This is a genomic window from Microcoleus sp. Z1_A1 (genome assembly GCF_036700305.1).
In the GTDB taxonomy this organism is placed as follows: domain Bacteria; phylum Cyanobacteriota; class Cyanobacteriia; order Cyanobacteriales; family Microcoleaceae; genus Microcoleus.
In genome coordinates, this window is record NZ_JAUBOR010000041.1 from 1 (window position 1) to 45,415 (window position 45,415).

Annotated in this window: 30 protein-coding genes; 16 read left to right on the forward strand and 14 right to left on the reverse strand. The window is 44.5% G+C overall.

Features of this window, described 5'->3' with window-relative positions:
* The first annotated feature begins 363 nt into the window (after positions 1 to 363).
* On the forward strand, positions 364 to 1,203 hold the full coding sequence (locus QT973_RS21670; protein ID WP_333053877.1) for a Tab2/Atab2 family RNA-binding protein: 840 nt from the start codon (positions 364 to 366) through the stop codon (positions 1,201 to 1,203).
* A gap of 144 nt (positions 1,204 to 1,347) precedes the next feature.
* On the opposite strand, the gene QT973_RS21675 is transcribed toward QT973_RS21670, so the two are convergent.
* Complete coding sequence (locus QT973_RS21675) at positions 1,348 to 1,554, reverse strand: hypothetical protein (RefSeq protein ID WP_333053879.1); 207 nt, start codon at positions 1,552 to 1,554, stop codon at positions 1,348 to 1,350.
* 209 nt (positions 1,555 to 1,763) lie between these two features.
* Here QT973_RS21675 and QT973_RS21680 point away from each other — a divergent pair, with 209 nt between their 5' ends.
* The 3 genes from QT973_RS21680 (at position 1,764) to QT973_RS21690 (ending at position 5,063) form a co-directional block, all read left to right on the forward strand.
* Positions 1,764 to 2,636, forward strand: a complete 873-nt coding sequence (locus QT973_RS21680; RefSeq protein ID WP_333053880.1) for an S-methyl-5'-thioadenosine phosphorylase — start codon at positions 1,764 to 1,766, stop codon at positions 2,634 to 2,636.
* A 436-nt stretch (positions 2,637 to 3,072) separates the two neighbouring features.
* Complete coding sequence (locus tag QT973_RS21685) at positions 3,073 to 4,155, forward strand: HNH endonuclease (RefSeq protein ID WP_333053881.1); 1,083 nt, start codon at positions 3,073 to 3,075, stop codon at positions 4,153 to 4,155.
* 116 nt (positions 4,156 to 4,271) lie between these two features.
* A complete protein-coding gene (locus tag QT973_RS21690) occupies positions 4,272 to 5,063 on the forward strand; it encodes an FAD-dependent oxidoreductase (protein ID WP_333240564.1) in 792 nt (263 codons plus the stop codon).
* Between the two features lie 275 nt (positions 5,064 to 5,338).
* Here QT973_RS21690 and QT973_RS21695 read toward each other — a convergent pair whose 3' ends face one another.
* Both QT973_RS21695 and QT973_RS21700 read right to left on the reverse strand, forming a co-directional pair.
* Entirely contained in the window at positions 5,339 to 6,745 is a 1,407-nt protein-coding gene (locus QT973_RS21695) for a SagB family peptide dehydrogenase (RefSeq protein WP_333053886.1), read from the reverse strand.
* Positions 6,746 to 6,753: 8 nt separating this feature from the next.
* Entirely contained in the window at positions 6,754 to 8,997 is a 2,244-nt protein-coding gene (locus QT973_RS21700; RefSeq protein WP_333053887.1) for a TOMM precursor leader peptide-binding protein, read from the reverse strand.
* A 426-nt stretch (positions 8,998 to 9,423) separates the two neighbouring features.
* On the opposite strand from QT973_RS21700, the gene QT973_RS21705 reads away from it, so the two are divergent.
* Complete coding sequence (locus QT973_RS21705) at positions 9,424 to 9,618, forward strand: hypothetical protein (RefSeq protein WP_333232764.1); 195 nt, start codon at positions 9,424 to 9,426, stop codon at positions 9,616 to 9,618.
* Between the two features lie 345 nt (positions 9,619 to 9,963).
* On the opposite strand, the gene QT973_RS21710 is transcribed toward QT973_RS21705, so the two are convergent.
* Positions 9,964 to 10,296: a hypothetical protein gene (locus QT973_RS21710; protein ID WP_333053888.1), complete on the reverse strand. Its 333-nt coding sequence runs from the start codon at positions 10,294 to 10,296 to the stop codon at positions 9,964 to 9,966.
* Positions 10,297 to 10,734: 438 nt separating this feature from the next.
* On the opposite strand from QT973_RS21710, the gene QT973_RS21715 reads away from it, so the two are divergent.
* The gene (locus tag QT973_RS21715; protein ID WP_333392146.1) at positions 10,735 to 16,323 is read left to right on the forward strand and encodes a protein kinase domain-containing protein; all 5,589 of its coding nucleotides are present in this window, start codon (positions 10,735 to 10,737) and stop codon (positions 16,321 to 16,323) included.
* 242 nt (positions 16,324 to 16,565) lie between these two features.
* Here QT973_RS21715 and QT973_RS21720 read toward each other — a convergent pair whose 3' ends face one another.
* Positions 16,566 to 17,771: a tetratricopeptide repeat protein gene (locus QT973_RS21720; protein ID WP_333299387.1), complete on the reverse strand. Its 1,206-nt coding sequence runs from the start codon at positions 17,769 to 17,771 to the stop codon at positions 16,566 to 16,568.
* A gap of 470 nt (positions 17,772 to 18,241) precedes the next feature.
* On the opposite strand from QT973_RS21720, the gene QT973_RS21725 reads away from it, so the two are divergent.
* Positions 18,242 to 18,388, forward strand: coding sequence for a hypothetical protein (locus tag QT973_RS21725; protein WP_333053892.1), 147 nt, complete (start codon positions 18,242 to 18,244; stop codon positions 18,386 to 18,388).
* 176 nt (positions 18,389 to 18,564) lie between these two features.
* Here QT973_RS21725 and QT973_RS21730 read toward each other — a convergent pair whose 3' ends face one another.
* The 4 genes from QT973_RS21730 to QT973_RS21745 form a co-directional block, all read right to left on the reverse strand.
* Entirely contained in the window at positions 18,565 to 19,062 is a 498-nt protein-coding gene (locus QT973_RS21730; protein ID WP_333392148.1) for a hypothetical protein, read from the reverse strand.
* 315 nt (positions 19,063 to 19,377) lie between these two features.
* Positions 19,378 to 21,186 carry a PAS domain-containing sensor histidine kinase gene (locus QT973_RS21735; protein WP_333232754.1) on the reverse strand — a complete coding sequence of 603 codons (1,809 nt, stop codon included), beginning with the start codon at positions 21,184 to 21,186 and terminating at the stop codon, positions 19,378 to 19,380.
* Positions 21,187 to 21,213: 27 nt separating this feature from the next.
* Positions 21,214 to 24,387: an MASE1 domain-containing protein gene (locus QT973_RS21740; RefSeq protein ID WP_333053895.1), complete on the reverse strand. Its 3,174-nt coding sequence runs from the start codon at positions 24,385 to 24,387 to the stop codon at positions 21,214 to 21,216.
* Positions 24,388 to 24,574: 187 nt separating this feature from the next.
* Positions 24,575 to 26,206 (reverse strand): serine/threonine-protein kinase, encoded by a 1,632-nt coding sequence (locus QT973_RS21745; RefSeq protein ID WP_333053896.1) that lies wholly within the window; start codon positions 26,204 to 26,206, stop codon positions 24,575 to 24,577.
* Between the two features lie 533 nt (positions 26,207 to 26,739).
* Here QT973_RS21745 and pheT point away from each other — a divergent pair.
* Positions 26,740 to 29,211 (forward strand): phenylalanine--tRNA ligase subunit beta, encoded by a 2,472-nt coding sequence (gene pheT / locus QT973_RS21750; protein ID WP_333392150.1) that lies wholly within the window; start codon positions 26,740 to 26,742, stop codon positions 29,209 to 29,211.
* Between the two features lie 156 nt (positions 29,212 to 29,367).
* Here the strand turns inward: pheT and QT973_RS21755 are convergent, their stop codons facing one another.
* On the reverse strand, positions 29,368 to 29,937 hold the full coding sequence (locus QT973_RS21755; protein ID WP_333053900.1) for a Uma2 family endonuclease: 570 nt from the start codon (positions 29,935 to 29,937) through the stop codon (positions 29,368 to 29,370).
* 164 nt (positions 29,938 to 30,101) lie between these two features.
* Here QT973_RS21755 and QT973_RS21760 point away from each other — a divergent pair, with 164 nt between their 5' ends.
* Genes QT973_RS21760 through QT973_RS21770 form a run of 3 tightly spaced genes read left to right on the forward strand, consistent with a single transcriptional unit; the run spans position 30,102 to position 37,069 of the window.
* Positions 30,102 to 30,371, forward strand: a complete 270-nt coding sequence (locus QT973_RS21760; RefSeq protein WP_333053901.1) for a YciI family protein — start codon at positions 30,102 to 30,104, stop codon at positions 30,369 to 30,371.
* A 13-nt stretch (positions 30,372 to 30,384) separates the two neighbouring features.
* Complete coding sequence (locus QT973_RS21765) at positions 30,385 to 33,420, forward strand: hypothetical protein (RefSeq protein ID WP_333262945.1); 3,036 nt, start codon at positions 30,385 to 30,387, stop codon at positions 33,418 to 33,420.
* Positions 33,410 to 37,069, forward strand: a complete 3,660-nt coding sequence (locus QT973_RS21770) for a helicase-related protein (protein WP_333392152.1) — start codon at positions 33,410 to 33,412, stop codon at positions 37,067 to 37,069. Before QT973_RS21765 ends, QT973_RS21770 begins: the two co-directional genes overlap by 11 nt.
* 220 nt (positions 37,070 to 37,289) lie before the next feature.
* On the opposite strand, the gene QT973_RS21775 is transcribed toward QT973_RS21770, so the two are convergent.
* Positions 37,290 to 38,657, reverse strand: coding sequence for a metal ABC transporter substrate-binding protein (locus QT973_RS21775; RefSeq protein WP_445243064.1), 1,368 nt, complete (start codon positions 38,655 to 38,657; stop codon positions 37,290 to 37,292).
* Between the two features lie 102 nt (positions 38,658 to 38,759).
* Between QT973_RS21775 and QT973_RS21780 the strand changes: the two genes are divergently transcribed.
* The 3 genes from QT973_RS21780 (at position 38,760) to QT973_RS21790 (ending at position 41,804) form a co-directional block, all read left to right on the forward strand.
* On the forward strand, positions 38,760 to 39,569 hold the full coding sequence (locus tag QT973_RS21780; protein WP_333210889.1) for a metal ABC transporter ATP-binding protein: 810 nt from the start codon (positions 38,760 to 38,762) through the stop codon (positions 39,567 to 39,569).
* Between the two features lie 631 nt (positions 39,570 to 40,200).
* On the forward strand, positions 40,201 to 41,097 hold the full coding sequence (locus tag QT973_RS21785) for a metal ABC transporter permease (RefSeq protein WP_333275202.1): 897 nt from the start codon (positions 40,201 to 40,203) through the stop codon (positions 41,095 to 41,097).
* A gap of 248 nt (positions 41,098 to 41,345) precedes the next feature.
* Positions 41,346 to 41,804, forward strand: a complete 459-nt coding sequence (locus QT973_RS21790; RefSeq protein WP_333210896.1) for a peroxiredoxin — start codon at positions 41,346 to 41,348, stop codon at positions 41,802 to 41,804.
* A gap of 322 nt (positions 41,805 to 42,126) precedes the next feature.
* On the opposite strand, the gene QT973_RS21795 is transcribed toward QT973_RS21790, so the two are convergent.
* Both QT973_RS21795 and hpf read right to left on the reverse strand, forming a co-directional pair.
* Positions 42,127 to 42,528 (reverse strand): hypothetical protein, encoded by a 402-nt coding sequence (locus QT973_RS21795; RefSeq protein WP_333053913.1) that lies wholly within the window; start codon positions 42,526 to 42,528, stop codon positions 42,127 to 42,129.
* Positions 42,529 to 43,012: 484 nt separating this feature from the next.
* A complete protein-coding gene (gene hpf, locus QT973_RS21800) occupies positions 43,013 to 43,666 on the reverse strand; it encodes a ribosome hibernation-promoting factor, HPF/YfiA family (protein ID WP_333053915.1) in 654 nt (217 codons plus the stop codon).
* A gap of 152 nt (positions 43,667 to 43,818) precedes the next feature.
* Between hpf and lipB the strand changes: the two genes are divergently transcribed.
* Complete coding sequence (gene lipB / locus QT973_RS21805; RefSeq protein WP_333210900.1) at positions 43,819 to 44,502, forward strand: lipoyl(octanoyl) transferase LipB; 684 nt, start codon at positions 43,819 to 43,821, stop codon at positions 44,500 to 44,502.
* Between the two features lie 63 nt (positions 44,503 to 44,565).
* Here the strand turns inward: lipB and QT973_RS21810 are convergent, their stop codons facing one another.
* A complete protein-coding gene (locus QT973_RS21810; protein WP_333262932.1) occupies positions 44,566 to 44,787 on the reverse strand; it encodes a helix-turn-helix transcriptional regulator in 222 nt (73 codons plus the stop codon).
* 221 nt (positions 44,788 to 45,008) lie between these two features.
* Between QT973_RS21810 and QT973_RS21815 the strand changes: the two genes are divergently transcribed.
* Complete coding sequence (locus tag QT973_RS21815) at positions 45,009 to 45,242, forward strand: hypothetical protein (protein WP_333053920.1); 234 nt, start codon at positions 45,009 to 45,011, stop codon at positions 45,240 to 45,242.
* Positions 45,243 to 45,415 lie beyond the last annotated feature (173 nt).

Here is a 45,415-nt window from a genome sequence, read left to right on the forward strand (position 1 = left end):
TCTTGAAAGTGGGATGGGCGTCCCGCCCGTCCACTCATGACGGGCGGGACGCCCATCCCACAATAACAATTAAAATTATAAGTTATTTAATTCGCGATCCTAATGGAAAATGGCTAAGGGAGCCTTTATACCATTTTAGATTTTAGATTTTAGATGAGAAAATAGGGGATGACTGATGACTGTCACGGTTGGGATCGCGGACCTACAGTTGCATTATTTTTAACTGGTGTTAGTAGAAATAAAACTCAACTATGAACTGAGAATATATAGCTAGAAGTTTTTTTTCAGATTTCGGTATTGTATCGGATTGTCCCCAAGCTATATTAAAATGATCGAGTTGTAGATTTTGAATTTTAATTATTTATGCGTATTTGGCAAGCCGATTTTTACCGCCGCCCTCTCCAAGACGAAACTGGTAAACCACTGTGGGAACTCTTAATTTGCGAATCGGAAGGCAGTTTTCAATTTAGCGCTGTTTGCAGCCAGGGGGACGCAAATTCTAATTGGCTAGCCTCGCAGTTGCAGCAGCAAGCTCAAACCCAGAATTTGCCAGATTTAATTCAAGTATTTAGGCCTCAGTCTCTGGGCTTAATTGAGGCTGCGGGCAAAGTTTTGGGTGTCAAGGTGGAAGCGACTCGCCGCACTGCTGCTCTCAAATTGCTGCTGCAACAACGCGCAAAAGAATATTTGAGTATGCCTAATTATACAGGTGAAACTTACAGTGCGATCGCCCTTGACTCGCCGCCGCCCGTACCCTTACCCGAAAACCTCTGGGGCGATGGCTGGCGTTTTGCTTCCCTACCCGCCGGCGACATTGAAGATGCTTTCCAAGGGCGTCCCTTGCCAATTTTGGAAATGCCAGAATTACTGTTACCGCTGAATTTGGGCTTGGCCTCAACAGTACCCGTACCGGGAGTTGTTATTGACGGTGGACGCCAGTCTATGCGCTTGGCTAGATGGCTTCAAGATGCCAAACCTTTTGCTTTGAATTATATTGCTGGAGAACCAGACGGATTGATATTGGAAGCTGGGTTAGTAGATAGGTGGGTTGTGGCTACTTTTGAAGATAGCGAGGTGAAAGCCGCGGCCCAAATTTACCAACAGCGCAAGCAATTAAGTAAAGGATTACATTTTTTGTTAGTCCAGCCCGATGATAGTGGCATGACTTATACAGGCTTTTGGCTGTTGAATCTCGATCGATAAGATGTAAATAATATTATTTGTGATGTTGATAAATCGCTCGCCGAAAAATAGTAAAACAGCGCTCGAACGCAGTTTTAGCAGATACAGACTCAGACACAAATTTTCAAACAGCTTGTTGAGCTCGCAAGAGATAGTGCTGCAAATTTATTCTACAACTAAAATCAAGCCGTTTTGGATGCCCTGACAAACTCGGTTGATGTGACACTGGTCTTTTTCGTTCAGACCTTTCTGGGCTAGCATTGCTGATTTCAGCAGCCGTCTGTCAAGGGGGGTAATTTGACGGAAAGCAAAGATGCGATCGACGATCGCCTCGATCGAGATTTTGGGGAGGTTAGCAGAGCTGACTGTCATGGTCTTCACACGCTAAAAGTTGATAACAGAACTGTGTATCTTTATTTTTAAAGATTTTGTGAAGCTACTTAGTGATTAAGATCACATAATTTTAGTGACAAAATAGTGTATGCAGGGTGACTTTTGTCACGAAATCTTTAATTATCTTTACGTCAACTTAACTCTGGCCCGATAGAATCACTGTGGTAAAACTCAAGCAGAGGGTAAAAATGGCACAAGCAAAAATCGGAATTATCGGCGGCAGCGGTTTGTATAAAATGGAGGCCCTCAAGGATATTGAAGAGGTGAAAATTGATACACCTTTTGGATCGCCATCGGATGCCGCAATTGTGGGAACATTGGACGGTACGCCGGTAGCATTTTTGGCTAGACACGGCCGCAACCACACTTTTTTGCCATCAGAAGTGCCGTATCGCGCAAATATTTATGCAATGAAGAGTTTGGGAGTTGAGTATTTAATCTCAGCGTCGGCGGTTGGTTCCCTGAAAACAGAGGCGAAACCTTTAGATATGGTAGTGCCGGATCAGTTTATCGATCGCACAAAAAATCGAGTTTCTACCTTTTTTGGAGAAGGAATAGTCGGTCACATCACATTCGGCGATCCGGTTTGCGGCGAATTGGCTAAAGTGTTAGCAAGTGCGATCGAATCCTTGAACCTCCCCGACGTTAACCTCCACCGGGGCGGCACTTACGTCTGCATGGAAGGCCCCGCATTTTCCACAAAAGCAGAATCAAACCTTTACCGCAGTTGGGATGCCACAGTCATTGGGATGACAAATTTGCCGGAAGCAAAATTAGCTAGAGAAGCTGAAATTGCCTACGCAACTTTAGCATTAGTCACAGACTACGACTGCTGGCATACCGAACACGACAGCGTAACAGTAGAAATGGTAATAGCAAATTTGCACCGAAATGCAGAGAATGCTCAAAAAGTCATTCAAGAAACAGTCCGTAGACTAACAGAAAATCCACCTGTTTCTGATGCACATTCTGCGTTGAAATATGCAATTCTGACTCGGCTGGATCAAGTGCCGGCCTCAACTAAGGAGAAAATGGGTTTGTTGTTGCAGAAGTATTTGTAATTAGTCATCCGTTTCGCGCCAGTAAATGCCACAATCTTGAGCTAGCGCATACTATCCGTCGGGGTCATGTCAACTATCTAATCGTGAAAGTAATTTTACGAGCAGTTAATGACCCCGATAAATGATGAATAATTGCTATAACTTCCTCTCGTGTGAGAACAGTTGGCATAGAACGACTTCTTTTGGGCCGTACTGTATCAACTTGTAAATCTAATTCTAAGTTTCGGCTTTTTGTGACTTAGGAGTTGACTATACGAAAAATTTCGCTATAATAAATATTTGGCTTGCTTAGTCTAAGAAAACAGCAATCTCTATCAATTTTAGGTACGAAGGAAAAGTCACATTGGATTTCACACCACAAGTTAGGAATACAGCAAACTAGCCAGATATCGATCGGTGTGATTGAATAGCTCGTGAAATACATGGAGTCAAAAACGTGCCAGATAGTCACAATATTAATGAAGTAATTTTTGTAGAGAGGGATACTCAAATTTTCAATATCCCTGACACTAAAACCAGGCTTTCAACACTGCAAAATTATTTCTTCCGTCGGCTAGAGACGTTACTGCGTTATACCCTTGATGTTGTGGCGCTAGTCTACGATGTGAATCCATACGAGAGAATGACTTTTGCCTACTCTCCAAGTCATCGAGATAAAGCAAAGGAGAACAAAGACTATGGCTTTGTTCATATTGGAATTATTGCAAAACGGGGTGACAAACCGCTCAAAATTCTCAAGACAAATGGACAGCCATTCTTTCATCATCCCACTTATCTGACGTTTAAGGTATTTCCTAGTGGAACAATTCATGCTGAGCTAATGCCATTTCGTCAAGGCGTAGATGATGCTTACGTGGCAAGAATTTCCCAACTTGTCGCTAAGTATAGCGAGGTTTTAATGCCACTATTATCGGTAGCACGTATTTCACATACGACGTATAATCCTGAATTTGAAGTTCTGCCTCTTCATCAGGCAATTGTGCCTGAAGAAGTAGGGTCAGAAGCTATAAGGTTGATATCACCAAAATACTACTTTCCTGTCAGTCCAGGGCGAGGATTGTCTGAACTAATTATTGCATTCATCCTCTTATATGCTTTAGCAGAATCATTTATTTTTATTGGTGAAGGACGAGAACCTCAGCTTGAAAATAGGCTTGAGCAATTCAAAGAATTTTATCTCGCTTTTAAAAATACCGAAAATGACATAGAAACAGAAGAAAGCGAGGAAGAAGATTTCGATTCTTCAAAAATGCCTGAACTAGACAGTTATTCTTTTGTGAGAGCAGGTAAATGGTGGGCTGTACTTGCTAGAGATAAATGGAAATGTCTTAGCTGTGGTAGATCGGCACGGGAAGATGGAGTTTTATTGGAAGTTGACCACATTATCCCCCGTTCAAAAGGTGGTTCTAACGATATGAGTAATCTACAAACTCTTTGCAAACAGTGTAATATTGGCAAAAGTAATCGAGACAGCACAAGACTTTGTGTGACTTCTGATGAATTGATAGATCGAATGTAGATAGCGTAATTTTTCGGCGCGTGACTTTTATTAGTCATCAGTGATAAATTTGAAATAATTTGTGGTCACGCAGCCTAGAATTACAGCTATTAACTTATCAACTGCTTGAATGCCTCGTGTTCGCGAAACATCGGATTTTAGCAATGCCGAAGCGATCGCTAGAACTGTTGGCCGTAGAAAACCAGCAGAATTTCCTATTTAGCAATTCAACTTTTCAGGAAAATATCCAAACTGTTAGCGGCGATCCCGCTTACAAACTTTTCCTCGGCTATCATACTCCTTGGTGGCACGAACTAGATATTCATGGTGGTACTTCGGCTACAGATTTGCCGATGCAAAAGTGTTACTACTTCGGTACAGAAAGCGCCCAAGGGGGCGATCCAAACAATCACAACTCCCTATTATTAAGTCTGTTTCCTGATAATATTGCTGCGGGTTTTTGGCGAACGATGGCCTATAATCCAGATAACCCAGAAAAACGTCCAGCTTTTCGCGGAGAACGAGGCGAAAAACTGGAATTGAGAGCTTTTCTGAAAAGTGATGGTTCTATTACCACAGACCCCTTAGTTCCTTCTCAGGATATGGTACGGACGGCCCAGCAACAACTCAAAGCCCTACACAATTTAGCATATATTCCAGAACCTTATACCGCCCTTTATATCGACTGGCAAAAAGATCCCTACGGGGGAGGATGGCACTCTTGGAACCCCCGCTGTCAGCCCTGGGAAGTGATGAAACAGATGCGGCATCCGATTCATGCTGCTAATGTTTATGTCTGCGGCGAAGCCTATTCAAATATGCAAGGATGGGTGCAAGGAGCGCTAAATAGTGCAGAATTAATGTTAGAAGAAAACTTTAAGTTTAGTCGGCCTGAATGGTTGCCACCCAATTATGATTTGGGGTCGTAAAATTCATTTTACTGTTTCCCAGACCGCCAGGGACTTAAGTCCCTGGCTAATAGCTAAAGTCCTCTGAACAGGACTGAAAAACTCATTCTACCTCGACTATATTTCTTGTGAAACAGGCATCTTGCCTGTTCAAAACTCGCTTTTTTGGAGATGTCTATTAGTCCTCTTTGAGAGGACTTTCGCTATTAGACAGGGAATTCATTCCCTGGCGGACTGACGGGCGGACGAAAGAACTGGGCGGACTGACAGCTTAAGTTGACACCAACGGAAACTAATCACCGACTCCCCAAAATAAACTCTCCCACCGAAGATTCGGCAAAATAATCGCATCCTGCTGCTGCTGCAAATAACTCGGAATTTCCCCCGCCCACCCCCGACGGCGCCAGATTCATTGCTGTTGCCACTAAATACATCGTTTGATACAAAATCCCAACGTGCTTTAATATAAGACTATAGGCCATTGATTCATAGCCCCAAGTTACTCTCGAAAAGCGAGAGGATAGCAGAATTAAAATCTGTGGTTCTACCTCTATCTGTACTGACAATCCTGCACTTTTTAGCAATGCTTCTACCTGCTTTGTTTTCCCAGAAATTTTACAAAGTTGGTGTTCTTCGGGTGCATAATAATACAAGCCAGCCTCAATATTTTCACAGGAATTGATAGCAGTATAAATCTCTAAATCGTAGCAAGCGCCTCCGGTTGGATAAGGTCTATTGCTGCAATCCATGTTATCTCTGGGGACAATCTCGCGCAATCTCGCGGAACGATAGAGGAATTCTCCTAATTGTTCAACAGTAATCGGTTTTTCTCCATGTTGCCGGATTGTCTTTCTTGATTCTAAAATTGCTGTAAACGGTGTATCTGTTTGTTTCAAACTGTCGATGTCAGGTTTATAAAGATTGATAATCTCGTTGGAAGGTTTGGCTTTGAGTACGGGTGTGGGTTCGATTTCTCCTAAAAATCGAAAGGTTTTGCCAATGAGATTAGAATGGCGGCCGCCGCGACTGCGGGAGTGAAATAATAAATCGTGAAATTCCCATTGAGTTAGAGTTTCACTTTGTTCTAAGCTGCTATTCTTGTTAACAGATGATAGCACTTCAGTCGCTAACAAAAAGCTGATAAATAATCGGGCAGTGGGTTCAGAAATCCCCGGAATTTTGGTTAAATCCGAGATGGCTTTAGGTTGCGAGACTTCGTTGATTAAAGCTGCACTGCGCCAATCTTCGAGGATAATTTTCGCTTTGGAAAGGGGCGATTCTACCACAAGATGTGATTTTTCTGAGTGGCAATAGGCAAAGCGTGAAAGTTGATAGTTATTATCAATAATTGTGTCTGATAATTGCCATTTATAGGGTGTGGCTATGGGGACGGCTGTAGCGATCGCACTGCCGTCTATTTCTAAGGTATGGTAAACTAAACCCAGGATGACAAATTGTTCTAGGTAGTAGTAGAATTTAGCGAGGGCGGAACTGCCATCGGTAGAAACTACCAGTTGAGTTAGGGCTGTTTCGGTTGCGCCTGCGGTAGAAATAACTTTAATCGCGGCGACAATTCCGGGAGAGAGTTTGTTGAGGTTAAAGTCGATGTAGGGGGCTTTTAAAATTAAGCCTTTTTCGGCATCCTCAATTATAGAAATTTCTGGCTTAAAAGTTAGGATGATTTGGGGGATGGTTTCACTCATAATTAAGCTTAAAAGAATATCGGGAATGGGTTGATTTGGTGTTCGGGGATGGGTGCATCTAGCCAGCCTAATTTCACGGGAATGTCATAAAGTCGCCCTGCTGCTAAGCGTTTCCAAAAGTGCCGCATTCCTGGTACTATAACTTTGACGACATTTAAGCCAATGTCGGGCCTGGTTTGATCTAAAACAAAGGTTTCTAAGCCTAATGTTTCAGCTATTTTTACGCACTTTTCAACGTCTGCTTTTAAATCATCGCTGGCTAAGTGGGGATAGTCAGATAGTAATTTTAAAGGTTGGGAAGTATCGGGCGTTAAATAAGATTTATTTTCTAGGGTGGCGGTTTTGTACCACTCAACGGTGAGGCCGTCGGAAACGCCGTAATTGGTGCTACCATCGCTGTTAAAGGTTAATACTGCGGGTAAAGATTGATTGACTTCTGTTAAAGCGCGAGATAGGGCAATTTTGGGATCGAAATGTGCGCCAAAGCCGAAAATAATGTCTTCGATTTCTCTGTCGATGCGGTGAGAAAGGGCGGCAAAAACGGGGATGTTAAAATCGTTGGTGAGGTCTAAAACCCACAGACTGCGGTCTATACTTTGATAATAGTTTCTGAGTTCTTGAATGTAGGAATCGTTAAAGCTATCTAAATCAACAGCGGGGACTTTAACCCGATTGTACCACCACAAAGCAACGCTATCTCGCTCCACTAATTCCATAAACCCTTGCAAAATTGCCTCTTCTTTGGTATTGCCGGCGGCGCTACCGTTGGAGTCCGCCCAACAGTCGGGTTTTTCGGGTTTGGGATAGCCGTAATAACAGTAAGCTGTGGGTAAATATTTGACTCGTTGATGAGTTAATGACCAAATTGGTGTCCAGTCAATTTCTCTGCCGGCATCGAAGGGTTCGGGGACTCTTTGAAAGAAGCTTTTACAGGTTCTATTCCAGTCGTGGCGAGTGCTATATTGTAATTCACTAAAACCCATGCAATCATTGGGGTGAATTGCGGTTTCTCCCATTGTTTGATAGCTGCCTTTTTGTCGAATTTCGTCGCCTTGAAATACACCGGAATATCTCTCAATGGCTTCTCCCAAGGCGCTGGCTTTGGCTTGTTCGTCGGTTTTGCCTTTGCCGGCACTTCTGCCCCGTAAGTTTTCTTTGAGGAAGTACAAGTCATCGAACATCGTAGCGAAATTGTGGCCGGCTAAGTAGTTCGGTGTTAAAGCATTGGTTGTTTGGGGAACTTTGAGTAAACCGCGCACAACTCCGGTTATGGGACTGATTTGGCTGTCAAATTTTTGCAGGGTTTCGGTTGGGGAAAAGCCGCGATGTCCGCCATCGGCGGTAAAGGTTTTTTTCTGGCTTTGGAGGACAAAGGGCTGGATTTCTTGGGGCGGAAGTAGACCGCATTCGGGGCATTGGGGGCGTTTAGTTATGGTGTGATTGGTGGTTTTGAGGGTTTTGGTGTCAAAGGTAATTATTGTATTTTCTAAATTTTTATTTTCGCCTTGGACAATCCATTTTGCTAGTTCTGTGGCGGCTAAATTTAAACCCATTTGTAAGGTGGAAGGTAGGTAAGATGGGGGATTTAATAAGGGTTTTGAGTAGTTATTTTGACGCTGGATGAAGCTTTGGGTGGGGCGATTTGCTCTCAGGCGTTGGGCGAGACATTCCCAGCAGGCGGTGGTTTCGGGGTGGAAAATCGGGCCGATCGCAATTGTGGAACTTGTAGGTTTGACGAGTAGCCAAGGTTGGCCTGTTTGAAGGGATTTTTGGTTGAATTCTCCCAGTTCTGGTTGCAGGTAATCGTCGGCTATGATTAGGGTGATATCTGCGGTGGTTGAGACTTGAATACCGAGGGTTTCTAGGGCGCTAATGCAAGTTTCTGCTGGGATTTGGCTGTAGGAAATGACGGCAACTTTCAGGGATTGCAAGCGGGATGCGGCTTGCTGGGGGGAGATGTTTAAGAGAGTGTAAAAGGCGGCGGTTTCTTCGGGGAGGGATGTGTCGTTTTCGATGAGGTGGCCTTGTTTTTCTAGCAGGGCTAGGGTATAGTAAATTTCTGCGGGTGAGGATTGATTTCGCAGTTGGTTGACGATTTCGTCGGCGGTGTTGCGGCCGTTAATTAAGGGGGTTAATAGTTCGTAAAGGTGGCCTGAGAGGACGAAGGAATCTGACTCGGAGATCAGGAATACTCCTACCGATTTGATGATTTCGACGGTGAAGCAATTTTTAAACTTTGGTTGGTAGAGCATCCTGAATGGTGTTTAATATAATTTTTGAATAGATTTTAGGATAATATCAAAGCCGGGGCGAGTTCGCTGAGATACTTGATAATTATTAACAAATGATCTTAACATACAACCGACAGTCCGGCAGGGGTTAAAACCCCTGCCTCATAGCGAAAGTCCTCTCAAAGAGGACTAATATCATGTCCGATCGCACAATTACAATAAGTTAGGTTTGTATTACTAGCGATCGACCGGACATAATATTATCAGCAGTTACCCGAACCCGATCTAATCAGTTCTTCAGTCCTCTTTCAGAGGACTTTCGCTATGAGACAGGGGTTTCAACCCCTGGCGGACTGCCGGGTGAGCGAGAGGACTGCCGGACTAAAAGCTTAAGTTTCTGTAGGGTGCGTCGCTGTGAGAAGTTAAATGGAACTTGTAGATTGACTGGTGGCGACGCACCTTACCTACGACAAGATTGTGTGTACCATATATACATGGAATATGCTGTATCTCGATCGCAACTTTTATACCTATTTCCCAAATACTAGCAACAGAAAACCACAATTCGTTCGTTTTATCAACAATTTGTACGATCGCCTCCTCACTCAATCTTTATCGATACCTACGGTTTCCATATCTTAAAAAATTAAACTTATACATAAAATATAGTCGATCGCCCGAAAAGCTAATTCTCATCGAGAGACCCCGCTGTGACTATAGAGTTCCACTTAACCAAGCTTGGGCGATCGCCTTTGACATTTCCTGTTCGCTCGCCGTCAAATCTTGTTGCAAAACTGACATAATTATATTCCTCTGTTAGATCAACCTAATCTTGTTCTGGCAATTAATGCCGATACAGTACAACAGCCTCATCCGCTTGTCAACTGCGGAAACACCAACTCTTCTGAAGCGGCCCCGCTGCGAGTAACAAGCGGGGCTAAAAAACTGGCAAGCTACCGATGCAGCTTGGGGGAAGCTAAAGGGACTTTAGCAACTGAGCCGAATAATTCCGCCTGGGAATCTTTCAGACCGTCCCTCAAGCCAACGGCTAATCTCTGCGTCTGTCAGATTATCGGGTTTGGGAGGCAGGGGCATTTCGTAAATCACTGTCTCCCCTTCAGTACCTCGAAGGACGGGAACTGCATCGGGAGCCTGATTTACTTGGACTTCTACGAAATCTTCCAAAATTAACCCATTGTCTCGCAGCGTGGCTGCGGGCTCGTTGAGTAGCCGATTATATAAAGCTTCGTCCAACCATGCTTGACCAATCAGTCGGGCTATTTGTGTTTCCCAACTTCTCCAATCCTGGGGAAAAGCCATAATTTTCTCCTAGCTCCCTTTTGCGGGAAATATAGATTTTGCTGTTATTGTATAGCAGATGCGTTCTCTACAGTTTCGATTGGCAACTATTGACCGCGGCAGGGCTGATTGTATTATGTTAAATGTTGTAGGGGCGGGTTCACCAGCAATATTTGGTTAAGATCGATTATCTCATAAACCCGCCCCCACTTGGGCGGCAAATCTCCCGATCGCTTCATGTCATATCCTATCCGATGAATTGACCATCATAATATTCCGGCCGGGGCGGGTTTATCAGATGGTTGATTTTCACCAAATATTGTTGGCGAACCCGCCCCTACAGTTTTTTGATCGTGGTGCAAAATGTGAATTTTTACGGATTTTCTTGATGATACAGTGGTTTTCACTCCCGATCAGTTAATATCACTAACAAGTACAATACCAACTAGCGCAGGGACTATGCTCGGACTTAACGGATATCGCATTGTACAAGAAATTCACAGCGGCGTAAAAAGTTTGGTTTATCGAGGCTACCGCGAAGCAGACCAGCAACCCGTTATCGTCAAACTCCTTAAATCCGAGTACCCCACTCTGGAAGAAGTCACCCGCCTCAGAAATGAATACAAAATTGCCCAACCCCTAGACAGTTCTAGTATCACCAAAGTCTATAGCCTAGAAAACTATCGCAATAGCTTTGCCCTAATCTTAGAAGATTTTGGCGGCTCCTCTCTCGACCAGTTACTTACTAACCAAACCTTACCTGTAACAGAAGTTCTGAGAATTGCCATTGTCTTAATAGATGCCTTAGATTATTTGCACCGCCATTCGATTATTCACAAAGATATTAAACCGGCTAATATTATTATTAACTCTACCACAGGCGAAGTCAAACTCACTGACTTTAGCATATCCTCCCGCCTGCAACAAGAAAATCAATCTGTTAGCAACCCCTCGGAACTAGCGGGTACTCTCGCCTATCTCTCCCCAGAACAAACGGGGCGAATGAACCGCTCCGTAGATTACCGAACCGACTATTATTCTTTAGGAGTGACTTTATACGAACTGCTGGCGGGTCAGTTACCTTTTGCCACGGTCGAGCCGATGGAATTAATACATTGTCACTTAGCTAAACAGCCTTTACCACTTTGTGAAATTAGAGAAATTCCCCAAGTTATTTCTGATATCGTCATGAAACTCTTAGCCAAAACCGCAGAAGAGAGATATCAAAGCGCAGCGGGATTAAAATTTGACTTAGAAAGTTGTTTAAATCAGTTGCTTGCTACGGGAACAATAGCACCTTTTGCCATTGCCACCCGCGACAAAGGTAGCCAACTCCTGATTCCACAAAAACTTTACGGCCGCGAACAGGAAGTAATAGAATTACTAGCCGCCTTTGAAAGAATTAGCCACTCGACTCTTACCCCGACATCTCTAACCCCCAACCCCCTTACTAAGGGGGCTTTAGAACCAGCAGAATCCCCTCTTACCCCAACACCTCTTACCCCCCCCTTAGCAAGGGGGGCCGGGGGGGTTCAAAACCATGCTTCAGAAGCAGAATCCTCCTCCACTCTTACTCCCCCCTTATCAAGGGGGGCCGGGGGGGATCAAACCGAGGAATCAACTCTTACCCCTTCCCCTTCCCCTTCCCCTTCCCCTTCCAGCAGCGAAATGATCCTAGTTTCCGGCTATTCCGGCATAGGCAAAACCGCCATTGTCAACGAAGTCCACAAACCCATAGTCCGCCAACGCGGTTACTTCATTTCCGGCAAATTCGACCAATTTAACCGCAACATTCCCTACTCAGCCATCATCACCGCTTTTCAAGCCTTAATTAACCAATTACTCACAGAAAATGCCGGACAAATTGCCAGTTGGAAACATCAACTCTTAGATGCCCTCACCCCCAACGCCCAAGTCATTATTGATGTCATCCCCGAAGTAGAATTTATTATCGGTTCGCAGCCAGAAGTGCCACAATTAGGGCCAACAGAATCACAAAACCGCTTCAATCGAGTTTTTCAACAATTCCTCAAAGTCTTTTGTCAGCCCCAACACCCCGTTGTCCTGTTTTTAGATGACTTACAGTGGGCAGATGCAGCCTCCCTGAAACTGATGCAACTGCTGATGAGTGACTCTGACAGCCAATTTTTGTTAATTATTGGAGCATATCGCGATAACGAAGTCAACCCCACTCACCCTTTAATTCAAACCTTAGAAAAAATCCGCGAATCCGGGGCAAATCTCAACAACATCACCGTCCAACCTTTAGCCATCAATCATGTTAGCCAACTGATTGCCGATACTCTCAATGAATCGGCAGCCACAAGACGCATTCAATCCTTTTCACAACTCCTATTTAGCAAAACCCAAGGCAACCCCTTCTTTTTAACCCAACTGCTGAAAACCCTCGCCTTGGAAAACCTGCTGCATTATGAAGCCAGCAGCGATAAATGGCAATGGGATATCGAGGCAATCCAAGCCATTGGCATTACCGATTTAAATGTGGTCGAACTCATTGCTAGAAACATTCAAAAGCTACCAGAGGTTACTCAGAAAGCCTTAAAACTTGCCGCTTGCGTTGGCAACACTTTCAACTTAGATGTTTTAGCCATTGTCAACGAAGCATCAGAATTAGTAACGGGGGCGCAGTTGTGGCCAGCGCTTCAGGCGGGTTTGATTTTGCCCCTGTCGGAAGCCTACAAAATTACCCTGGTATTTGCTGAGTCGGAATCTGAATCAGTGCGGCTGCAAGATGTGAAAGTAGATTACAAATTCTTGCACGACAGAGTGCAGCAATCTGCCTATTCTTTGATTCCCGAAACCGATAAAAAATCAACTCACTTCCAAATCGGTCAATTGCTGCTGCAAAATACCACAGCAGAAGAACGCAAAAACAATATTTTTGCCCTGGTTAATCAATTGAATTTTGGCATAGAGACAACCACAGAAGAATTACCGCTACTAGCTACCCAGTCAGACAAAAACCTGTTAGCAGAACTTAACTTGATTGCAGGTCAAAAAGCTAAAGCATCCGCAGCTTTTGAAGCGGCGGTTAATTATTTTAATATCAGTTTGGGACTGCTGGCTGCCGATAGTTGGCAGAGTGATTATGACTTAACGCTGCCTATTTATGTGGAAACCGTAGAATCTGAATATTTAAACGCCAATTTTGAACAGGCAGAGCAGCTTTTAGAAATTGTGTTACAAGAAGCAAAAACGCTTTTAGATAGGGTGAAAGTTTACGAAGTAAAAATTCAGTCTTATATTTCTCAATATAGGTTTTCAGAAGCAATAGAGACAGGACTGGAAGTTCTGGAAAAATTGGGAGTATCGCTGTCTCAAATGTCGGAATCTCCCGGAATTTTGATTCAGGCAATTTTAAGAAAACTGGCAGAAGAAAACAAACAAATTGAGGATTTAGCAGACCTTCCCGAAATGACCGATCCTTATCAGTTTGCCACAATTTTGATTCTTTTAAAAGTTAATCCTGCTTCTTATATGACGAATCCTGCATTAGGATATCGGCTTTTATCTGCAATGGTAGATATCTGTTTAAATTACGGCAATCCTCCTTTAGCTGCTAGCGTTTACGTTAATTATGGTATGTTTTTGAGTGCTTTTGGAGATATTGACTCAGGATATAGATTTGGTCAGTTATCTTTAAGATTGCTGGACCAATTTAATGCCCAAAAAATAAAAGCAATTGTTCTACAGTGCTTTAACGCATTTATTAAACACTGGAAAAACCATGTTAGGGAAACCATAGACTATTTGCAAGAGGCTTTTAATAGTGGGTTAGAAACCGGAAATTTAGAGTATGCCGGCTATGCAATTTTGAGCTATCACGAGCATAAATTGTATTTGGGAGGCGACTTAGAATCTCTAGAAGCTGAAAGTCGAGAATATCTTTATTTGATTCAAAATCTTAAACAAGATTATTCTATTGAAGGTTTAAATAGGATTCGGCAGTTTATTTTGAATTTGCTGGGTCACTCAAACCGACCAACTGAGTTAACTGGTGATGAATATAATGAAAAAGTTTTTATTAAAGCTGCATTACAAATGAATAACTATTTTAACTTATTTTTTTTATACTATTTTAAAACCCTCCTTTCATATTTATTTAAAGAACCAGAAGCGGCAGTTGAGAATGCTCGAGAATCAGATAAATATAAAGCACCTGCTGGCAGTCTGATGGCTACAGCACAACTCAACTTTTACTACTCCCTCAGCCTCCTCGCTCAATATCCCCACGTCAGCGAAACCGAACAGACAGAATATCTCGAACAAGTAGCCACCAATCAACAAACAATGAGATATTGGGCTAACAATTGCCCCGCCAACTACCAACACAAATACGAGCTAGTAGAAGCCGAAAAAGCCCGAATTTTAGGAGACTACCCCGCAGCCCTCACCCTCTACGATGCGGCCATCACCGGAGCCAGAGAACAGCAATACACCCAAGAAGAAGCCCTCGCCAACGAACTCACCGGCGAATTTCACCTAACTCGCGGCCAAGAAAACATGGCCCGCTTCTTCCTACTAGAAGCATACTACTGCTACATCCGCTGGGGAGCCAAAGCCAAAGTCAAAGACTTAGAAACCCGATATCCGCAATTCTTCGCCAAAATCAACGCTCAAAAACCCCCAGAAACCAGCCTCACCTTAGCCACCATCATCACCAGCAGCGGCAATTCAGAAGGATTTGACTTAGCCTCCGTCTTCAAAGCCGCCCAAGCCATCTCCAGTGAAATAGTCCTCAGTGAATTGCTAGCAAAACTAATCAAAATCGCCATAGAAAATGCCGGCGCACAAACCGGATATTTGCTGCTCAAACACTCAAACACATTCACCGTAGAAGCCGTCGGACAAGTCGAAGGCGACAACATCACCCTCTCACAAATCCCCCATCTGCCCCTCCCCGAAATCCTCCCCATGAGCGTCATCAACTATGTTGAAAGAACCAAAAAACCTGCCGTCTTAAACAATGCTACCACCGAGGCAATGTTTGCCGCAGACCCCTATATTGTTGCCCATCAAACCAAATCCATACTCTGTACTCCCATCATCAATCAAGGTCGCTTCATGGGCGTAGTTTACTTAGAAAACAACCTAGCAGAAAAAGTATTTACCCCAGCGCGAATAGAAGTTTTAAAACTCCTATCTTCCCAGGCATCTATCGCCTTAGAAAATGCCCAACTTTATCAAACCCTAGAACAAAAAGTAGAAGAACGCACCGCACAATTAGCCCAAGCTAATAAAGAAATATTGGTTTTGAACCAACGGCTAAAAGTAGAAAACCTTCGCATGAGTGCCGAACTAGACGTAACCCGCCGCCTGCAACAAATGATTTTGCCTCAACAGCAGGAATTAGAGTCAATTGCAGGGCTAGAAATTGCTGCATTCATGGAACCGGCTGATGAAGTTGGTGGCGACTACTACGACGTACTAAATCACGGCGGTAAAGCCACCATTGGGATCGGCGACGTGACAGGACACGGTTTAGAAAGCGGCGTGTTAATGATTATGGCGCAAACAGCAATTCGCACTTTGCTGGTTCACAAGGAAACCGACCCCGTTAAATTATTACAGACAGTCAACCAAACGCTTTTTGATAACGTAGAGCGCATGGATTCCGGTAAAAATATGAGCCTTTCTTTGCTAGAATATCGGGACAACACCCTGCATTTGAGCGGACAGCACGAAGAGGTGATTGTCGTTCGTGACGGCGGCGAAGTAGAGCGGATTGATACCATCGAGTTAGGGTTTCCCATCGCCTTGGAAGCAGATATTGCCGATTTCATTGCTTCTACTGAAATACAGTTGAATTCGGGGGATGTTGTCATACTCTACACAGATGGAATTACCGAAGCTTTTGATATGAAGAAAAATCAATACGGTATCGAGCCATTGATTGAAGTTGTTGTCCTTAACAGGGAACTGTCAGCAGCAGAAATCAAGCAAGCGGTTATTGACGACGTGCGACGATACATCGGGGAGCAAAAAGTATTTGATGACATTACTTTGGTAGTAATCAAACAGAAGTAATACTAATTCTCTAAAATCGTGCAACACTCTTCGACCCCCCCTAGCCCCCCGCTGCATTGCGGGGGGAAGAAGAATACTGTTGCATTCTTTTTTAAAATTGGTATTACAGCAGATTCCACGCTTATGAAGTACCCCCGCCTAGCGTCATATCTCCGTAGGGAAACGGCGAAAACCTTTGTCCCTACATTCCATAAACCTGGAATAGGCTGTATGTATTTTCCCACTCATCTACTTAGTTCCGATCAATTAATCAACTGCTTGAATGCGTCGTGTTCGCGAATCTTCTCCAAATCAGCTTCACTTTTTGCCAACTCTTTACACACATTGGGATTGAGATTGAGGGCGCGCTTTAAATTTTCAATGGCTAATTCAATTTTACCTTGTAGTGCATAACATCGGGCTTTGTTGTACCAAATTCTGTAAAAGTCAGGCCGGATTTTAGCCGCATTGTCGTAGGATGCGATCGCAGCTTCGTATTTTTGCAATTTGGAGAGTGCAACGCCTCGATTGTTCCAAGCGTCAGTATAATCATTTTTAATTTGTAGGGCTTGATTGTAAGAAATTACTGCTTGTTCGTACTCCTGCATTTTGGAAAACGCAACGCCTCGGTTGTTCCAAGCATCGGCATAATCGGGTTTGGCTTGAATTGCCTGTTCGTAACAGCCGATCGCCTCCTGGTACTTCTGCAACTCCAACAATACCACGCCTCGATTGTTCCAAGCGTCGGGATAATTGGGGCGAATTGTAGTAGCTTGTTCGTAGGAGGCGATCGCCTCTGGATACCGCTGCATTCTTGTGAGCACTACTCCTCGGTTATTCCAAGTATCGGCTAAATCCGGCTGAATTTGCAGGGCCCGATCGTAAGCTGCGATCGCATCTTGATAACGGTTTTCAAAGAAACAAGCATCTCCCTGTTTAGCATAGTCGGCGGCCGTCAATAGCTGTTGGTAATTGCCATAGTTAACCGGAGCAAATTCTTGAATTTGGGCATCGGGGAATAAAAGGTCTGTTTCTGCCTCTGCCGAGTGATTTTGGTGTTGAATTTCGCCTAAGATAGTTTCAGCGTCGGAAATTAATAGTTTTAATTGAGAGATTGTATCGTAATGGAGACTTTCAATTTCTTGGCGGGCAATTGTTGTCTGCTTGGACAATTTGCTCAACAGAAACCAAACCCCGACTCCGGCTGCTGCCGGAAACAAAGTTAGGGCAATTACCAGCCCGTTAAGCAGTACCGCCGTGCGCCCGAAGGCAATGTCAACTTCTTCTTGAACTCGATCGCGAATTTCTTCTTTAAGTTGCTGCTGTGAGAATTGCTGCTGAACCAACAGTGCCGCCGTCGGTTCAGATGCAAAAACGGTATTGGCGCAGACTAGAATAGTCAAAAGGGCGATCGGGCTAATACTTTTTCTAAAGATACTTGACAAACGCATTGCCTTAGTGATACGCACCTGAGTTGCGATTTCCATGTGTCAAGAGATGCTGATAACGATGATCCCAGACTAGCCCATTTGTTCACCAAAAAATTGGGTTTGAAGCCCCGTCATAAGCTTGACGGCTTTAATTATAAAACTTTGTTAAAATATCTAATAAATCCTCAGCTAAAGTTTATAATTTAGACAGGCAAGTAAGAACAACCATCTACGTGTTGAAACGATTTCATAAGGTGAAACTCCTGGGTTGGATCGCTACTCGGCAATGCCGAGCCTGTCCAAACACGTAATAGTGAGTCGTTGAGCGTACCTAACTGGATTATTGATGGAATCAGAAAGCGATCTAAAAACAAAAGTAAGCGCAACAGCAATACTTCTCGTCCAAGTAGTTGTTTCGAGCGTGTAGATGCGATTTGACAGCGCGTTTAAGACTTAAGTCTTAAGAATCTCCGTGGCTTTAGCCCGGAGAGTGTCAAACGTTAGTAGCTTTGACACAGGATACTGTGATTTTGGAGTTTAAGGAAGGGCCTTACGACGTGGGGGCTGATAAAGACTTTTTGGCAAGTTTTCCTGCTGAGGGAACTGCGGCGGCGCGAGAATTAGTCCTGATTTGGGAAGCGGAATTTAACAGTTGACTGTTGAGAGTTGACAGTTGGCTGTTGACTGTTGACTGTTGACTGTTGACTGTTGACTGTTAAAAATCTAAAATCTAAAATCTAAAATCTAAAATCTAAAATCGATGGGCTGTTGACTGTTAAAAATCTAAAATCTAAAATCTAAAATCTAAAATCTAAAATCGATGGGCTGATTACTAATTACTGATAAATCTAATTGTCGTCATTCGATTGTATAAATCCGGGGCGGTGCGAATGATTTTTCTCAGGATCTCATCCGTCACCCAAAAGACGAGGGGAAAGGAAAATTTTTTGCTGAATTCGCTGCATAATAGGTTGGTAGAAACGAGCAATCGATCGATCGGCTCCACGGATTCCAAACCGAGGAGCATTAAAGCTGGAGGCTTTTCGCCATCTATTTCTGCTGCGATTGTCGTGTAGAGAGTTGTCGCCGATTTGGGCAAAAACAGTTGTCGCGGTTTCACGGGACAATTTGCTTGCAGCCGATCGACTATTTGCTGCCGCAAAGCTAGCGAGTTGCAGTTGACTAAAACGAAAGAAAAGTAACCTTGGGAAAGACGGAGCGCCCGAATTAAAGTTGAGAACGACCGCTCGTTATATTTAGCTGAGTCGTACTTAGCTGAGTCGTACTTAGCTGTATTTTCTGAGCTTTGCTCGACAAACATAAATTGCATATTTTTTATCTAGTTTTAGAGATTTTCTAGATTAAATGATGTTTCTAAAGAAAATGTGAAGATCGGAAATTTATTTTTTCCTTTAAAAACATTTGGGTCACTATACCACGGTTTTAAATTAATATCAATAGTCCGAGCGAAATATTCCGAGCGATAGATTTGGCTTGAAGCACTCAAAAAGAACCTGCGACGGCACAACACAAGTATAGCCACTGCAGAACGAAGAAGCATATTTGGCAATGGTTTCAGCAATTAATAACGTTCTAAATATTTGGCACAATTGCTAGATTAAATGTAATTTAAAATACCAAAAAATTACCTAAAATTCTCAGCCAGCGGCAAAGTAAACCAAAAACTTGCCCCAGCACCGGGAGTGCTAATTACCCCTATTTGGCCGCCGTGAGCACCAATAATTTGCCGACAAAGATATAGACCCAAACCCAAACCAACGGAGTGTCGGGATCGATCGCCCCTAACGTAAAGGTCAAAAAGATGTTCGCACTGTTCCGGCAATATTCCCGCCCCGTCATCTTTCACGGTACAGTAAATCATCCTACTTCCGGGATTGGGGATTGGGGATTGGGAATTGGTAATGGGGGATTGTGGATTAGTAATCGGTAATTTGTCGATGTTTTGTTTTGCTGTGCTTTGATTTATAGTTAATTTTTCCCCATTAATTACTTGAGCAGAAACAGTTAAATTCAGTCCCGGAAAATTGTGTTTCAAAGCATTAGCTATTAAATTAGAGAACACACGCCACAACTGAGTTTTGTCCGCATTCACGGCTGGCAAATCATCCGGCAATAAATTTTTAAAAGTAGCTTTACCCTCATTCATTAAAGGTTCCAAATCTGTCGCAGCAGCTTCAACTATCGCTTTCAAGTCAACCGATTCGCAGTGCAAAACCAAACCGCGCAATTCCCCGGCGTGAACTTCCAACAGCGAATTTATCAAGCGCAATTGCTGCTCGCTACCTTGAATCATCCGCTCCAAAATAGAACGGGGAATTGCGATCGAATCCCCGGTTTTCGTTTGCCAATTTTTCAGTACCATTAACATTCCCGCTACCGGGTTTCGCAAGTCGTGAGAAAGAGCGTGGATAAACAGCCGTAGCGATTCTTGTGCTTGTTTGCGCTGCGTGATATCCTCAATTAAACCCTCATAATAAAGCAGGGCGCCGCTGCTGTCTCGTACCGCCCGCGCCTTCTCGGAAATCCAGACAATACTGCCGTCACAGCGGTAAATTTTAGATTCAAAATCCGATACTGTGCCGCTTTCCTCGATCGATCGCAAAAACTCATTTCTGCGAGCCGGATCGACGTACAACTGCCGCTCAATATCAGTAAACTTTGTCGTCACTTCTTCCGGGGAATCGCAGCCGTAAATCCGCGCCAAAGCTGGATTGGCAGTAATATAACGACCATCGGGAGTGCTTTGAAAAATCCCCTCGCCCGCATTCTCAAAAATGCTGCGGTACTTCGCCTCCGCCGCCTCCAACTGCTGGTAAGCAGATTCCAACTCACGCCTGGTACTAAACTCTTTCCGTTGCAGACATTCGTACCAATAAACCGACAAATCGCAAATCAAACAAAACCAAAACAAATACAAGTACAACCCGGTCAACTTAAAAGCAGTATACTTAGCAAAACTTAGATTTAAAACCAAATTTATCCCGACGTGGCAAAACAAAACGCCGAGTTGAGAAATTAGGTGGAGGCGCCAGCGGACGGGCATCAGCGTAGCTTGGATCAGAAACGCTAAACTCCAGGTAAAAATTGGTAAGTCCCCGACTTGTGCGACAGCTAGCCCAATCTGTACAACCACCGTCAGCGACCACGAAAAACCCAAAAATAGCAAACCGGGATAGCGCTGTCCAAAGGAGGTTTTTTGCAATACAAAACAGGTCAACAAACCCAATTCTACAGCAGCGCTAGTGTACAAATAAACACTTTCAAACTCCTGGCGAGCTAAGAATCTTTCGCCCACAAAATAGACCGTTATTGTGAAGGCAAAAAAGATGGCAATTCCGACAGCAGGGCGCAGCCGATCTCGGAGGAAGCGATCGCGCCACACCTCGTAAGCTGTTAATGCCTGAACTGATTTTGCCTTGCCCAAAGACTTCATATCATTTTAGATTTTAGATTTGAGATTTTAGATTGACAAAGATCGATCGTCCGAGTTGACAACAGGTAGCGAAAACCAGAAAGTCGAACCACCGCCGGGAGTGCTTTCGACGCCGATCGAGCCGCCGTGAGCTTTGATAATTTGCTTGGAGAGGTACAATCCCAAACCCAACCCTGTTAATTGTCGGCTATTAGGGTCTTGAACGTAAAGTTCAAACAAAGATTCCCGCTGTTTGGCGCTGATTCCCACTCCATTATCTGTTACAGTACAGCGAACCATTTTTACGGTGACACCCGGCAATTTGCTGCCGATATTGCCAATTTGGCCCTGATAGCGGGGCATTTTGCAACTGCCGTCGAGGTTGAATTTGGCCAGGGTTTCCTGATTTTTCTGGGTGGTTTCGCCCATCCTAGGACGATCGCCCGCAGCAGGTATCCGGTTAGCGATACAGCGGGCAATCTGAGTAGTTGGAGATGTTAAAGCCTGGGAATTTTCTTCATAACTTAGCGCTGTTTCAACTTCAATTACCTCGGCTTTAAAAGTTATATTGACTCCCGGAGGATTGTGTTTAATAGCATTAGTCAACAGATTTTCTAGCACCCGCTGCAAGTGTTGGCGATCGGCATTGACTTGTGGCAAATCCGCCGGAATTTCAAACGTCAAAGTTGCTTGATTTTTGGCCAGCATCGGTTCTAAATCGGCAACAATGGCTGAAGCTAAAGACGGCAAATGCAGCGGTACAGTATGGAGAACAATCCCTTTCACCTCGCTAGCGTGAGCGTCGAGCAGGGTATTAACCATAGTCAACTGGTGTTCGCTGGCCTGAACGATGCGCTGCAAAATCGATCGAGAAACCGGAACATCTTGTAGAGAGTCAGAGGGCGATTTGTTGAGCAAATTTTTCAGCAGTATTAACATTCCCATAACAGGAGTGCGGAGATTGTGAGAAACTGCGTGCAAAAATAGGTCTTTCAGGCGGTTGCTTTCTTGCAACTCGTGCATTTTTTGCTGTAGTTGGCGGGTGCGTTCCTCCACTTGAGATTCCAAGTTGGCATTGAGAGCTTTTACCTGCTGCAAAAGTTGGGCTTGCTGTAGGGCGATCGCCACTTGGGTAGCGAGTTTTTCCAACAAATCAATTTCAAATTCCTGCCACTGGCGGGGCCCGGAACACTGGTTGACGGCCAAGATCCCGAACAATTCATCCCCCAGGAAGATCGGCACATTTAACGTCGCTCTAATTTGATAATCGCTGTACAATTGGGCAATTGGAACGCTCTGTTGAACGCTAGCAGTATCGGAGATAGCTCGGACGCGGTTGTTAGCATAAAAAGTTTTCTGGTTTTCGAGCTGATTCTCGTCAGCGAGTACCCACCCCAAAAGAGAACGGCATTGGCCTCCCACAGACTCAGCCACAACCTTACCGTACACCGGGCTAGGAAGATTTACCCCGTCCGTGTCCACAATACCGATGAAAGCGCGGTCTGCCTTGAAAAATTGCCGGACTTCGGCAACAGTAGTATTGAGAATTTCTTCGAGGTCGAGGGAGTTGCGAATTCGCAGGGCGATTTCTGAGAGCAAGCGATCGCGATCGGAGGACGCCCGCAAAGCGGTTTCCGCGCGGTGGCGTTCGGTAACGTCTTGGACTGTGGCGGCGATCGCCCCTGACTCAATTGCCGACTGTTCGCAGACAGTGCGTTCGGAGCCATCTGGCAGCACAATTCGGTAGTTAATGCAATAGGCTTGGCGTTCCAACATAGCTTGGCGCTGCGATCGCGCCACCAATTCTCTGTCTTCTGGATGTACAGCTTGCAAAAAAACGGATGGTGTCGGTTTGACAGTTCCAGGAGCAAAACCCAAGAGGCGGTAAAGTTCGTTTGACCACCGCAATTCGATATGGGATATATGATGTTCTGCGGATTCTTGGCAGTTGTAAGTTGCTGTGAGGGCGGCGCAATTTAAATCCCAATTTCCCAACTGAGCGATGCGCTGAGCGTTGGCTAAACTAGCTTCGCGATCGCGCAGCCGGGCCGCCGTGCGGCGCACCTCAAAGAGCGCTTGCTGGCGTTCTGCTACGGCGGCGGCCAACATCAGAGCCACAAGGGCGATCGTACCGGTAAAAGCTTGTAAAAATAAAACCGCCTGTTTGAGATTATCGCTTTTGGCCAAAAACGGGCCGCCTCCCTGTACTGCTCCCCAAATCGCGATGTAAGAGACGATCGAATAAGCAAAAATCGCTCCTGCCGGTTGAAACCGCAGAGCGGCCCAAACTATCAGAGGAAAAGGCAGATACTCCAGCGGATACAGAGCGATAGCCGCTTGTGTTTTTGAGCAAAAAAACAGCCAGCTCACGCTCAGCAAGAGAGTCAGCCAGAGCGCGATTTCGGAATAATTAACAATTAAAAATAGAAGATTATAGCGGTTTGACTTTGCCGAAAATCTCCTGGAATAATTTGTAACTTGTGATGGGTAACTGTCCCAGTTAAAAAATGTTTTTAAACTTGAAATAATCCCAGGTTTTATCTCACATTTTACACCATTATCAAGGACAGGCAAGATGCCTGTTCCACAAGAAAATTCATCTCTTGTGGAACAGGCATCTTGCCTGTTCCTAAACAAGTAATTGAGAATAATGAAACATCTCAGTTTGAGTGGAAATTTAAAACTGTTAACCGCGTGGTTCAAAGTCAGGAGCACAGGCGTCACAATCAAAATTCCCATACCGTCTCCCAGCCACGTAGTCCACCAGTTGCGAGAGAAATTGCTCCACTGAGCCCAACCAAAAATGCACGTACCCAAGTTGCCGAGGATAGAGCCTAGTAAAGTAGACCCGATGACAGCCCCCGCTACTAAAGCCAGAACATCTCGCAGTCGATCGAGTTTAGTAGAAAATCCGCTCCAAGTCAGCAAAGCCTCTCCAGCCAGCGCTTGCAGGGTGACGCTAAAGGCCGATGTGGCAATGACAGCCGACGGTACACCGCCGGTAGAGTTTAACAGCACTGAACCGAGGACAATTCCCGGCCACATCCGTCGCCCTTGCAGTAGCAGTGCCGCTAGAGCAATACCGGCGGGCGGCCACACGGGGGAGGCTTCGGCTTTCACCAGTCCCAGCATCGACGCTGCGAGTTTTCCGGTAACAAAGTAGGCCAGCGCCAGGATGCCGGTGTACAGAAGCGTTCGAGTGCGGCGGTTGAGCAGTTTCATGTTTAGGTGCGATCGAATCCTCCATTCCTAGTTTTTAATTTAGGCGGCCGATCGGCGATCGAACTTCCTCCTGACGACTCACCTGACTGGGGGAGTTGACTGTTGACTGTTGACTGTTGACTGTTGACTGTTAACTTATGACAACTGCCTACAGCCTACTGCCTACTGACTACTGACAAATGACTGCTTAAAATCCAAAAGTCCGCTTACCATCCGGCTTAACAGTAAGCCAATTGGTCTTTGCCATTGCCAGTTGTTCGTCAGAAACTGTAGCGTTGGTAAGATTCGCCCCGCACAAATTTGCTCCCCGCAAATTCGCCTTAGTCAAATAAGCCCCCGTCAAGTCAGCACCTCGGAAATCCGCCCCTTCAAAATTGGCAGTGCTGCAATAAGCCTCAGTCAAATTAGCATCTCGCAAATTCGCCTGAATTAACCGGGCGTGACCCAAATTCGCCCCCGACAAATCCGCTGCTTGCAAATTTGCCTTCACCAACCTAGCCTGATAAAAATTACTTCCCGCTAACTGCAATTTTTGCAGTTGCAGGCCAGACAGTTCGCAGTCAGCAAAATCGCGCTTGCCTTTAAAATATGCCGCTCGCAAGCTGTTGGTGTCCCACTTAGGAGCAACTTTCGATACCTTTGACGCTGCTAAATTGTCGCTAGAATGTCCAACCGTTCCGAAAGTTCTGCCGGACTCAGCCAGAGTCCGGGAAACTCTGGGCTGCATCCCCGTGTTCCCAGATTGGCCCAAGGAAGTTCTACCAGCGCGGGTGTGGTTCGATCGTAAATCTTGATTAATTTTACTCCTCGGCGGTGACCACGAAGAACCCTCGTCATTAAATATTGTCGGTTCTTCAACAGTACGAGAAGAGCCGTTGAATTGAGTTGCCAAGCCATCGACAAGACTTGGGTCTTCAAATTCGCCAGAGAGAGCTCTGAGGACATCTGCTGCCGATTGGAAGCGGTGGCCAACCATCGGCTTTAGCATTTTTTCGAGAATCCGCGCAAAATATGCGCTGACCTGAACGTGGGGCTGCCAAACAATTTCGCCGGTTACTCCATCAAAATCTAAATCCTTGGGCGACTTTCCTGTCAACAAGTACAAGCAAGTCATCCCCACCGCGTAGATGTCGCTGGCAAATATCGGCCGCAGCGCCATTTGTTCCGGCGGAGCAAAACTAAATGTGCCGACTGAAAATTTCGTGTTGGCGCTTTGGTCGGCGGGGTCTAATAATATTGTTTGGCTAACTTGGTCTTTTACCGCTCCGAAATCAATCAGAACTAAGTGCCCGTCTTGAACTCGGCGAATAATATTTGCGGGTTTGATGTCTCGGTGAATTACTCCTTGGCTGTGGATATATTGCACTACTGGCAGAATTTCTAATAGAAAATTTTTAACGTCAGATTCGTTGAAACGGCCTGAGTGCTTGACTTCTTGTTTCAAAGTCGAGCCTCTAACATACTCTTGAACTAAGTAAAATTGCTGTTCGGTTTCAAAATAGTCTAGCAGCCTCGGTACTTGCGGGTGGTCGCCCAGTTGGCCGAGGGTTTTTGCCTCTCGCTTGAATAATTCCCGCGCCATTTCTAAAACTCGCGGCGACGAACTACTGGGTCGCAGTTGCTTGACTACACAACTCGGTTGACCGGGCAAAGAGATGTCTTTTGCCAGAAAAGTAGCTCCAAAACCTCCTTGTCCTAACGGTTCAATAACTCGGTAGCGAGCGCGCAGCAATAACCGCGCGCCGCAAGTCTGACACTGAAGAATAGAGTCAGCAGGGTTTTGAGGATGGGGACAGCCCGGATTTACGCAGTAGCTCATATTGATTGAGTTTGCCTATGTTGTTCTGATCTTGTCAGCGCCGCTCGACTGCACAAATAGCCTGTTCCTGCTTCTGGTAGACATACTAATCTATCAGGTTTCGGCAAGCCGTGCCTTCGATTGCGAATTGGAATTGCACCTAAGTCTTTTATGCCGATATCTTTTCCCTATTTTGATTATCTCGCTGCAGTGAGTTTTTTCGGTTGATTATCCTTGAAGATAGTTTAAAGACTTGCTAAAGTTGTGCTTTTTTGTGTAAAGTCTTTCTAAACTTAAGTGCTTTTTGCCTTGTTAGATGTATCTAGCATACCTCATTCTCGGAATGAGAATGCTACTCATCCCCCAGTAGACATCTACCTTTGGGCCGATCGCTCGTTTTTGCTTATGTATACCGCAAAACTATTGACAAATTTAAATTATTATGGTAGTAAAGGCTTTGCCGAATCAATTCTGTGACTGCACAGTCGAAGCCTGCCGGCGCAGACTAATGACTAATAACTACCGATCGCTGACAACTAACTACTGACTAAATTATGCGTATTTCTCTAAACTGGCTGCGGGAATTGGTGGATGTGTCGATATCCCCGGAAGAATTAGCCGAAACCCTGACAATGGCCGGGTTTGAAGTCGAAGATATCGAAGACCGCCGCCCGTGGGCAAGCGGTGTAGTTTTGGGCAAAATCATCGCCTGCGAACAGCATCCGAATGCAGACAAATTGAGAGTTTGTCAAGTGGATGTCGGCTCTGGTGAAGCTTTGAATATTGTTTGCGGCGCACCCAACGCTAGAGCAGACATTTACGTGCCTGTCGCTGTTGTCGGCACTTATTTATCGACTATTGATTTAAAGATTAAACCTGCTAAATTGCGGGGCGTTCCTTCCGAAGGAATGATTTGTTCCCTGGCAGAATTGGGACTATCTAAAGAGTCAGCCGGGATTCACATTTTTGAGTTAGAAAATCCCGAATTGGGCAGCGATATTCGCCCGCTTTTGGGTTTAGATGACGTGATTTTAGACTTGACAGCAACGGCCAACCGGGCTGACGCTTTGAGCATGGTGGGTGTAGCGCGGGAAGTGGCGGCGCTGACTGGGGCGAGTTTGAGAATTCCCGAAGCGAATGGTGTGGCGATTGAGGGCAAAGAAACTCCTGGTTTGGCAGTAGAAATATCCGAACCGCAAGGATGCCCGATTTACATCGGCACGGCAATTGAAGGTGTGAAAATTGCTGCTTCTCCAGCTTGGTTGCAGCAGCGGTTGCAGGCGGCGGGAGTGCGGCCAATTAATAATGTAGTTGACGTAACTAATTACATTTTGCTGGAATGGGGACAACCGCTGCACGCTTTCGATCGCGATCGCCTACAATCTTTCACGGGTACTCAAGATATCAGCATCGGCGTCCGCTTTGCTTCATCAGGGGAATCCTTCAAAACTTTGGACGGACAAAACCGCAATTTGCAAGCTCAAAATCTGTTAATTACGGCTAGCGACAAACCTGTTGCCTTAGCTGGGGTAATGGGTGGCGAAGATACGGAAGTTCACGAAGGAACGCAAAATTTAGTTTTGGAAGCCGCGATTTTTGACCAGGCAACGATTCGCCGTTCTGCGCGCGCTCAAGGCCTGCGGAGCGAGGCTTCGATCCGCTACGAACGGGGGGTGAATCAGGCGGCCTTGACGACGGCCTGCAACCGCGCTGTTGCCCTAATTTTGGAGTTGGCTGGAGGCACTGCGACGGTGCAGAAAACGGCGAGTTCGGGCGAGGATTTGAGTTTTTCGCGATCGCTCGAATTGCGTTTAGACCGAGTAAATCTGGTTTTGGGGCAGTTGAAAAGAGGACAAACGGGCGGTTCTAAATATCTGGAACCGGAAGAGGTAAAAAATATTCTGACAGCCTTGGGATGCGAAGTTGTTCCAACGGAAAAAGAACGGGTGTTTGGGATAACTGTTCCTCCTTACCGTTACCGCGATTTAGAAAGGGAAATTGACTTAATTGAAGAAGTTGCCAGACTCCACGGTTATGACAATTTCTGCGATACTTTGCCCAGCAAAACGGAACCCGGTTATCTGTCACCGGAATACGCGGCAATTCGGAATGTGCGATCTGCTTTTCGGGCGGCCGGTTTGACGGAGTTGATGCACTATTCTTTGGTGAAAACAGAGGGAGACAATCAGGTGGTGCTGGCGAATCCGCTGTTTGTGGAGTATTCGGCTTTGCGGACAGAAATGCTGTCGGGTTTGATTGATGCTTTCCAGTACAATTTGGAACAGGGAAATGGCGCACTAAACGGTTTTGAAGTCGGCCGCATTTTCTGGAAGGAAGAGGGCGGGCAGGATGCCCAACCCCTACTCCCCACAAAGAAGGAAGCCGATGCAGTTGCGGGGATTATTGGCGGCGATCCGACTGTGTGGAAATGGCAGCAGGGAGGGCGCGATCGACCTTTGACTTGGTTTGAGGCAAAAGGTATTTTGGAAAGCGCATTTCAAGAGTTGGGTTTGTCGGTGGAATATCAAAGCGATTCCTCTAATACACGCTTGCATCCTGGCCGCACGGCTGCGTTATCGTTAAACGGGAAACATTTAGGGGTTTTTGGACAGTTGCACCCGCAATTGCAGCAGGAAAAGGATTTGCCTGAGCAGGTTTACGTGTTTCAATTAGATTTAGCGGTGCTGTTGGGTGAATTAGGGCGATCGCACAACTTAACTCGCAAATTCGCGAATTATTCGAGTTTCCCCGCTTCTGACAGAGACATTGCGTTTTTCGCACCGATTGAAGTTCCGGTTGTTGAGATGCAGAGTGCGATGAAAAAGGCGGCGGGTAGTTTGCTGGATTCAGTGGAATTGTTCGACGAATATCGGGGCGACAACGTACCGGCGGGACAGCGCAGTTTGGCTTTTCGGTTAATTTACCGCGCGGGCGATCGAACTTTGAGCGAAACCGATGTCGAACCGGCCCAACAAAAAGTGCGCGATGTTTTAGTTGAGAAATTCGGCGTTAGTTTGAGAAGCTAATTGTAGGGGCGGTGCTAAAAGTGCCTGCCCTCTCTCGATTTCTTACACGCAAAGACTAAGAAACCGGGTTTCTTCCAAGATGTACCGCCATCAACCAACTATTAACAGAGAAACCCGGTTTCTGTGGCCAAGCGAGTCCTAAATTTGTTGAACAAGTTAATAACTTAACGGCCGCAACATCTCCCGCACAAAAAAAGAACTATCAGGAAACCGCAAAAGAGAAATACTATCACCATCCGCAAGAATCACCCGACTTTGATAACCATCCTGACTCGGTTCTCGAAAAACGTGGAGTTGCCGATTATTCACATCCAAAACCCAATAATCAGTAATTCCCGACTCAGCATAAATTTTCGCTTTAATCCCGCAATCCGTTCTCAGCGTAGTATCCGCAACTTCAATAATCAGATAAATTTCTGAAGGAATTGGATGGTGGTCTTCATAGTAAAGTGGATCTGGTATAACTACAGAAATATCCGGTTCAGGTTGCGAGTAATTATTCATCCGAACCGGGTCTTGCAGCCGCACAAAAATCTGTTCTCCTAAACGGTTATCCAATAATATCTTCGTGCGCGCAATCGCCGCACCGTGAGCTGTTCCCTTTGCTGCCATCTTTACTATCTGTCCTGCTAGTAATTCCACCCGTTCATCTTCGTCAAAAATACCAATTTCCGTCATCCGGTCATATTCATGAACTGTCAGCAGACGAATGTCTAATAAAGTCATAGTAACCTCCTTCTCTCTAACAAACCTCTCTCTTCTTCCCCTCTCTTCCTCAGCGACCTCTGCGCCCTCTGCGGTTAATCAATTTTACCCTATAAAAACTCGTCAAATCCTGCTACTATTATTGTACAATAACTTTTAAACAAATTCATCTAAGGCTAAAAAATATGACCAAATATGTGATGTGGGGAAGTTACTGCGAAGACGTTCTCGAAAAACGCGCTCCGTTTCGAGACGCTCATTTAGCCGGATTGGCTAAGCAGAAGGAATCGGGCGTGTTAAGTACGATCGGGCCTACAAAAGATTTAACAAAAGTTTTTGCAATTTACGAAGCGGAAGATGAGGCGGCCGTGCGACAATTGGTGGAATCCGATCCTTATTGGGTAAATGGGGTTTGGACTGAGTACGACGTGAAAGAATGGATTCAAGCTTTTTAAAGGAGTTAACAGGGTGAACATCTTAAGATTGGATGCCAGCGATTTAGTGCCAGTAGACTATGGCGATTTGCTGGACAAGATTTTAGAAACATTGCAGACTAAAAACCCGTTTAGCGTATCAGAAGACAGCCGCCGCTTGCTAATTGATATTGACACCATTGCTGCGGATGTTTCCAACAAGCAAGTGCGGCAACCCTTGGGTTCTTTTGAACCCCAAGCAGATTCTGCCACTGTTAACTTACCGCCGGAAATTGAGGAGCGTTTTGGCAGTCAAGTTAGACAGATTCAACAGTGTTTGCGGCAGCAATTAGAATCTAAACTGCCTCAAAATACCTCGATTGAAAGGTTTGTCGCTAGTTTGATTAGTCCCTTAGACTCACCCTATTTTCGCGGAAACGGCCAAGAGTTAGGCTTTAAATACGATTTTGGCACCCGCCACACTTCTTTACAAAAAGAAAGGCTAACTTTGGAAAGCCGAGGTACTGGAAGCCATGCAGCTTTAAAATTGCATAAATTGACCGTTGCCGTCCGAAATACTGATATTTTTGAACAAGAACTCAAGCAGGGTTTGCAAAACTATATCAATGAAAATGCCGAGACTAGCAGTGAGAAAGAAGACCTTAACCACCGTCTTGATGAGATGGTTAAAAATCCTGACTCGGATTTTCACAAATTAATCCGACTGGTAGATAAAGAAACTTTGGGGAAAATTAACAAAGAAGCTAAGATTATTTATTTGGACTATCTGCTAGAACACATTCGCGATAGCAGTACAGATACTGTAGGAATCATCTACTTACAAGACTTGATTCGTCGCCTCAGATTGATAGAAGATTATATCAACGATCCAAGTAAATCTGATGGCGATCACGAGGTTAATTATGCTGGTATTAGAGTTAATTACAGAGAGATATTTGCGAGAGCGGAAGCCTTAGATTTTCTGCCAATTATTGCCATTGTAGAAGGTTATTTGGGAGAAAGTACCGACAATGCTCGTAACGAACGTAAGTTTATTTTTGGACTCAAAGTCAAATTTGATAACTCAGTTCAAGCGCGCGGTGGAAAAGATGTATTTGAATATTATCTAAATCTGCTAAATCCAGACAGTGAAGAACATCAAGCAGAATTTGCCGAAGATGTTAATAGCGAAACCTTCGTCCGCAAGGTGTTTAAAATAGCATTACTATACTATTTTGTGTTTGCTTCCCGCAGCAATCCACTAGCAAAAGATTACGATCCTGAATCTGAGTTCAATTATCAGCCGATCGCCATATTTGAGCAAAGAGTATTGCCAGTCCTACAAGGTTCTGATGATGAGGCAAAAAGAGAGCTATTTCGCAACTTTATTAAAGGATTTAATCAGTTTAATATAAAGCACAAAATTACGCATCTGAGAAGAATGCTAAAAGGCTTTCTGGAGCGTCAAACAATTTTACCAACCCGAACAGAAACGCGACACGTAAACCTCAAAATTGGTCTGGTAGAGGATATTGACAATATTTTGACTACTGGTAAATTTTTTAATGAAATTATGGAGCGAAATTACAAGCAAACGCTCCATTATATTACCGTCAAAGATCCTAGTGTCGATGAAAGATCTATTTGTCAGCTACCAGTCAATATCACCATAGAAGATGTCCGCTATTTTCCTACTGATGAACGCCAAAATTTCAGCATGGAATACAATATCCAAGATGTCGATGTTTTGCCTGTAGCTTCAGTTCCCGAAAGTCGGATGAGTGCATATAACAATTTTTTCAAGCAGTATAAGTTGCTGTTATTCCGGTATAACAACAGACGACTAGACAGCGGTGATAAAGGTTTACAACCTGCCGCGATTTTTGTATATAAGTTTACCATGCTGCTGCTGTCCTATATCTGTCTGAGGATATTGCTTGAAAATACTGCGGGCAACTTATTTATTCCGATGGTGAGACTTCACGAAGGCGACGACAAAAACCCTTCGCCGTCAGAAAAATTTATGGCCAATCTTTCCAAAACGTTGTCTCATGTTTTGAGTCAAAAACAACGCTCAACTTCTCAAGGATTTCGGATTAGAAAAACGCCCAATGGTTTCACAATTCGTAACGGCTTGAGTTCCCTGTATTCAATCCTTCCTAAAAAGTTTCGCTTCGACGACAATGTTCAGCTAGCTTCCGAGTTAGACAAGTTAGCAATTATTGTTGTTTCCAGTCGAGATAGTGATGCGAAAAAAGGTAATCAAAACCGCTTCCAAAGACAAGCTAGTTTAATCGGAGAAGTTGTCGGTATCAATCGCCTAGACGATAGCACAATTCAAGTTGAAATGCTGAAAACACTTTCCGAAAATTACAGTGTCAGTCGTCTTTATTCTGAGCCGTTAATCCTTGAAGATGTCATGAGCCAGCTTTATCAGCAAGGATATCGAAATTTCGCATATATTTCCCAAGCACCTTACATGAGTAGGTTGCATATTACCAAGACTGAGGAAGATGAGGAATTGTCTTTCATGTCAAAAAAATTGCTCCGAACTTTGAAAGGAGAGCGCCGAGATATCAAAATTTATCCGATATTCTTTGACAAATACTATGTCCGCAGTTTCCTCGGCGATAAGGGAAAATCCTTTTATATTCAGGATGCAATGGAGCTTGAAAGCTTGTTTGCAGATACCAGTCAGCAAGCTGTGATGTTTTTCAACTTGTTTAACGGAATTAGAGTCAGGGAGGAAAAAAACTTTTATAACGGTGTGATTTCTTACTCGACTCTGTTGAATATCTATCAAGGTATCCTAGACGATCAAGATATTCGTGAAGGTTTGATTTATGATGGTGCAATCAAAAATACTTTGCTACATTATCTAACAATATTCCACTTTTCTCGGTATGAAGCTCGTCACAATATTAGTTTAAAACTTGACCCCTACGAGCGAATTATTGGCGATGAATCGGTTGGTGCTTTGTCTATATTTAGTCATGCTGGCGGTAGCACAGATTTTAATTCCCTGGCATTTTTGAATAAGGTAAGAGAAGTATTGAATGTCGGTGAGGGAGGTATTAATCATGATTGGTGAAGATTTTGGGCGGCTGTTTGAGGTGGGATTTAATATCGGGATTCTGGCATATATTCAGCGGGAAAATATAGCTCATAATTTTGGTGATTCCTATCGTCTAGATTTGCATAAACTCAAATTGCCAAAGATGACGGCGGAAATCGTTAGAGAAGCCAATCTGCTGGCTAGTTTAGATGCTGAAATAGTTGAAAAATGGAGTTTGTTCTTTGTCCAAAAAGGTTTTTTGGGTGGGTTGAATTTTTTCCGGGAGTACGTCAACTCTACTGGCTGGAATTTGCAGCGGTTGAAAATTGTGTATTGTCAGTGCAGTTTTAGTGATGCTAACAGTATCAGAACCTATAACAAGGGTGATAAAGAAGCGTTTAAAGAGCTATTGTCTCAGTTGACAACTGCCCAACTTAGTTTATCAGATGATGAGATTAACTCGTACATCCGCCGCTACTCGAAAAAGGGTGAGTTTTTGCAGGCTGATACGCTGATGTTGTTACAGTATGGAAATGAGTTTAGAATTCTCTGCGTTGATTTGTCTGTGTTTTCTCCGACGCTAGCTCCAAAACCGGAGGATATCAATGAAATAGAGGTGATACGAAAATATTTGATGAGAGAAATTAGCTATTTGCGATCGAAAAGTGTGTTTTCTAATCTGCGGATGGATACCAGCACTTTAGGTGTGGATTTCTCGGAGGATTTAAAACGCTATTTTACAGCTTTTAAGTATAAGGATAAGGAAAGCGCTAAGCTGATTCAGGCGGGTAGCTACGCTCACAGCTTCTATGGATTTCTGCAACAAACAGGTATTCTGGGACAAGATGCTGAGGTTTTGTTTAATGTGGTTGGTTATGGCGATCGCAATATTAGCGCTATTTCCCTACGCAAGGACAAAATTAAGTTATTAGCAACTTGTGCCCAAATTTACCAGAATGAAGCGAAAGGTAAAGAGATTAGCGATGCTCGCAGCGAAGTTTTGGATGTTGTTCAACTAAACGCGGCTCGCAGTTTTAAAGAAGGCAAAAATTTTGTTGATGCTCTGTTAGGAATTGGTAAAAATGTCACTGAACCTGTACCTCATACAGAGCGGATTGATAATTTTGCTAATTCCATAGATATTATATCAGATAAACTGGCAAATGATTTGCAAATCGATCGCGGATTACATCTGAGAAATGCTCATGCTCAATTGATTGTGAAAGCGCTTCAATCTGATGAAAGTTATATCTTTTTGACGGGGAATCCGGGAATTGGGAAAACAACTGCGATCGCCAATTTCCTAAGCAGCCATATCGACGACGGTTTCTTATTTCTGTACGTCAGTCCCCGCAAGCAAGTAAACTTGGATATTATCGAAAAATTCAAAGATAAAAATACTGGTTTGCTGTGCGACGATCGATTATTTTGTATCAACACTAACGCCGATATCATCAAAAGTAATTCAGGACACTGTACCGTCAAGTACGCATCGAATAGCTATCGCAAAGATTTCACCAAAAAAACTGTTCGCTACCTCAAGGATAATTCAGAAATTCAGAGGAAGGAATATCATCAATCAGAACTTGAAAAAAAGGGAGAAACAGTAATTAAACCCGTTAACCCCAAAGGAAATGGAGTGCTCAAGAGCATTTGCGAAGGTATATACGCGCTGATCAATGAGCAGGTATCTAGTAATATCGTAGCTACAGTTTCTATTCAATCGGTGAAGATGAAAGAAAACCGACAAAATACCCTAGAGCATTTAGAAAAAATATTTCAAGATACTTACAATCAAATCGCAAAAAAAGTTATTTCTGGAAAAATGCAAGAAATATCCAGTCGCATCAAACATATTTTTATTATGATAGATGAAATTACGGGAGATGATGGTGGCGTTGAGTTTTTAGCCGGAATTGGCAAGATTGTCAAAAAACATGAGTTACACAAGCTGGAACATGGTTTTAATACTAAAATTATTGTCGCAGATGCTTCGATTGTGGACTGCGATGTGATTAAACAGCACCTTGATAACACGTCACCGGAACCGGACAAAATCTATTTTAAAAAGTTAGCGAAAGATTCGGAAGAAATTCAACCTTTACAAGTTATTCCTTTTAAATTTAACAATCTAGCTGCAAAGGTGATTAATGCGAATTCCTACCCTGCGCGCAGTTTAGAGATAACTTATAAGGTATTTGTCGAAACTGTTAAATACAGTGAAGATGCGCCTCTAAAACAAAATAGTAATTTAGTAAAGCGGGTACAATCTGAAATAATTGAGGATATCAATCAGCGATTAGCAATCCCCGGTGTGGAACAAATTATAGTATATATTCAAAACAAGCAAAGATTAGCCGAATTAATTGAAAAAATTAAAGCTAGTCGCGAAAAGTTTGAGCAGTTTACCGATTATCTGGAAATTCACGCGAATATCTCGGAAGAGGAGAAAGAAAAAATACATAAATACAAAAATACAGCTAAAGTAATCTTTATGACTGCATCGGGAAGTCGCGGACTTTCTTTCCCAAAAACTAAGCATATTTTAGTGGATATTCCCCGCTTCCAAATTGAGAAAAATCTGATGGAAATCATACAGGTGATTTATCGGGGACGCGGAGAATATGACAACGGTAAAACCCTTGATGGTGAAGACAAAGAATTAGTTTTTTACCTATCTGATACCGCAGTTTATTACGCTGATGATGCGGAACTTTCCCTGCAAGAAAGCAAATTGAGTTTGTTGAATTTATTGCTAATTCTGAAGACGGCGGTGATGACGCGAATTTCGGGATACGGTTATTTAGGTAGGGAAAAGTTTTTGATGATTCCCATCGGCGGTAAGTCGGTTTCCGCAGTTGGGGATACTTTTAGCAGCAAAATGGCTTCTCTAATTAAGACATTAAAGAGCGAGAGCCAGCGAGGCAATATGTTGTTTAAGGAGGTTTATACGAGCCTGGAACAGCTTTTGAGTCGCGGGGATTATGTTTTGAAAAATTCTGATAATTCTCGTCAAAAGAGCGATTTTTATCTGGAAATGCGGGACGATTTTAATCGTAAGTTTTTGGAAAAGTGCAATCCTCTTGATGGTTTGTTGAGCTATGATAATTTAGAACTCGGTCATGTTTGCGGTAGTTTGTTGCTCGTACCTCTAGCTAAGCAAAATTTGGTAGAAACGTACCAGATTCGGCTTCATCGAGAAATTAAGGAATGTCTAGAGAAGAAGTTGCTGGACAAAATGTATCGAATTAGGGATAGCGATTCGTCCCCGGAGAATGTACGATCGGCCATTAGAGGAGGTGCGATCGAGCTTTTGCAATTTCTCAACAGCGAAGTCGAGAAAACTCAGTATTTTGAAGAGCAGAGTCAGCAGTTCGATCGCTATTATGCCATACCGCTGTTTGCTTTTGTCAGCGGGGAGGAAATGCAGGAGTATTTTGCTGACAGCCAACTGGAAGAACCGGAAGACAGGCGGTTTCGGGATATTTTGTCGGCTTATGTGCGATCGATCTACCCTATAGACAGTGTAATGCCGATCGGACACAAGTATCGAGATTTCCCATTTATCGTGTTTAGAAGCTACAGTTTAGAGCAAAGTCGAGAAAAGATTTTTACAGATAAATATCTTTTAAGTTCCAACGAATTGAACGTGCTCAATTTAATTTTGTCGAAGCAGGTAAACTGAAACTTGTAGGTGCGTCAGACTATTTTAGATTTTAGATTTTAGATTTTAGATTGGGAATCAAGGATGACCGAAAGCATCAGGATACAAGCCCCCGGATTCATCCGTCCAGAAATAGAAAACCTGTATCCGATAAACACGCCCCCCAATTTATCCGTGGGGTCAAGGCTTCAATCTAAAATCTAAAATCTAAAATCTAAAATCGATTGACGCACCCTACTTGCTACTTGCTAACTTCAAACGGCGTGTATTTCCCCCCCAAAGCTTCGACGATGGCGCGAGTATTAGCCGACATCATTTTCACATAAGAATCACCCTCGCTTCCGGGGGTTCCAATCGAATCGGAATAAAGTTGCTGCGCCGCCAATTTCACCCCCGCTTCCTCCGCCACTGTTCTAATCAGTTGCGGGTTAATTGTAGTTTCGGCAAAAATAGCAGGAACTCCCGCAGCTTTCACCGATTCTACTAACTTTTGCACCGTTTGAGCGCTCGGCTGTTCCTCGGTACTAATCCCGATCAAACTGTTAGCCTCTCCCAATCCGTAGGCGCGGCTGTAATATTGAAAAGCATCGTGACTTGTGACTAATTTGCGCTGATTTTCGGGAATAGTTTTAATCTGTTGTTCTATCCAACTATCCAAGCGTTTTAACTCTTCAGTAAGTTTCACAGCATTCTGCGTAAACTTCTCCCGATCTTCCGGCGACAGTTCGATTAGCGCATCCCGAATCGCTTCCACCATTTGAACGGCATTTTCCACATTTCCCCAAACGTGCGGATCGGGTACAGTATTGCCTTCTTTATTCAGTAGCAAAGGCTTGACAACTTCCCCCACTGCTAATTTCCTCGCCTTAATTCCGGCGGCATTCATCATTCTAATTAATCCCGGTTCCAAATTGTAACCGTTATACAAAATTAAGTTAGCTTGTTCTAAAGCTTGAGAATCTTTTGGCACCGGTTCGTAAACGTGAGGATCGGTTCCCGGCTGCAAAATTCCTGTTAACTGAATTTCGTCGCCCGCTACTCGATCGGTCAAATCCTCAATAATTGTGCTGGTAGCAACTACCTTGGGTTTAGCATCTGCCTGTGGAGAGAGGCGATCGCCCTGGGTTTGAGCGCAACTAAATAAACCCACAGTCAAAATGCCGCAAGCAATAGTTCTAATCCAAAATGCCTTGGACTTGTCCCATCCAGGGGCGGCGGTTTCAATCCCCGACTCACGGCTAAACTCCCCTTTATCGGATTGCTTCACAATCGCCGTCGGTTTTAACTCACATCTTGCACCATTCTCAATAACTTGTTTAGGAACAGGCAAGATGCCTGTTCCACAGGAAAACTCACTCTTTGTGGAACGGGCATCTTGCCCGTTCTGGGCGGGCAGGATGCCCACCCCACAAGAAAACTCACTCTTTGTGGAACGGGCATCTTGCCCGTTCTTGACGGGCAGGATGCCCACCCCACCAGAAAACTCACTCTTTGTGGAACGGGCATCTTGCCCGTTCTTGAGAAGGGTGGAAGATATCAGTTTTAACCGACTTGAGATTTTCGCCGCCAAACCTATGGTTTGAGGGGTTTCGAGCTTGCACTGTCCCATTATCTACCTCTCGTGCGTTCCAGATTATTCCTATTTACCGATGATTTCATATTCTTTTCATTTTTACAGTAAACTTAATAAAAAGGAGATAGACTCACCGCCATGAATACCGCCGCCTTGCCCAACGAGAATCCTTGGTCTAAAATGGTTTGCCACCTCAAAGACAGCGCTACGGACACTGAAATTATCGCTGTTAAGCACTTAGCAGTAAACTACCGCACGGTAGAGGCACTCAGAGATATCAATCTTTCCGTCAAACCGGGAAGGCTGACGGGTATTATTGGCCCCAACGGTGCCGGCAAAAGCACCCTAATCAAAGCAATGTTGGGCTTAATTCCCGCCGATCGCGGCACTGTTACCTGGGGCGAAGAAGCGATCGCCGATCGACTCGAAACAGTAGCCTACGTGCCCCAGCGATCGCAAATTGACTGGAACTATCCCGCCACAGTTTGGGATGTCGTGATGATGGGAAGAGTCAGAAAAGCCGGATGGTTTCGCCGCTTCTCCGCAGCTAGCCGCCGCACCGCTGCCGATGCCTTAGAAAGAGTAGGCATGAGTGCTTACAAAGACAGACCGATCGGACAACTTTCCGGCGGACAGCAACAGCGAGTATTTCTAGCTAGAGCCTTAGCCCAAGAAGCCGCTATTTTCTGCTTTGATGAGCCGTTTGTCGGCGTTGACCAAAAAACTCAAAATATTATTTTTGACATCTTCCACGAGCTAGCAAATGCCGGAAAAATAGTCTTAGTAGTCAACCACGACTTAGGCGAATCAATCACCAATTTTGACGATTTAATTTTGCTCAATACAGAATTGATTGCCGCTGGTTCCCGCCAAGAAGTCCTAACAAAAGAAAACCTTTACCGCGCCTACGGCGGACAAGTAATGTTCTTTGCCGGACAAGCAGCTTAATTAGCCAGCAGTCATTAAAAAATTGGGTAGAAACCCCGTCCTTTTAGGACGGCTTTATGTTAAAATATAATTGGTCAATGACCCACCCGCGACGATGGAGACATAAACCCTAACACCAAAGCTTGCAATGACTGCAACGGGGAAGAAAAATCGGTAGACCGGGAAAAGAGGACAGGGCAATGGGCAGTCCACCCCTAGAATCAAACAACAAAGATTTTTGTTGGTATTCGACACATAAAACCGCAGGGCTTGCGGGGTTAGTCTGTGGAGCGAACGTAAGACCAAATCTCCTTGTGGGTAGAGGCAGTTGCTAAGAAGCAGAAACCTAAGCTGTGAGGCTTAGGAATCACCGCACCTTCAGGTCGGTGAGTATGTCAATAATCTAGGAGTTACACTCTTGAACCCGGTTTTTTTGATAATCTTGAATTGGGCAACGAAAATCTCGGCTCAAACTCACATCTTGCACCATTCTCAAGAACAGGCAAGATGCCTGTTCCACAAGAAAATTCACTCTTTGTGGAACAGGCATCTTGCCTGTTCATAAAAAGCTTATTGAGAATGGTGCAACATCTCGGCTCAAACCGGGTTGCTTTGGTTGTTAGTCATTAGTTAACTTTGATTTGATAATTTTATGATACAAACCTTAATTGAGCCGTTGCAGTACGGATTCATGCAGCGATCGCTCGTAATTGCCATTCTAGTCGGCATCGTCTGCGCGATCGTCGGCAGCTACCTAATGGTACAGCGGCTGGCCTTGCTCGGAGACGCCATCAGCCACTCGGTTTTGCCCGGATTGGCGATCGCATTTATCCTCGGAGCAAATATCTTTGTCGGCGCTTTCATTGCCGGAGTTTTGAGTACAGTAATCATAGCTTGGATCAAAGCTCGATCGACAATCAAAGAAGACGCGGCAATGGGCATCGTCTTTTCAGCCTTCTTCGCCCTCGGCATCACCCTAATTACGATCGTCCAAAAAGACAACAAAATCGACCTCAACCACTTTCTTTTCGGCAACATCCTCGGCGTTACCGCCCAAGATGCGATCGACACAGCCGTCATAGTCGCCGTAGTCTTATTAGTTGTAGTATTCTTTTACAAAGAACTGCTATTTTACACATTCGATCCATTAGGAGCGCAAGCAACAGGTTTACCAGTAAACCTGCTCAACTTCGGACTGATGGTACTCATCGCCCTCACCATAGTTGCCAGCCTCAAAGCCGTTGGCGTCGTGCTAGTCTTGTCCCTATTAATTACACCTGCAAGTACCGCCTATCTCCTAGTCACTCGTCTGCACCAAGTAATGATTTTAGGCGCAATAATCGGAGTTATTTCCAGCATTAGCGGAATGTATCTCAGCTACTTTTATAACTTGCCATCCGGCCCCGCAATAGTTTTAGTTGCATCGGGATTATTTGTGCTATCATTACTGTTCAGTCCGACTCAAGGAATCCTCACCCAGCCCCGCACACACTCCGGCCAAATTCCTCCAATCTGGCGGGAATTAAAAAATTTAACCAAAGGCAGATAACAAATAACTTTGTAGTAACTCACATCTTGCACAATTCTCGCTTAACAGGCAAGATGCCTGTTCCACAAGAAAATTCACTCTTTGTGGAACAGGCCGAAAAGCCTGTTCCTAAAAAGCTTATTGAGAATGGTGCAACATCTCAGATACTCCCGAATCGGGCGATCGCAACTGCGAACTATTGCTCAAAAAAACAGTACAATAACAAAAGTTAAAATTTCACGCCAACAAATCTACTAAGTTAAAAAAACATGAGCGTCAAAGTAGGAGACACCGCACCCGATTTTACCTTACCATCTCAAACTGGCACATCAGTCAGCCTCAAAGATTTTAAAGGTAAAAAAAACGTCATAGTCTACTTTTACCCCAAAGACGACACACCCGGATGCACGACTCAAGCTTGCGCTTTTCGAGATAGCTACGAAGTCTTCAAAGACGCAGGCGCAGAAGTCATAGGAATTAGCGAAGATTCGCAACAATCGCACCAGCAATTTTCTGCCAAATATCAGCTACCCTTTACACTGCTGAGCGATACTGGCAACAAAGTTCGGCAATTATACGGAGTTCCAGCTACCCTGTGGATTATGCCCGGTAGAGTAACTTATGTCATTGACAAAGAAGGCATTGTCAAGCATATTTTTGACTCGATGTTAGACTTCAAAGCACACGTTGCAGAAGCACTCAAAACTTTGGAAGCTATTAAAAGTTAGGTGGCGCGCGGGTGGCCAGAAACCGGGTTTTTTTACGAAAATGATTTGCTATCTAGCAGATTAGCTAAAAAACCCGGTTTCTTCGATATTGGCGCGAAAATCGCAGTGCAGGCCGCGCGTTTCCATTCAATTAGTTTCGCCAGCGAGTGGGGAGTTGGGCCAACAAATTTGGTGCGACCATTGCGCCGATGCAGGTCAGTTTCCATTCAATTAGTTTCCCCAGCCAGTGGGGATCACCAACACAGATTATCAAACTTGACCCCAGAGTTAACAAACTTTCCATTCAATTAGTTTCCCCAGCGAGTGGGGAGTGTCACGTTGTTCAATCGATTGGGCTAATCTTAAGCCGGAGTTTACCATTCGCCTCAATTTCTATATCTACATGATGCCTTCCGCTTGATGTCGCAACAGCAACAGTTCCAGCTAAGGCTCCGATACCAGCGCCAACTGCTGCTCCAACAGGGCCACCAACTATAAATCCAAGAATAGCACCTGCACCAGCACCAGCAAAAATATAGAGGGCAGAGTAGTTAATTGTAGTAACTCCAGCAGAAGAAGGGATGAATGCGCCTGTAGCTATATTTACCCACTCTCCCGATTTGTTCTTGTGTAACTCAAAAATGGTTTTTAACTTCTCTGGAAGGTCTGAATATCGCTCGTAGTCTGTAATAACTTCAACTTGCTCACTTTGCTCCAAGGCTGTCTTTAGCTCACGATAAAACATTTCTGTATCTGAGAAAACTAACTTCCGCATACATTCCATTCAATTAGTTTCACCTCCATTCTACACCCCAGACAGCGCAAGGAGTCTAGAGGGATATCTGCGACACCCGCGACAAAAAATTAAGGAACGGCCCAGGGACAGTTTTGGCAAGCTGCTGTATGTTAATTATCAGATAGATTTGCCCGATCGCTCAGAGAACGAATTCAGTCTGTGGGTGCAAAGATATATGGATAGCCCCCAAGTGCTTTCCCCGCCGAGTTTGGTAGAAAAACACCGACAAGCAGCGAAAGATTTAGTCGCGAGATACAGCTAGCTGGTAAAGACAGATTTTACCACTTGTTCGTAGTCAGCACCTCAGTCATGATTCTCTAAAAAACCAAGAAAGGACTAAAGTCCTTACTAAAAACTCGTGGTTCGTAGTAAGGACTTTAGTCCTTTTTTGCTAACGACTTGCAGCCATTAACAATTAGCACTCAGCAATTATCTAGCTTTTTGCAACACTCGATTTTTCAGATGTAGCGCTTTCGGCAGTTTTGCCATTTTTGCTATTACCGTTACCGTTGCTGTGCCGGGGTTGGATAACTCCATAGCCACCGTGAGTCTTGCGTTCGTAGAGTACGTTAATTTCGTCTGTTTCCGCATTACGGAACATATAGAAATCGTGATCGATAATCTGCAATTGTTCCAAAGCTTGTTGCACAGTCATTGGAGGCATAGCAAAATACTTAGTCCGTACCACCTCAGCAGGAAGTTCGGGAGTTCGATCGCCAATTAGATCCGCTACTACAGGATGTTCTTCAACTGCCGTAACCGTTTTAACACTACTCTGGATTTTGTTGTCGTGGCGTTTTTCCTTAAATTTCCGCAGTTGACGAGCTATCTTGTCGGCAACCAAATCTATGCTGGCATACAGGCTTTCCGTGCTTTCTTCAGCCCGAATAACGCTGCCGTTAGCATAAATTGTCACCTCAGCAGTCTGCTTAGGATTGATCCTGGGATTACGAGCCACCGATAGATGTATGTCCACTTCTGTAGTCAAATTTTGAAAATGGCTAACTGCCTTTTCCACCTTTTGATTGACGTACTCGCGAATCGCATCGGTGATTTCTATATTTTTACCCTGGATAACAAGCTTCATAGAGCTCCCTCCCTTCTGTAACTTCGGTATATTTTATACAGTAGCACTATGTATTCTCGAAAACACTTATCTTCCAAATCTTTTATTATATGTTGACAATTCTTGATTTAAACTGCGCCAATATTCCGTAATAACACTATTGACTTTTTTGCATGATTTCTCCTCTCATCCCTCAACAGTTAAATGCACAACCCTGTTTGCTCCTCGATTGGGGACAAGTTCCCTACTCCCAAGCTTGGGAAATTCAGCAAAAACTCGTGCAAGAACGCCGCGACAAGCCTGATTTGCCAGATGTCCTGATTTTGCTGGAACATCCGCCGGTTTACACTTTGGGAATGGGAGCAAAGCTGGAATTTCTGAAATTTGACCCAAGCCAAACTGGGGCGGAACTTCACCGAGTTGAGCGGGGCGGCGAGGTGACTTACCACTGTCCGGGCCAATTGGTGGGGTATCCGATTTTAAATTTGCGCCGTCACCAGCCTGATTTGCACTGGTATTTGCGGCAGTTGGAGGAAGTGCTGCTGGGGGTGCTGGAAGTTTTGGGGTTGAAGGGTTCGCGGGTTCCCGGTATGACTGGGGTTTGGGTGGATGGGTGCAAGCTAGGGGCGATCGGCATTAAAGTCAGCCGCTGGATTACGATGCACGGTTTTGCTTTAAATGTTTGTCCCGATCTGGCCGGCTTTGGGCAAATTGTACCTTGCGGGATTCCCGATCGACCTGTTGGCAGTTTAGAGCAGTTTATCCCCGGAATTGAGGTCGATCGAGTGCGATCGATCCTTGTCGCTGAGTTTGCTCGCGTTTTTGCAGTGGAAATTGTGCGATTCCCTACGGGATAGCTTCGCTTCACGAATGTGTAGGGTGCGTCGCTGTCAACACTACTAACTATCGCAGTCGGTTTTTTAAGTGCGATCGGGCTGGTCTTCCTCATACACCATTAAATCGCCCGGTTGGCAGTTTAGTGCTTTGCACAGAGCATCAAGAGTTGTTTCATCAATTCTTGTCAGCCGGCGGCGGGTTTTGATTTTAGAAACAGATGTTGGGTGCATCCCAACTCTAGCCGCCAATTCTTTATTGCTGATATTGCGATCGGCCATTACAACTGCCAATTTCCAACGGATCACTGCGGGTGCTCAACTACTAGCCAGGACTTTGCAAGGTGATGTTAGCATCCTGCAACCTTCACTAACACGTGTGTTGCCGTATCGGCAATATTTTTAGTCGTATCGCTTGACTTGCAGCAGCGAATGAACTATGCTGAGGATGTAAAAACGGAAAAGCGATCGCCCCTTTGCCTCGAAAACTCAAGGGCGATAGCTATCCGACTATTGTGTAGTTAAAACTCATGATATCACAGCCAAAGTCAGTTCCCGAACTCCTGCGCGAAGAAATTCCCGACGCACCCACCGGCAAGCAACCGATCCGATTGTTGATTTGCGGGATTCCCAAAGGAGTCGAAAGCCTCATCAATCTGCTGCACGTTTTGGGTTTTGCAGAAGTTGGTGAATGGAGCCCGCCTTTACCGTCCCCGATCGCAGGCGAAGTAATGCGGATTTTAACCCGTTACTGGAAAGAATAATTTAAGAGCGATCGCCCTTTCTTGAGCAAAGTGCGATCGTTCTTAAATTATCAAAAACATCAGGCTTAATTCTCGACCCAATCACTTAGGAATGATAATTAAATAACTTCCACTCTTGAAAGTGGGATGGGCGTCCCGCCCGTCCACTCATGACGGGCGGGACGCCCATCCCA

Coding starts and splice junctions, on each gene's coding strand:
- QT973_RS21710 (WP_333053888.1), bottom strand. CDS start 10,296: ATGGCTTTTCCCCAGGATTGGAGAAGTTGGGAAACACAAATAGCCCGA.
- QT973_RS21785 (WP_333275202.1), top strand. CDS start 40,201: ATGATACAAACCTTAATTGAGCCGTTGCAGTACGGATTCATGCAGCGA.
- QT973_RS21670 (WP_333053877.1), top strand. CDS start 364: ATGCGTATTTGGCAAGCCGATTTTTACCGCCGCCCTCTCCAAGACGAA.
- QT973_RS21730 (WP_333392148.1), bottom strand. CDS start 19,062: ATGCAATTTATGTTTGTCGAGCAAAGCTCAGAAAATACAGCTAAGTAC.
- QT973_RS21740 (WP_333053895.1), bottom strand. CDS start 24,387: ATGAAACTGCTCAACCGCCGCACTCGAACGCTTCTGTACACCGGCATC.
- QT973_RS21760 (WP_333053901.1), top strand. CDS start 30,102: ATGACCAAATATGTGATGTGGGGAAGTTACTGCGAAGACGTTCTCGAA.
- QT973_RS21745 (WP_333053896.1), bottom strand. CDS start 26,206: ATGAGCTACTGCGTAAATCCGGGCTGTCCCCATCCTCAAAACCCTGCT.
- QT973_RS21675 (WP_333053879.1), bottom strand. CDS start 1,554: ATGACAGTCAGCTCTGCTAACCTCCCCAAAATCTCGATCGAGGCGATC.
- hpf (WP_333053915.1), bottom strand. CDS start 43,666: ATGAAGCTTGTTATCCAGGGTAAAAATATAGAAATCACCGATGCGATT.
- QT973_RS21775 (WP_445243064.1), bottom strand. CDS start 38,657: ATGGGACAGTGCAAGCTCGAAACCCCTCAAACCATAGGTTTGGCGGCG.
- QT973_RS21695 (WP_333053886.1), bottom strand. CDS start 6,745: ATGAGTGAAACCATCCCCCAAATCATCCTAACTTTTAAGCCAGAAATT.
- QT973_RS21700 (WP_333053887.1), bottom strand. CDS start 8,997: ATGCTCTACCAACCAAAGTTTAAAAATTGCTTCACCGTCGAAATCATC.
- QT973_RS21790 (WP_333210896.1), top strand. CDS start 41,346: ATGAGCGTCAAAGTAGGAGACACCGCACCCGATTTTACCTTACCATCT.
- QT973_RS21795 (WP_333053913.1), bottom strand. CDS start 42,528: ATGTTTTATCGTGAGCTAAAGACAGCCTTGGAGCAAAGTGAGCAAGTT.
- QT973_RS21715 (WP_333392146.1), top strand. CDS start 10,735: ATGCTCGGACTTAACGGATATCGCATTGTACAAGAAATTCACAGCGGC.
- QT973_RS21735 (WP_333232754.1), bottom strand. CDS start 21,186: ATGAAGTCTTTGGGCAAGGCAAAATCAGTTCAGGCATTAACAGCTTAC.
- lipB (WP_333210900.1), top strand. CDS start 43,819: ATGATTTCTCCTCTCATCCCTCAACAGTTAAATGCACAACCCTGTTTG.
- QT973_RS21815 (WP_333053920.1), top strand. CDS start 45,009: ATGATATCACAGCCAAAGTCAGTTCCCGAACTCCTGCGCGAAGAAATT.
- QT973_RS21755 (WP_333053900.1), bottom strand. CDS start 29,937: ATGACTTTATTAGACATTCGTCTGCTGACAGTTCATGAATATGACCGG.
- QT973_RS21780 (WP_333210889.1), top strand. CDS start 38,760: ATGAATACCGCCGCCTTGCCCAACGAGAATCCTTGGTCTAAAATGGTT.
- pheT (WP_333392150.1), top strand. CDS start 26,740: ATGCGTATTTCTCTAAACTGGCTGCGGGAATTGGTGGATGTGTCGATA.
- QT973_RS21770 (WP_333392152.1), top strand. CDS start 33,410: ATGATTGGTGAAGATTTTGGGCGGCTGTTTGAGGTGGGATTTAATATC.
- QT973_RS21680 (WP_333053880.1), top strand. CDS start 1,764: ATGGCACAAGCAAAAATCGGAATTATCGGCGGCAGCGGTTTGTATAAA.